This window comes from Burkholderia sp. Bp9031 (assembly GCF_003857965.1).
GTDB lineage: Bacteria > Pseudomonadota > Gammaproteobacteria > Burkholderiales > Burkholderiaceae > Burkholderia > Burkholderia ambifaria_A.
Genome location: NZ_QTPW01000013.1, coordinates 112,508 through 168,351, shown reverse-complemented (window position 1 = coordinate 168,351; position 55,844 = coordinate 112,508). Strand labels below are relative to the sequence as shown.

Below are 55,844 nucleotides of genomic sequence, written 5' to 3'. Positions count from 1 at the left end.
CGCTGCGCGTCTCGAGCTGCTCGTTCAGCGCCCGCGTGATCCGGTCGCCCCAGAACGCATACAGATCCTTGCCGCGGGCGTTCGCGAACCGGGTGCCCATCTCGAGCCGGTACGGCTGCAGCAGGTCAAGCGGGCGCAGCAGTCCGTACAGGCCGGACAGCACGCGCACGTGCTGCTGCGCGTAGTCGAGATCGGCGACCGACAGCGATTTGGCATCGAACCCTTCGTACACGTCACCGTTGAACGCGAGCATCGCCTGCTTCGCATTGGCCGGCGTGAAGGTCGGCGACCAGTCCGCGTAACGCTGGAAGTTCAGGCGCGCGAGCGGGTCGGAGATGTCCATCAGCGTCGCGATGTCCTGTGGCGACAGCTTGCGCAGGCCGTCGATCAGTTCCGACGCCTCGTCGACGAATGCAGGCTGCGTGTAAGACGGGACGTGGGCGGGCGTCTCGTAGTCGAGGGATTTGGCGGGAGAGAGAACGATTATCATAGAGGCTCGCTGGCACGCCGTGCCTTGCGGTCAGACGAAAACCACCGATTGTAACGAATGACCCGCTCTCTCGCCCCGCATGCCGCACATCGCGTCGTGCTCGACTCGAACGTCTGGATCGACATACTCGTATTCGACGACCCTGCCACACGCCCGATCCGTGCCGCGCTCGAACGCGGCACGCTGGCCGCCGTGATCGACGGCCGCTGCCTGAACGAACTCGAGCTCGTGCTCGATTACCCGCAGTTCCAGGCGCGCGCGATCGACAAGGCCGAGGCGCTCGCGACCGTCGCCCGCCTGACGAGCCTCGTCGAGCCGCCGCCCGTCGACGCCGACGCGCCGCCGCTGCCGAAGTGCAAGGACCGCGACGATCAGAAGTTTCTCGAGCTCGCGCGCGCCGCGCAGGCCGAATGGCTCGTGTCGAAGGACCGTGCGCTGCTCAAGCTCGCGAAGCGCACCGCACGTGACTTCGGCTTCCGGATCGCGCAGCCCGCGCCGTTTACCGAAGCCTGCGCGCTCGATGCCGCGTCGGCCACCCCCACCACGCCGGCCTGACGGCCCCGGCGCCACCCGCTTGCGATCGTATCGATGAACGCTCCTTCCGACATGCCTACGACTCCTGTTTTCCCCTCGCGCCTGCCGAACGTCGGCACCACGATCTTCACGGTCATGAGCGCGCTCGCCGCCGAGAAAGGCTCCGTGAACCTCGGCCAGGGCTTCCCCGATTTCGACTGTGACCCGCGCATCGTCGACGCGGTCGCGGCCGCAATGCGCAACGGTCACAACCAGTATCCGCCGATGGCGGGCGTCGCGCCCCTGCGCGACGCGATCGCCGACAAGATCGCGCAGGTCTACGGCCGGCGCTACGATCCGGCCACCGAGATCACGGTGACGGCCGGCGCGACGCAGGCACTGCTGACGGCGATCCTGTGCGCGGTGCATCCGGGCGACGAAGTGATCGTCGTCGAACCGACCTACGACAGCTACCTGCCGTCGATCGAACTCGCCGGCGGCAAGCCCGTGTTCGTCACGCTGGAAGCGCCCGACTACGCGATCCCGTTCGATCGTCTCGCTGCCGCGATCACGCCGAAGACGCGGATGATCATGATCAACACGCCGCACAACCCGACCGGCACCGTGTGGCGCGAGGCCGACATGCGCAAGCTCGAGGAGATCGTGCGCGGCACCAACGTGCTGATCCTGTCGGACGAAGTGTACGAACACATGGTCTACGACGGCGCGCGGCATGAGAGCGTCGCGCGCTACCCGGAACTGGCCGCGCGCAGCTTCATCGTGTCGAGCTTCGGGAAGACCTATCACGTGACGGGCTGGAAGGTCGGCTATGTCGCGGCGCCGGCGGCGCTCACCGCTGAGTTCCGCAAGGTCCACCAGTTCAACGTGTTCACGGTCAACTCGCCGATGCAGATCGGGCTCGCCGACTACCTGCGCGATCCGGCGCCGTACCTGACGCTGCCCGACTTCTACCAGAAGAAGCGCGACTTCTTCCGCGCCGGCCTCGAACGCACGCGCTTCAGGCTGCTGCCGTGCCCCGGCACGTACTTCCAGTGCGTCGACTATTCGGCGATCAGCGACCTGTCCGAAGCGGAATTTTCGAAGTGGCTCACGTCGGAGATCGGCGTGGCGGCAATTCCAGTGTCCGCGTTCTATCATGAGCCGCATGAATCGGGCGTCGTGCGCTTCTGCTTCGCGAAACAGGGGAGTACGCTCGCGTCCGCACTCGAACGGCTCGCGCGCCTGTAAGTCCGGCACGGGCAGCCAATGCTGCCCGGTGCCTCGCCCGGCTCGCGCTTATGACCGCGCGGTGCCCGTCACCGCGATATAGGCCTTGCGGTCGGCCGCCACGCGCTGCGCGGCCGGCCGCTCGCCGACCAGCTTCGCATGCGCCTTCCAGTCGATGCCTGCGTCGAGCAGGAAATCGCGGCCGAAGATGGCCTTCGTCGCCATCCCGATCACCGGCAGATGGATCGATGCGGCAATGTCCGCAAGACTGAATGCGTCGCCGAGCACATAGGGCGAGAACTGCGCCATCCGCTTGAATGCATCGATCGCGCGCGGCAGGCGCTTCTCGACGTGCGCTTTCATCCCGTCGCTGACCTTGCCGCCGAAAAACGCTTCCGTATAGACCTCTCGCGCAGTCCATTCGAGATACAGTTCGAGCGTCTCGACGAGTTCGCGCACCTTTGCGGCCGCAAACGGCCCCGACGGGAAAATGGCTTTGTCGGGATAACGCGCGGCCAGATACTCGATGATCACCTGCGACTCGAACAGCGCGCCCTCTTCCGTCTTCACGAACGGAATCTTGCCGAGCGGCGAATCGGCGAGCAGCGCAGCATCGCTGATCGGCAAGCTGCAGGTCAATTCCTCGAACGGGATGTCATGTTCGAGCAGGACGAACTTCACCTTGTTGTAGTAGTTGGACAACGGAATACCGCACAGCTGTAGCATCGGAGTCTCCTTCCTTGCTGAAGCGCGGCCGCAGCGATGCCGGCCGCATCGGGATTCGTCGCGCTGAAAAGCACGTTCGTGCTAGTCTAAATCAGTTTCGCGTCCGTCACGACAACATTGCATCCACTGCGGCAGCACCCTGATCTGCATGAGCATGAGCACGTGCCCGCGCGGCGTGCGACGTCGCCGTCCCCGCCATTCGAATTCGATGGAGACACACTCGCATGAGTGCTGAACTGCTGGCCTCGCGTCCGCCCGAGAGCGAATCGACGCTCGTCCTCACGCTATCAAATCCCGGCGCGCGCAACGCGCTGCATCCCGACATGTATGCGGCCGGCGTCGAAGCGCTCGCCACCGCCGAGCGCGATCCCGCGATTCGCGCCGTCGTACTCACGGGAGCCGATCGCTTCTTTTGCGCGGGCGGCGACCTGAACCGGCTACTCGATAACCGCTCGAAGGACCCGGCCTACCAGGCCGACAGCATCGATCAGCTTGCCGCGTGGATCACGGCGATCCGTGCATCGACGAAACCTGTGATCGCGGCGGTCGAAGGTGCGGCGGCCGGCGCGGGCTTCTCGCTCGCGCTCGCGTGCGACCTGATCGTTGCCGCGCACGACGCGAAGTTCGTGATGTCGTATGCACGCGTCGGCCTCACGCCCGATGGCGGCGGCTCCTGGTTCCTCGCACGCGCGCTGCCGCGCGCGCTGGCCGCCGAAATCCTGTTCGAAGGCAAGCCCGTCGCGGCCGAACGCCTGCATGCGCTCGGCGTCGTCAATCGGCTTGCCGTACCCGGTGCCGTATTGTCCGACGCGCTCGCGTGGGCCGACTCGCTTGCCGGCATCTCGCCGAACGCGCTCACGCGCATCAAGTCGCTGCTCGACGATGCGCCCGCGCAGCCGCTCGAGACCCATCTCGGCACCGAGCGAGATCACTTCGTCGCATCGCTGCATCACGCGGACGCGCTCGAGGGCATTACCGCGTTTCTCGAGAAACGCCCGCCGCGCTACAAGCGCTGATCCGGCACGGTCCCGCTGTTCGAACAGCCTCGCCGTCACCGCATCGACACCCGTACGCCGGTGCGCGGCCGCGCGTTCCCGTCGCCTGCAACCCGCGTCGATCCATGCTCTAATGACCGCCTGTCGCGGCGCCCTGTCGGCGCCGTTTTCGCGCATGCAACGAAGGAGTTGACGATGATCGACGTCTACAGCTGGGCGACCCCGAACGGCCACAAGATACACATCATGCTCGAGGAAACGGGCCTCGCGTATCGTGCGCATCCGGTCGATATCGGTGCGGGCGACCAGTTCAAGCCCGAATTCCTGAAGATCAGCCCGAACAACAAGATCCCGGCGATCATCGACACGGACGGCCCCGGCGGCAAGCCGATCTCGCTGTTCGAATCGGGTGCGATCCTCGTATACCTCGCGGAAAAGACCGGCAAGTTCCTGCCGAGCGACCCGGCCGCGCGCTACGCAACGCTCGAATGGCTGATGTTCCAGATGGGCGGCGTCGGCCCGATGCTCGGGCAGGCACACCACTTCCGCCTGTATGCGCCGGAGAAGATCGAATATGCGGTCAATCGCTACACGAACGAAGCGAAGCGCCTGTACAACGTGATGGAAAAACGCCTCGGCGAATCCGAATATCTCGCGGGAGACACGTACACGATCGCGGACATTGCGACGTTCCCGTGGACGCGTTCGTGGCAGAACCAGGGCATCGTGCTCGACGAATTGCCGAACGTGAAGCGCTGGCACGAAGCGATTGCCGCGCGGCCGGCCGTGCAGCGCGGTGTCGAAGTGCTCGCATCGCTACGCAAGGCACTGCAGGACGACAAGGCGCGCGAGATGCTGTTCGGCGCAACGCAATACGCAAAGCACTGAAGCAGCACGCAACGCAGCGGCATCCGTCAATGCCGCCGCGCGCATCAGAAATAGTGCAGTGTAATGAATTCCGCCGCGCAAACGAGCACAGGCGCGTCGGGACGCTCGACCTGCACCGACACCGACCACGTCACCTGCACGCCGTCCTGTGCGGCCTCCGCGGTTTCCTTCACCGCGAATAGCGCACGCACGCGTGCGCCGACCGGCACCGGCTTCAGGAACCGTACGCGATTCAGTCCGTAGTTCACGCCCATCTTCTGCTCGAAGCGCATCACATCCGCCATCAACGCGGGAATCAGCGACAGCGTCAGGAAACCGTGCGCGATCGGGCCACCGAACGGCGACTCGCGGCGCGCGCGCTCGGGATCGACGTGTATCCACTGGTGATCGCCGGTCGCATCGGCGAAACCGTCGACCCGACGCTGGTCGATCTCGACCCAGCCGCTCATAAGCGGCTCCGCGCCGATCCGCGCATGCAGCGCCTGAGCCGACGCGATCAGCGGCAATGTCACGTCCGTCATGCGCCCGCCCCTTGCGGATGGCGCAGCCCGAAGATCACCTTGGTATGCACGGTGATCACCGTGTCGCCGGCGCCGTTGGTGCCGATCCACTCCGTCGACACGATGCCGCGGTCGGGCTTGCTCGCCGACACGCGCTTGTCGTGGACCTTCTGGTACATCGTGATCGTGTCGCCGGCGCGCACGGGCTTGATCCACCGGATCGAGTCGATGCCTGGCGAGCCCATGCTGGTCGAATCCGGCCCCAGCTTCTTGATGAGCAGGCTCATGAACACCGAACACGTATGCCAGCCGCTCGCGACCAGCCCGCCGAACGGCGATGCCTTGCCGGCCTCCTCGTCGAGGTGGAACGGCTGCGGATCGTAGCGTTGCGCGAACGTCTTGATGTCGTCCGCCTCGAACGTGTAGCGGCCGATTTCGGTCGTACTGCCGACTTCCAGATCTTCGTAACTGATACCCACTGTGTGTCTCCTCTGGTGCGCTAGCGCGTCGCCGTCAGGCCGCGTCGGTCTGCGCGAAATCCGGCAGGGCCGCGATGCGCGCAAGGTGATGATCGGTGTCGCCGAGCGTCGTCTCGATGATCGACAGCCGCTTGAACAGGTGTGCTGCGGCGACTTCGTTGGTCACGCCCATGCCGCCGTGCAGTTGCACGGCCTGCTGACCGACGAAGCGTGCGGCCGCGCCAACCCGCGCCTTCGCGGCGGAAACCGCCTTGCGTCGCGCATCGGCATCGCCGCCCGCGTAACGCACGGCGGCCAGGTAAGTCAGCGAACGCGCCTGCTCCGCGTGAATCAGCATGTCGACCATCCGGTGCTGCAGCGCCTGGAAACGCGCGATCGGCACGCCGAATTGTTCGCGCGTCTTCGTGTATTCGACCGTCGCGCGGTTCAGCTCGTCGAGTGCACCAACCGCTTCCGCGCACAACAGGAAGGTCGCGTAATCGGCAATCTGCTCGAGGGCAACCGCATCGCGTGCGCCACCCGTCAGTTGCCGCGCAGGCGTTTCATGCAGCTCGATCGTCGCGGCGCGCTGGCCGTCGATCGTCCGGTAGTCGACGAGCGTCACTCCCGGGGCGTCGCGCTCGACGACGAACAGGCCGATGCCGCCGCCGTCGACACGCGCCGGCACGATCCACGCATGCGCCTGCGCCCCGTGCTGAACGACCGACTTGGTGCCGGTCAGCCGGTAGATGCCGCCCTGTTCGCGCGCGTGCGTATCGAGTTCGTACAGGTCGTAGCGTGCCCGCGGTTCGTGGAATGCAACCGCCAGACGCTTCTGCCCTTGTGCGACCGCTTCCAGCAGCGCGGCATCGTCACCCGTGCCGGACCCGGCAATCCGCAGCGCCTCGATGCCGACCGCCGTCGCCCAGTACGGCTCGACCACGAGTGCGCGGCCGAGCTCCTGCATCGCGACCAGCATGTCCACCGGGCCGCCGCCGAATCCGCCCTGTGCATCCGGCACGGGCAGCGCGGTCAGGCCCAGCTCCGCGAATGCGCTCCATTGCGCGTCCGACACGCCCGCGTCGCTGCGCACGATGGCCTGGCGCGCGTCGAAACCGTATTGCTCGCCGAGATAGCGGTGCAGCGCGTCGGCGAACTGTTGCTGCTCATCGGTAAAGCTGAAATCCATGGTTGTCTCCGTTTCCTGATCACAGCCCCAGGATCATCTGCGCGATGATGTTCTTCTGAATCTCGTTCGAACCGCCGTAGATCGACGTCTTCCGGTAATTGAAGTAGTACGCGGCGAGCGGCGCAGCGTCGTCGTCGCCCGCGCTGCTGTGTTCGCGCTCACCTTCGAGGAACGGGACGTCGAACGGCGCGGCGAGCGGCCCGATCGCCTCGAACATCAGCTCGGTGAGCGCCTGCTGCACCTCGGTACCCTTGATCTTCAGCATCGACGCCTCGGGGCCGGGCCCCTTGCCGCTCGTCTCGCGGCTCACGACACGCAGCACCGTCACCTCGAGCGCCATCAGTTCGACCTCGAGTGCCGCGACCTTCGCGGCAAACACGGGATCGGCGAGCAACGGCTTGCCGTTCTTGCGCTGGTTCGACGCCACGCGTTTCAGGAACACGAGCTCGCGCTTCGACGCGCCGACGCGCGCGATGCCGGAGCGCTCGTGCCCCAACAGGTATTTCGCGTAAGTCCAGCCGCGATTCTCATCGCCGACGAGATTCTCGACGGGCACCTTCACGTCCTCGAAGAACACCTCGTTGACTTCGTGGTCCTCGTCGAGCGTGATGATCGGACGCACCGTGATGCCGGGCGTCTTCATGTCGATCAGCAGGAACGAGATACCCTCCTGCTTCTTCGCGGCCGGATCGGTGCGCACGAGGCAGAACATCATGTCCGCGTACTGGCCGAGCGTCGTCCAGGTCTTCTGGCCGTTGACGACGTAGTGGTCGCCGTGGCGTTCGGCACGCGTGCGCAGCGACGCGAGGTCGGAACCGGAGCCCGGCTCCGAATAGCCCTGGCACCACCAGTCGGTGCCGTCCAGGATGCGCGGCAGATAGTGGCGCTTCTGCGCTTCGCTGCCGTATTGCATGAGCACCGGCGCAACCATCGACACGCCGAACGGCAGCACGGTCGGCGCACCGATGCGGGCGCACTCCTCGTCCCAGATGTGCCGCTGCGTCGCGTTCCAGCCCGGGCCGCCGTATTCGGCCGGCCATGCGGGCGCAGACCAGCCGCGCTGGCCGAGAATCCGGTGCCAGCTCGCGTAATCCTCGCGATCGAGTCGTTTGTGATCGAGTACTTTGGCGCGCAGTGCATGAGGCAGATTGGCCTCAAGCCAGGCGCGGATGTCGACGCGGAACGCGTCGTCGGCGGGGGAATAATCCAGATCCATGCGCAGTGTCTCCTGACCGCGGCCGTCCGGCCCGGCCAGGACACACTGCGTACGTCATTGCAGCGGTTCTTTCAGCGCGGCTGGAATCGGCAGCGGCATCACGTCGATGCCTTCTTCAGCCAAGGATTGCGCATCCTCCGGCGTCGTGACGCCACGAATGCTGCGTGCCGGCGCCTCGTTGTAATGGATGCGCCGCGCTTCCTCGGCGAAGCGCTCGCCCACGTTCTCGGTCTTCTCCAGCACCTCGCGCAGCGCGCGCATCACCTGCGCCTGCAGCGCACGCGGATCGGCCGGCTGTGCCTGCGTCGCACCCGACAGGTTCAGGCGCGGCGCCGACGGCATCCGGTTGATCTCGGTCGTCCCGCACACTGGACATTCGACCAGCTTGCGGGACAACTGCGCTTCGAACTCATCGGCGGAAGCGAACCAGCCTTCGAACCGATGACCATGCGGGCACTGTAAATCGAGGACCTTCATGCTGAATCAGGGCGTGTGACGAGTGTAGCGCAAAACGCGCTTTTGTGAACGATCGTGCTAAATTAGATCGCGCGACCGGAAAGCGGCCGCGTCACCCGATTGTAACGCGGCGCCCCACCCGCCGCTGACGTGCCGTCAGGGCTTCTGGACGAGGCCGAGCGGCCAGGTGCCGGACAGCACTTTCTCGAGCCACATCGTGCCGATGATCGTCTTCACGTCGGTGATCTGGCCCGTGCGCACCCATTCCTGCAGGTCGGGCAGCGTCGCCGTGAAGGTTTCGAGGAATTCGCCTTCGTCGAGCTTACGCTCGCCGGCCGTCAGCCCGCGCGCGAGATACAGGTCGATGAATTCGGTCGAATAGGAAATGATCGGGTGAATCCGGGCCAGGAACACGTATTCGCGTGCCGTGTAGCCGGTTTCCTCGCGCAGCTCGCGCACCGCGCAGGCGAGCGCGCCTTCGTTCGGGTCGAGCTTGCCGGCCGGGAATTCGGCCATGACCTTGCCGATCGGATAGCGATACTGGCTTTCCATCAGCACGCGGCCGTCGTCGAACAGCGGAATCACCATCACCGCGCCCGGGTGCTGGACGTATTCGCGCGTGGCCTGCTTGCCATCCGGCAAACGGACGGTATCGCGCTTGAGCTTGAGGAACGAGCCTTCGAAAATCGCCTCGCTCTCGAGGCAGGTTTCGGTCAGTGCGGCGTCGTGATTGGGAAGTTCGGCCATCGGCGGCTCCGTAATTGAGCGTGACGGCCGAAGCCGTCAGCGTCGTTTGACGAGATACTGGAACGTGAAGCCGGGAAACGCGAACACGATAAAGAGACTGAACGTGATCGCGTAAAACTGCCAGCCCTGTTCGAAGCGGTTGCCGGCGCGCGACTCGAGCCAGAAGCCGAGCGCGCCGACGACGAAATACAGCACGATCAGCTCGCCGATCCGAACCCACGCGTTCTTCTTCGTCGCGCCGAACGGCACGACGGCGAAGAGGCGTTGGTTCAGGAACGGCACGTTGGCGCATACGAGCGCCAACAGCACGATGAACCAGCCGGCTACCGACATTACAGCGGCAGCGTGTGACGGATCGCCTGCAGGCAGGCCGTCAGCAGCGGGCTCGGGATCAGGCCGAGCACGACGACCGCGAGGCCGTTCAGCACGAGGATCGTACGCTTGCAGAAATCGCCGGTGACCGGGGCCGTGTCCTGCGGTGCATCGAAGTACATCAGCTTGACGATGCGCAGGTAATAGAACGCACCGAACAGCGACGTGATCACGGCCAGCACGGCCAGCCACGTGAGACCTGCGTTGACGGTCGCCTCGAGCACCGCGAGCTTCGCGTAGAAGCCGACGGTCGGCGGGATACCGGCCAGCGAGAACATCATGACCATCATCACGAACGCGAACACGGGGCTGCGCTTGTTGAGACCCTTGAAGTCGTCGATCGTTTCCGCTTCGAAATCGCGGCGTGCGAGCAGCATCACCACGCCGAACGAGCCGAGCGTCGTGATCAGGTAGACGATCGCATAGAACATCGCCGAGCTGTACGCGTTCGCCGGTGCGGTCGCGTCGCCCTTCACGATGCCGGCGAGCAGGCCGAGCAGCACGAAGCCCATGTTCGAGATCGCCGAGTACGCGAGCATCCGCTTGATGTTGCGCTGGACGATACCGGTGATGTTACCGACGATCAGCGACAGCGCGGCAAGGATCACGAGCGCGGTCTGCCAGTTCTGTGCGAGCGGCAGCAGGCCCATCACCAGGAAGCGCAGGCCCCACGCGAACGCGGCAACCTTCGGGCCGCCGCCGACAAACAGCGTCATCGCGGTCGGTGCGCCCTGGTAGACGTCAGGCACCCACATGTGGAACGGCACGGCGCCGAGCTTGAACGCGATACCGGCGACGATGAAGACCACGCCGAACATCAGCACGGCTGCATCGGTGTTGCCACCGACCGCCTTGTACACCTCGCCGAGTTCGAGCGAGCCGGTCGCGCCGTAGAGCATCGAGATGCCGTACAGCACGAAGCCCGACGCGAGCGCGCCCAGCACGTAGTACTTCATCGCGGCTTCGCTCGACTGAACGGCATCACGACGCAGCGCGATGACCGCATACAGCGACAGCGACATCAGTTCGAGGCCGAGATACAGCGTCAGGAAGTTGTTGCCCGACACCATCACCAGCTGGCCGAGCAGCGAGAACATGCCCAGCAGGAACACGTCTCCGCGGAACATGTCGCGGTCTTCGAGGTACTTGCGCGAATAGACGAGCGTGACCGCGAAGCCGATCGACACGACGGCCTTCATCATGCTCGCGAACGAGTCGACGACGACCATCCGCGAGAAGAAGTAGTACTGCTGCGGATCCAGCGCCTGCACGGCGAACCACACGCCGGCGACGACCGACGAAACCACCGCGATCAGATAGGTCAGGCGGCGGCCAGCGGCACCGGTAAAGGTGTCGTTCAGCCATGCGACGACGATGGCGACCATCACCAGCGCGTCAGGCAACAGGACATTCATAGGAGCGTTCATGATCTTGATTTCCTCCGCTCGCGATTACTGGGCCAGCGGCAGCTTCGACTGCGCGACGTGGGAGAGGAGGTTTTCCACGGAAACGTGCATCACGTCGGTGAAAGGCTTCGGATACAGGCCCATCAGCATCGTGAACGCGGCGAGCACGGCCAGCATCACGAATTCGCGACGGCCGATGTCCTTCAGCTTGGCAACGTGATCGTTCGCGACCGCGCCGAAATACACGCGCTTGTACATCCACAGCGTGTAGGCAGCGCCGAGGATCAGCGTGAACGCCGCGCCGAATGCGATCCAGAAGTTGTACTGGACGGCTGCGAGAATCACCATGAACTCGCCGACGAAACCCGAGGTACCCGGCAGGCCGCAGTTGGCCATCGAGAACAGCATCGCGAATGCCGCGAACTTCGGCATCACGTTCACGACGCCACCGTAATCAGCGATCTGGCGCGAGTGCACGCGATCGTACAGCACGCCGATGCACAGGAACATCGCGCCCGACACGAAGCCGTGCGAAATCATCTGGATGATCGCACCTTCGACGCCGAGCTGGTTGAAGATGAAGAAGCCGAGCGTCACGAAGCCCATGTGCGCGATCGACGAATACGCGACCAGCTTCTTCATGTCGGACTGCACCATCGCGACGAGGCCGATGTAGATCACCGCGATCAGCGACAGCGTGATCACGACCGGTGCCAGGAAGTGGCTTGCGTCAGGCGTGATCGGCAACGAGAAACGCAGGAAACCGTACGCGCCGAGCTTCAGCATGATCGCTGCCAGCACGACCGAACCACCCGTCGGCGCTTCCACGTGCGCGTCCGGCAGCCAGGTGTGCACCGGCCACATCGGCACCTTCACCGCGAATGCGAGGAAGAATGCAATGAACAGCAGGATCTGCGGCGTCATCGCGATCTTCGCGTTCTGCCACGTCGCGAGGTCGAACGAATGCGTCTGCGTGTACAGGTAGATCAGCGCGACCAGCATCAGCAGCGAGCCGGCCAGCGTGTACAGGAAGAACTTGAACGCCGCGTACACGCGGTTCGGGCCGCCCCACACGCCGATGATGATGTACATCGGGATCAGGGTCGCCTCGAAGAACACGTAGAACAGCAGGCCGTCGGCTGCCGAGAACACGCCGATCATGATCCCGGACAGGATCAGGAAGGCCGCGAGGTATTGCGCGACGTTCTCGGTGATCACTTCCCACGCGGCGATCACGACGATCACCGTGATCAGCGCGGTCAGCACGACGAACCACATCGAGATGCCGTCGACACCGAGGTGGTACGAGATGTCGAAGCGTTCGATCCAGGTCGATTGCTCGACGAACTGCAGCGCAGCCGTGCTCGAGTCGAAGCCCGTGATCAGCGGGATCGTGACCGCGAGACCGAGCAGCGAACCGATCAGCGCAACCCAGCGGGCCGTCCCCGGATTTTTGTCGTTACCCACCGCGAGCACGAGGAGGCCGAAAACGATCGGCAGCCAGATCGCGGTACTGAGAATCGGAAAAGCGTGCATTAAGTTGTCCCCCGCCTTATTTGCCGCCGAGCGTTACAAACAGGGTCAGGAGCCCCAGCATGCCGATGATCATGGCGAACGCGTAGTGATAGATGTAACCGGATTGGAGGAAGCGGATCACGCTGGCAAACCAGCCGATGAACCGGGCGCTGCCGTTGACGAGGCCGTCGATCACGACGACGTCACCTTCCTTCCACAGGCCGCGGCCGATCGCCACCGAACCACGGGCGAACACCACTTCGTTGATCTTGTCCATGTAGTACTTGTTGTCCAGCAGCGTGTAGATCGGACCGAACGCGCGGCGGATCGACGCCGGCAGATCCGGACGCTTAAGGTACAGGAACCACGCGACGACGACACCGGCGAGCGCCAGCCACACCGGCAGGCCCGACACCGAGTGCAGACCCATGCCGACCCAGCCGTGGAACTCTTCGGCCATCTCGGCCAGTGCCGGATGGTTTTCGCCGATGAAGATCACCTTGTCGAACGCGACGCCGTGCTGGAAGAAGTCGCCGAACAGCATCGGACCGATCGCGATCGCACCGATGATGACCGACGGGATCGCCAGCAGGACCAGCGGCACCCATACGACCCACGGGGTCTCGTGCGGCTCGTGCGCGTGGTCGTCATGGCCGTGGCCGTGATCGTCGTGGCCGTGGCCATGTGCGGCCGCCATGCCCATCGGCGATTCCGGATGCTTCGGATTGCGGAAGCGCTCTTCGCCGTGGAACACCAGGAAGTACATGCGGAACGAGTACAGCGCCGTGACGAACACGCTCGCGACGACCGCGAAGTACGCGAAGCCTGAACCCGGCAGGTGCGACAGCTTCACCGCGTCGATGATCGAGTCCTTCGAGTAGAAGCCCGAGAAGAACGGCGTACCGATCAGCGCCAGCGAACCGACGAGCGACGTGATCCACGTGATCGGCATGTACTTGCGCAGGCCGCCCATGTTGCGCATGTCCTGATCGTGGTGCATGCCCATGATCACCGAACCGGCGCCGAGGAACAGCAGCGCCTTGAAGAACGCGTGCGTCATCAGGTGGAACACGGCGACCGGGTAAGCGGACACGCCGAGCGCGACGGTCATGTAGCCGAGCTGCGACAGCGTCGAGTACGCGACGACACGCTTGATGTCGTTCTGGACGATCCCGAGGAAGCCCATGAACAGTGCCGTGATCGCACCGATCACCGTGATGAACGACAGCGCGGTATCCGACAGTTCGAACAGCGGCGACATGCGCGACACCATGAAGATGCCGGCCGTCACCATCGTCGCCGCGTGAATCAGCGCCGAGATCGGGGTCGGGCCTTCCATCGAGTCAGGCAGCCACACGTGCAGCGGGAACTGCGCGGACTTGCCCATCGCGCCGATGAACAGGCAGATACAGGCAACGGTCAGCAGGCCCCAGTCGGTGCCCGGGAAGTGCAGGCTCGCGAGCTCGGCGCGCTTGGCGAACACTTCGCCGTAGTTCATCGAACCCGCGAACGCGAGCAGCAGGCCGATGCCCAGCAGGAAGCCGAAGTCGCCCACGCGGTTCACGAGGAACGCCTTCATGTTCGCGTAGATCGCGCTCTCACGCGTGAAGTAGAAGCCGATCAGCAGGTACGACACCAGACCCACCGCTTCCCAGCCGAAGAACAGCTGCAGGAAGTTGTTGCTCATCACGAGCATCAGCATCGAGAACGTGAACAGCGAGATGTACGAGAAGAAGCGCTGGTAGCCGTCTTCTTCCGACATGTAGCCGATCGTGTACACGTGCACCATCAGCGAGACGAAGGTCACGACGACCATCATCATCGCGGTCAGCGAATCGACGAGGAAGCCGACTTCGAGTTTCAGCGAGCCGACGTTCATCCATTCATAGACGGTCGCGTTGAAGCTTGCGCCGCCCATTACGTCGAAGAAGACTTTCGCCGACAGAAGGAACGCGATCAATACGCCGAGGATCGTGATCCGGTGTGCGCCCTTGCGCCCGACTGCGTTCCCGAACAGCCCCGCAATCAGCGAGCCGGCCAGCGGAGCGAGCGGAATCGCCAGCAGCAGGTTTTCATTGAGTGTCGTTGACATAACAGCGTTGCCTGAAATTAACCTTTGAGCTGATCGAGATCCTCGACATTGATCGTGTCGAGCTTACGGAACAGGGTCACCAGAATCGCGAGACCGATCGCGGCTTCCGCTGCGGCAACGGTCAGCACGAAGAACACGAAGATCTGGCCGTGCACGTCGCCGAGGTAATGCGAAAACGCGACGAAGTTGGTGTTCACCGCCAGCAGCATCAGTTCGATCGCCATCAGGATGATGATGATGTTGCGGCGGTTCAGGAAGATCCCGACGATCGCGATCGCAAAGAGGATCGCGCCGAGCACGAGGTAATGAGCAAGAGTCAGCATGGTTTTCCTTTCCTCCGCTTAGCCGTTGGTGCTCGAACCGGCTTCGCTCTGCGCCGTTTCCGGCTGCGGCTTTTCCGCTTCCATCTTCACGAGGCGCACGCGGTCGTCGCGGCGCACCTTGACCTGATCCGACACGCGCTGGCGCTTGCTGTCCTTGCCCTTGCGCTCGGTCAGCCCGATCGCGGCGATGATCGCGACCAGCAGCACCAGGCCGGCGATTTCAAACGCGAAGATGTAGTCGGTGTAGATCACCTTGCCGATCAGTCGCGTGTTCGACCAGTCGGCCATCGCGCCCGTCGCCATTGCGTGCACCGTGTGCGTGTCGCCGTAGCCGCGCCAGAGGATCAGTGCGGTCTCGACCACGATGATCGCGCCGACCACCGTTGCCATCGGCACGAAGCGCTTGAAGTCTCGGCGCAGGTAATCGATGTTGATGTCCAGCATCATCACGACGAACAGGAACAGCACCATCACGGCGCCCACGTACACCAGCACCAGCAGGATCGCGAGGAACTCCGCTTCCAGCAGCATCCAGATCGCGGCGGCGTTGAAGAACGCCAGCACAAGGAAAAGCGCAGACGCCACCGGGTTGCGCGAAGTGATCACCTTCAGCCCTGATACCACCAGGAGCAGCGCGAAGATGTAGAACAGTACGGTCGTGAATTCCATGATTACCGGTTCATCGTTAGGCCATAGTCAGGCGCGGCTTGCGGGACGCTCTCGCGTGCCGCACCCGTCGCGGCGGCTCGGCCCGTTCATGCCGGGCCGGCACTGCAAACACAATCAACGATACGGCGCGTCGGCAGCCTTCGCCGCAGCGATGTCCTTCTCGTAGCGATCGCCCACCGCGAGCAGCATTTCCTTCGTGAAATACAGGTCGCCGCGCTTTTCGCCGTGGTACTCGAGAATCTGCGTCTCGACGATCGAATCGACCGGGCAGCTTTCTTCGCAGAAACCGCAGAAGATGCACTTCGTCAGGTCGATGTCGTAGCGCGTCGTGCGGCGCGTATTGTCCGCGCGCGTTTCCGATTCGATCGTGATCGCCATTGCGGGGCACACGGCCTCGCAGAGCTTGCACGCGATGCAGCGCTCTTCGCCGTTTTCATAGCGGCGCAGTGCATGCAGCCCGCGGAAGCGCGGCGAGATCGGGGTCTTCTCTTCCGGGAACTGCACGGTGAACTTGCGCCGGAACGTGTAACGACCGGTCAGCGCGAGCCCCTTCAGCAGCTCCGTCAGGAAGAAGGTCTTAAAGAAGTGTTGGATTGCCGTCATGATTTCGTCCGATCTTTACTTCACCCAGATGTTGAGCGGCGACATCATCCAGAAGCCGACCACGACCACCCAGATCACCGTGACGGGCAGGAACACCTTCCAGCCCAGACGCATGATCTGGTCGTAACGGTAGCGCGGGAACGTCGCGCGAACCCAGATGAACACCGACAGCAGTGCGAATACCTTCAGCACCAGCCAGAAGATGCCCGGAATGAACGACAGGAATTCGAACGGTGCATCCCAGCCACCGAGGAACAGCGTCGCAGCCAGCGCCGAGATCACGATCATGTTGATGTACTCGGCGAGGAAGAACAGCGCGAACGCCATACCCGAGTAATCGATCATGTGACCGGCAACGATTTCCGACTCCCCTTCCACCACGTCGAACGGGTGACGGTTCGTTTCGGCGATGCCCGAGATGAAGTAGACGACGAACGCGGGCAGCAGCGGCAGCCAGTTCCACGACAGGAAGTTCATGCCGTGGCCCGCGAAGAAGCCATGCTGCTGCGAATTGACGATTTCCGACATGTTCAGGCTGCCGGCCGTCATCAGCACGAGCACCAGCGCGAAGCCCATCGAGATTTCGTACGAGACCATCTGCGCCGCGGCACGCATCGCGCCGAGGAACGCGTACTTCGAGTTCGACGCCCAGCCCGCGAGGATCACCGCATACACGCCGATCGACGAGATCGCCATCGCGTACAGCAGGCCCGCGTTGATGTTCGCGAGCACGGCCTGGGCCTGGAACGGGATCACCGCCCACACGGCGAACGCCGGCACGACGGTCATGACCGGTGCGATCAGGTACAGCCAGCGGCTGGCGGCGCTCGGCTGAATGACTTCCTTCAGCAGCAGCTTCAGCACGTCGGCGATCGGCTGCAGCAGGCCGCCGGGGCCGACGCGGTTCGGGCCGAGACGCACGTGCATCCAGCCGATCAGCTTGCGCTCCCACAGAATCAGGTACGCGACGCACAGCAGGATGACGACGGAGACGACGAGGATGCGCACGATTGCCCACACCGTCGGCCACGCGACGCCGAGAAGCTGGGCGCCGCCCGCGTTGATCGTATCGAACAAGCTCATTTACGCCTTCTCCACCACCAGTTCACCGGACAGGCTGCCGAGCGCTGCGCCGGCAGGCGTTGCCGCCGACACGCGAACGACCGTCTCCGCAAGATTCGCGTCGCGCACGGCCGGCAACTGCACCGCACGCTCGCCCTGGCGCACGCGCACTGCGTCGCCTTCCTTCAAGCCCAGCTTGTCGAACAGCGCGGCCGGCAGGGCTGCAGCATTCGCCACCTTCGCGGCGGCCGTCAGGTGCAGCGCACCTGCGCGGCGCACGAGTGCGTCGGCATGATAGATCGGCACGTCGGCGAGGCGCTCGAAGCTGCCGTTCGCGGCAGCGGCCGCGACGCGCGCCGGTGCGACCGACGCCTGGTTCGACAGACGGCTCGCGACGCCTGCGTCGCCGAGCGCCGCAACACGCACATCCTCAGCCGTCTCGTATTCGAAGTTCGGCAGGCCGAGCAGACTGCCGAGCACGCGCAGCACCTTCCACGCCGGACGCGTGTCGCCCAGCGGGCGCACGACGCCGTTGAAGCTCTGCACCGAGCCTTCCGCGTTCACGTACGTACCGGCCGTTTCCGTGAACGGAGCGATCGGCAGCAACACGTCGGCGTAGTCGAGGCCGTGCTTGAACGGCGACATCACGACGACCATTTCAGCCTGGTTCAGCGCGGCAAGCGCCTGCGCCGGATCGGCCGTGTCGAATTCCGGTTCGACGTTCAGCAGCACGTAGCCCTTGCGCGGCTGCGCGAACGCCTCGCGTGCGTTCAAGCCGCCTTCGCCCGGCAGTGCGTTGACGACGTGCGCGCCGACCGTGTTCGCCGCTTCCGTCAGGAAGCCGAACGTGGCGCCGGTGTTCTCGGCGATCCACTGTGCGACGGCGTGCAACTTCGCGAATTGCGGGTGACGGACGGCCACGTTGCCGAGCAGCACCGCGCGGCGCTCGCCGTTCGCGAGCGACTGGGCGACTGCCTGGGCAGCCGGCGAAGCCGTGACGCCTGCGAGCGTGTCCGGCAGTGCGACGCCGCGCAGTTGCGCGACGGCTGCGGCCACACCGGCCAGTTCGTCGAGCCATGCCGACGGCGCGGCGACGATGCGCTGCGCGGTCGGGATCAGCGAATCGTCGGCGGTCGCGTGCAGGAAGTGCAGCTTCGCGCCGTTCTTCGCGGCCTGACGCAGGCGCGCGGCGAACAGCGGGTGGTCGCGGCGCAGGAACGAACCGACGACGAACGCGGCATTCACGTTCGACAGGTCGGCGATCGGCATGCCGAGCCACGGTGCACCCTGGACCGGCGCCGAGAAATCCTGCTGACGCAGACGGAAGTCGACGTTCGGCGTCTTCAGTTCGCTGGCGAGCTGCTTCACGAGGAACAGCTCTTCAGCGGTGCTGTGCGCGCTCGCGAGCATCGCCAGCGCGTTCGCGCCGTGATCCGCGGCGATGCCCTTCAGGCCCTTCGCGACATATTCGAGTGCGGTCTGCCAGTCGGTTTCGATCCACTGGCCGCCCTGCTTCAGCATCGGCTTCGTCAGGCGCTCTTCGCTGTTCAGACCTTCGTACGAGAAACGATCCTTGTCCGAGATCCAGCATTCGTTGATCGCTTCGTTCTCGAACGGCAGCACGCGCATCACGCGGTTGTTCTTCACTTGCACGACGAGGTTCGCGCCGACGGAATCGTGCGGGCTCACCGACTTGCGGCGCGACAGTTCCCACGTACGGGCGCTGTAACGGAACGGCTTGCTGGTCAGCGCGCCGACCGGGCACAGGTCGATCATGTTGCCCGACAGTTCGGAGTCGACCGTCTTGCCGACGAACGTCGTGATTTCCGAGTGCTCGCCACGACCCAGCATGCCGAGCTCCATCACGCCGGCGACTTCCTGGCCGAAGCGGACGCAGCGCGTGCAGTGGATGCAGCGCGACATTTCTTCCATCGAGATCAGCGGGCCCACGTTCTTGTGGAACACCACGCGCTTTTCTTCCGAGTAGCGCGACGACGACTTGCCGTAGCCGACCGCCAGATCCTGCAGCTGGCATTCGCCGCCCTGATCGCAGATCGGGCAGTCGAGCGGGTGGTTGATGAGGAGGAATTCCATCACCGACTGCTGCGCCTTCACGGCCTTGTCGGACTGCGTGCGCACGATCATGCCGGCCGACACGGGCGTCGCGCAGGCAGGCACGGCCTTCGGCATCTTCTCGACTTCGACGAGACACATCCGGCAGTTGGCCGCAACCGACAGTTTCTTGTGATAGCAGAAGTGAGGAATGTACGTATCCGCCTTGTGCGCAGCCTGGATCACCATGCTGCCTTCGGGCACCTCGACCTTCTTGCCGTCTATTTCAAGTTCAACCATGATGGTGAATGGTCCTTAACCTATTTCCGCCCGTTCGCGCCTTCGCCCGACCGTGCGCTCAAATTCCGCAACCGGTGCTTCGCTTCAGGCTGCCGCCGCGTGCGCGTGGCCGCCGACCATGCAGTGCTTGTGCTCGACGTGGTACGCGAATTCGTCCCAGTAATGCTTGAGCATCCCGCGAACCGGCATCGCCGCCGCATCGCCGAGCGCGCAGATCGTGCGGCCCATGATGTTCTCGGCAACCGAGTTCAGCAGGTCCAGATCTTCCTGGCGCCCTTCGCCGTGCTCGATACGATTCACGACGCGATACAGCCAGCCGGTGCCTTCGCGGCACGGCGTGCACTGGCCGCACGATTCCTCGTAGTAGAAGTACGACAGGCGCAGCAGCGAACGCACCATGCAGCGCGTCTCGTCCATCACGATCACCGCGCCGGAACCGAGCATCGAGCCCGCCTTCGCGATCGCGTCGTAATCGAGATCGGTCTGCATCATGATGTCGCCCGGGATCACCGGCGCCGACGAGCCGCCCGGAATCACGGCCTTGATCTTGCGACCGCCGCGCATCCCGCCGGCGAGCTCCATCAGCGTCGCGAACGGCGTGCCGAGCGGCACTTCGTAGTTGCCCGGACGCTCGACGTCGCCCGACACCGAGAAGATCTTCGTGCCACCGTTGTTCGGCTTGCCGATCTCGAGGTAATTCTGCGGCCCGATGGTCAGCAGGAAAGGCACCGCGGCGAACGTTTCGGTGTTGTTGATCGTGGTCGGCTTGCCGTACACGCCGAAGCTCGCCGGGAACGGCGGCTTGAAGCGCGGCTGGCCCTTCTTGCCTTCGAGCGACTCGAGCAGCGCCGTTTCCTCGCCGCAGATGTACGCGCCGTAACCGTGGTGCGCGTGCAGCTGGAACGAGAATTCCGAGCCCATGATGTTGTCGCCGAGAAAGCCCGCGGCACGCGCCTCATCAAGCGCGGCTTCGAAGCGTCGATACACTTCGAAGATTTCGCCGTGGATGTAGTTGTAGCCGACGGTGATGCCCATCGCGTACGCGCCGATGGCCATGCCTTCGATCAGCGCATGCGGGTTCCAGCGCAGGATGTCGCGATCCTTGAACGTGCCCGGCTCGCCTTCGTCCGAGTTGCAGACGAGGTACTTCTGCCCCGGGAACTGGCGCGGCATGAAGCTCCACTTCAGGCCGGTCGGGAAGCCCGCACCGCCACGGCCACGCAGGCCCGACGCCTTCACGTCGGCGATCACCTGCTCCGGCGGAATCTTTTCTTCGAGAATGCGGCGCAGCTGCTTGTAGCCGCCGCGCGCAACGTAATCTTCGAGATGCCAGTTCTCGCCGTTCAGACCAGCGAGGATCAGCGGTTTGATGTGACGGTCGTGGAGGGACGTCATTTCGAAAGCTCCTCAAGCAGCTGGTCGATCTTCTCGCGGCTCATGAAGCTGCACATTCTGTGATTGTTCACCAGCAGCACCGGCGCATCGCCGCACGAGCCCATGCATTCGCCTTCCTTCAGCGTGAACTTGCCGTCGGGCGTGGTCTCGCCGAAGCCGATGCCCAGCTTCTGTTTCAGGTAGTCGGCCGCCGCCTCGGCGCCGCCGTGCGGACCGAGCTGGCACGGGAGGTTCGTGCAGAGCGTGATCTTGTGCTTGCCGACCGGTTTGAGCTCGTACATCGTGTAGAACGTCGCGACTTCCTGCACGGCGACGGCCGGCATGCCGAGATAGTCCGCAACGAACTGCATCAGTTCGGGCGACAGCCAGCCGTGCTCTTCCTGAGCAACGGCCAACGCCGACATCACGGCGGACTGTTTCTGATCGGCGGGATACTTCGTCAACGCTCGATCGATTTCCTTCAGGCCTTCAGCTGAGATCATTTTCAGACACGACTCTTTCAATTCCTACCGAACGAACAACCTGCCGCACTGCTGTGCATGGACGGCAGACCTGGCGCTCACTGTTGACAGCTTGCGAAGCCGCGCCGGTTCAGCGCATACCGCATATGACTTCGCGTGTGACTGACTGCTCGCCGCCCGCTTGCGCAGGCGGCGCAACCATTAGCGATCGATTTCGCCGAACACGATGTCCTGCGTACCGATGATCGTGACGGCGTCGGCAATCATGTGACCGCGCGCCATTTCGTCGAGCGACGCGAGATGCGCGAAGCCCGGTGCGCGGATCTTGAGGCGATACGGCTTGTTGGCACCATCCGACACGAGATAGATACCGAATTCGCCCTTCGGATGCTCGACTGCTGCGTACGCTTCGCCTTCCGGCACGTGAAAACCTTCGGTGAAGAGCTTGAAGTGGTGAATCAAGTCTTCCATGTTGGTCTTCATGCCGACGCGCGACGGCGGCGCAACCTTGTGATTGTCGGTCATCACAGGGCCCTGATTCTTGCGGAGCCACTCAATACACTGTTTCGCGATACGGACCGACTGGCGCATTTCTTCGACGCGCACCAGATAGCGGTCGTAGCAATCGCCGTTCACGCCGACCGGCACGTCGAAATCCATGCGATCGTACACTTCGTACGGCTGCTTCTTGCGTAGGTCCCAGGCGATGCCCGAGCCGCGCAGCATCGGGCCTGTGAGGCCCATCTGCAGCGCACGTTCCGGGCTGACGACGCCGATCCCGACCAGACGCTGCTTCCAGATCCGATTGTCGGTGAGCAGCGTTTCGTATTCGTCGACGCACTTCGGGAAGCGCGTGAAGAAGTCGTCGATGAAGTCGAGCACCGAGCCGCTGCGCGCTTCGTTCATCTTCGCGAGCGCCTTCTCGTTGCGGATCTTCGACGCCTTGTATTGCGGCATTGCGTCAGGCAGGTCGCGATAGACGCCGCCCGGACGGTAGTACGCCGCGTGCATCCGGGCACCGGACACCGCTTCGTACACGTCCATCAGGTCTTCGCGCTCGCGGAATGCATACAGGAACACCGCCATCGCACCGACGTCGAGTGCGTGCGCGCCGATCCACATCAGGTGGTTCAGCACGCGCGTGACCTCGTCGAACAGCACGCGGATGTACTGCGCGCGCTCCGGCACTTCGATGCCGAGCAGCTTTTCGATCGCGAGCACGTAGCCGTGCTCGTTGACCATCATCGACACGTAGTCGAGACGGTCCATGTACGGCACGGACTGGATGAACGTTTTGGATTCCGCGAGCTTTTCCGTCGCGCGGTGCAGCAGGCCGATGTGCGGATCGGCACGCTGGATGACTTCGCCGTCGAGCTCGAGCACGAGGCGCAGCACACCGTGCGCTGCCGGGTGCTGCGGGCCGAAGTTGAGCGTGTAGTTCTTGATTTCTGCCATGACGCCCCCTTAATGTTTCAGACCGCCATAGCGATCCTCGCGGATCACGCGCGGCGTGATTTCGCGCGGCTCGATCGTCACCGGCTGGTACACGACCCGCTTCTCTTCCGGGTCGTAACGCATTTCGACATAGCCCGACACCGGGAAGTCCTTGCGGAACGGGTGACCGATGAAGCCGTAGTCGGTAAGGATGCGGCGCAGGTCGGGGTGGCCTTCGAACACGATGCCGTACAGGTCGAACGCTTCGCGCTCGTACCAGTTTGCGGAGGTCCAGATATCGACCAGCGATGCCACGATCGGCAGGTCGTCGTCCGGCGCGAATGCGCGCAGGCGCAAGCGCCAGTTGTTCGTGACCGACAACAGGTGCGACACGGCCGCGAAACGCGGGCCGTCGTAGGCGCCGTCGCCGAAGGTCTGGTAGTCGACGCCGCACAGGTCGATCAGCTGCTCGAAACGGAGCTTCGGATCGTCTCGCAGTGTCTTTGCGACTTCGAGGTAATCGCTCGCCTTCACGACGAGCGTCAGTTCACCGATCGCTTCGGTGAGGCTCACCACGCGCGCGCCGAGCGCGGCTTCGAGGTTTGCCTTGAGGGTCTCGATTTTGCTTGCCATATTGAGGGGACGCTCGGGGCTTTATTGACGGGCGATGGTGTTGGTGCGGCGGATCTTCGCCTGAAGCTGGATCACGCCGTAGACCAGCGCCTCGGCCGTGGGCGGACAGCCCGGCACGTAGACGTCGACCGGCACGATCCGGTCGCAGCCGCGGACCACCGAGTACGAGTAGTGGTAGTAGCCACCACCATTCGCGCACGACCCCATCGAGATCACCCAGCGCGGCTCGGCCATCTGGTCGTATACGCGGCGCAGCGCGGGCGCCATCTTGTTGCACAGCGTGCCGGCGACGATCATCACGTCCGACTGACGCGGGCTCGGGCGGAACACGACCCCGAACCGGTCCAGGTCATAGCGGGCCGCGCCCGCATGCATCATCTCGACGGCGCAACACGCGAGCCCGAACGTCATCGGCCACAGCGAGCCGGTACGCGTCCAGTTGATCAGCTTGTCAGCCGTCGTGGTGACAAACCCTTCCTTCAAGACCCCTTCGATACTCATTTGCTTTCCACTCCAGACGAGCGACCGAGCGTGGCCGCCCATGCAAACCGGCGATTAACCCATCACTCCCAGTCGAGGCCGCCTTTCTTCCAGATATAGGCAAAGCCCAACAGGAATTCGAGCAGAAAAATCATCATTGCGATGAAACCCGGCCAGCCGATGTCGCGGAGCGCGACGCCCCACGGAAACAGGAATGCGGTTTCGAGATCGAAGATGATGAACAGGATGGCGACGAGGTAGTACCGGACGTCGAATTTCATCCGGGCGTCTTCAAAGGCTTCGAAGCCACACTCGTACGGTGCGTTCTTCTCGACGTCCGGCTTGTTGGGACCAAGGAGCTTGCCGATGCTGACCAGCGCTATACCTAAACCAGTGCCCACGAGGAGGAACAACAAGACGGGGTAATAGGCTGCGAGGTTCAAGGCAATCCTCTATCGGTTGGTTCTGAGCGTCCGGAGAATACCACTTCCGGCGGAAGGAATCATTTCGGAGTGCCTGCGATCCCAAGACAATCGCAAGACACACCCCACAAATGAAAAATGCCAGCCACTAGAAGCGGCTGGCATTGAGTAACTTTGGTGCCGACGGCGAGACTCGAACTCGCACAGCTTTCGCCACTACCCCCTCAAGATAGCGTGTCTACCAATTTCACCACGTCGGCACTGCATGCAACTCGGGTTGTACTGCTTGTTTCCCGCGAATCGCTTCAAGAATTAAATTCTAACCCGAGTTCCAGATTTGTTCAACGCACAAACGCAAAAATTTTAACTTTTTATTTCGGGACGTCCTGGCCCGGCGCGCTCGCAGCCGAACCCGCGGCAGCGGACGCCGCGACGGCCGGCGCCGACGCTGCGGGCGCCGATGCCGGCGCGGTCGCTGCCGCGCCGAGCACACCTGCCGACGGCGTCGACTTGTACGAACCGAGGTACGTCAGCGCGAGCGTCGCGACGAAGAAAATCGTCGCGAGAATGCCCGTCGTGCGCGACAGGAAGTTCGCGGAGCCCGTCGCGCCGAACAGGCTGCCTGACGCGCCGCTGCCGAATGCGGCGCCCATGTCGGCACCCTTGCCGTGCTGCAGCAGCACGAGCCCGATCACACCAAGTGCAGACAGCACCTGCACGACAATAATCAGCGTCTTGAATAACAGCATCACACCCACCCGATTGGATCAGGCGATCCGGACCGACCGGCCGCCATCATGGTTCAATTCGATCCCGGACCGCTCAACGTGCGGCCCGGCAGATCGCCAGGAAATCTTCCGCCTTCAGCGACGCGCCGCCGATCAGGCCGCCATCGATGTCCGGCTGCGCGAACAGCTCTTCCGCGTTGTCCGGCTTCACGCTGCCGCCGTACAGCACCGATACGTTCTCCGCCCCCTTAGACGCGAGACGCGCACGCAGGAACGCGTGCACATCCTGCGCCTGCGCCGACGTCGCGCTCTTGCCCGTGCCGATCGCCCAGACCGGCTCGTACGCGACGACGATGCGTGCCGCTTCGTCAGCCGTCAGCACGGCCAGCACGGCGTCGAGCTGCGCACCGACCACCCGCTCGGTCGAGCCCGCTTCGCGCTCGTCGAGCGTCTCGCCGACGCACACGACGGGCGTGAGGCCAGCCGCGAGCGCGCGTTGCGCCTTCGCAGCGACGGTCTCGTTGCGCTCGCCGTGATATGCGCGACGCTCCGAGTGACCGACGATCGCATAGTGCACGCCGAATTCCGCCACCATCGCGGCCGCGACTTCGCCGGTGAACGCGCCCTGCTCGTGCGCGGACACGTCCTGCGCGCCGAACGCGACACGGCTGCCGCCGAGCTGCGCCTGAACCTGCGCGAGGTACGGGAACGGCACGCACACGCCGATCGACGTTTCAGCCGCCACCGCGCCCGCGCCCTGCACCACTTCGTTCAGCAACGCCTGGTTGCCGGCCAGCCGGCCGTGCATCTTCCAGTTGCCGATCACTCGCTTTGTTCGTTGTTTCGACATCGTGTCTGTCTCGTCACTATCTTGTCATTGACGCACCGAAAACCGGCCGTCAGGTTGGATCTGGCGAAGCAAACCCGCGATTTTACTGCGCGCGGCTTGAACCGGTCAAACCGCGCATGTCAAGCCCGGCCGCACGGACCGTCAGGCGGTCGTACCCCAATCGAGCACGATCTTGCCGATGTGCTCGCCGCTTTCCATCAGCGCATGTGCCTGAGCGGCGTCGCCGGCCGGCAGCACGCGGTAGATGACGGGCTTGATGCGGCCGTCCGCGAGCAGCGGCCACACGCGCGCCTTCAGCTGCGCGGCGATGCGCGCCTTGAACTCGACCGGACGCGGACGCAGCGTCGAGCCTGTCACCGTCAGCCTGCGGCGCAGGATCTCGTTCAGGTTGACCTCGGCCTTCGCGCCGCCGAGCAGCGCGATCAGCACGAGACGGCCGCCATCCGCCAGGGCGGACAGTTCGCGCGGCACGTACGAGCCCGCAACCATGTCGAGGATCACGTCGACACCGCGATCGTGCGTCAGCGACTTGACGACCTCGACGAAGTCCTCGGTCTTGTAGTTGATTGCACGCTCGGCACCAAGTGCCTCGCATGCGCGGCATTTGTCGGCACTCCCTGCCGTCGCGAACACGCGAAAACCGAGCGCGTGAGCGATCTGAATCGCCGTCACGCCGATCCCGCTCGAGCCACCCTGCACGAGCAGCGTTTCCTGCTCGCCACCCTCGCCCGCGCCGAGCAACGCACGGTCAAACACGTTACTCCATACGGTGAAGAACGTTTCGGGCAACGACGCAGCTTCGATGTCGGTCAGCCCATCGGGCACCGGCAGGCATTGCGGCAGCGGCGCGACTGCATATTCCGCGTAGCCGCCGCCCGCGAGCAAGGCGCAGACGCGATCGCCGAGTTTCAGGCCGAACGGGTTAAGCGCGGCATCCGACAGGTCGCCGCCGACGATCTCGCCCGCGACCTCGAGGCCCGGCAGATCGGAAGCGCCCGGCGGCGGCGCATACGCGCCCTTGCGCTGGAAGACGTCCGGCCGGTTCACGCCGGAAGCCGCCACCTTGATCAGCACTTCGCCGCGCTTCGGCTCGGGGCGCGGACGCTCCGCGAGCTTCAGCACGTCGGGGGCGCCGAATTCGGTGATTTCGATGGCTTTCATGGTGGTCGCTCCAGGATCGGAATCGGGGGGGGGGGCGCACCCGTGTGCGACACGGGTGCCTCGCCGGCGCTGCTGCGCCGCACAACGATGCTACAGAAAAAACGGCCGGCGCGCTTTCGCACTGCCGGCCGTTCTCACACCTGCCCGCTTACTGCTGCGGCGGTGTATCCGACTGCGACGCCGCCGCTGCTTCATTCAGCAACGCCTTCGCCGACAGACGCACGCGACCCTTTTCGTCCGTCTGGATGACCTTGACCTTCACTTGCTGGCCTTCCTTCAGGTAGTCGTTGATGTCCTTCACACGCTCGTTGACGATTTCCGAGATATGCAGCAGGCCGTCCTTGCCCGGCAGCAGGTTCACGATCGCGCCGAAATCGAGCAGCTTGAGCACCGTGCCTTCGTACACCTGGCCGACCTCGATCTCGGCCGTGATTTGCTCGATGCGCTTCTTCGCTTCGGCCATGCCTTCGCTGTTCGTGCTCGCGATCGTCACGACGCCGTCATCCGAGATGTCGATGGTCGTGCCGGTTTCTTCCGTCAGCCCGCGGATCACCGAACCGCCCTTGCCGATCACGTCGCGGATCTTTTCCGGGTTGATCTTGATCGTGATCATGCGCGGCGCGAATTCCGACAGTTGCGTGTTCGCACCCGAGACCGCCGACGTCATCTTGCCGAGGATGTGCATGCGGCCTTCCTTCGCCTGCGCGAGCGCGACCTGCATGATTTCCTTCGTGATGCCCTGGATCTTGATGTCCATCTGCAGCGCCGTCACGCCTTGCTCGGTGCCGGCCACCTTGAAGTCCATATCGCCGAGGTGATCTTCGTCGCCGAGGATGTCCGTCAGCACCGCGAACTTGTTGCCTTCGAGGATCAGGCCCATCGCGATACCCGCGACATGCGCCTTCATCGGCACGCCGGCGTCCATCAGCGCGAGGCAGCCGCCGCAGACCGATGCCATCGACGACGAACCGTTCGATTCGGTGATTTCCGACACGACGCGGATCGAGTAGCCGAATTCGTCGGCGCTCGGCAGGCACTTGACCAGCGCACGCTTCGCGAGACGGCCGTGGCCGATTTCGCGACGCTTCGGCGAGCCGACGCGGCCCGTTTCGCCGGTCGCGAACGGGGGCATGTTGTAGTGGAGCATGAAGCGCTCGCGATATTCGCCTTCGAGCGCGTCGATGATCTGCTCGTCGCCCTTCGTGCCGAGCGTCGCGACGACGAGCGCCTGCGTTTCGCCGCGCGTGAACAGCGCCGAACCGTGGGTGCGCGGCAGCACGCCGGTGCGGATCTCGATCGGACGCACGGTGCGCGTGTCGCGACCGTCGATGCGCGGCTCGCCGTTCAGGATCTGCGAACGGACGATCTTCGCTTCGATGTCGAACAGGACGTTGCCGACGGTAGCCTTGTCGGCCGCGACCGTGCCGGCCGCCAGCGCGTCTTCCTCAAGCTTCGCCGAGGTCGCCGCGTAGACTTCCTTCAGCTTCGTCGAACGCGCTTGCTTGTCGCGCAACTGGTAAGCGGCGAGCAGGTCGCCGTGCGCCAGTTCCGTCACGCGCGCGATCAGCGCCTCGTTCTTCGGTGCCGGCTGCCAGTCCCACTCGGGCTTGCCGCCTTCGCGCACGAGTTCGTGGATCGCGTCGATCGCCGTCTGCATCTGCTCGTGGCCGAACACGACCGCGCCCAGCATCACGTCTTCCGGCAGCTGGTCGGCTTCCGATTCGACCATCAGCACCGCGCGTTCCGTACCGGCGACGACGAGGTCGAGGCTCGATGCCTTGATCTGGTCACGCGTCGGGTTCAGCACGTACGCGTTGTCGATGTATGCAACGCGCGCGGCACCGACCGGGCCGTTGAACGGCAGGCCCGACACGGCGAGCGCGGCCGACGCACCGATCAGCGCGGGGATGTCCGCCGGGATTTCCGGGTTCACGGACAGCACGTGGATCACGACCTGCACTTCGTTGTAGAAGCCTTCCGGGAACAGCGGACGCAGCGGACGGTCGATCAGGCGCGACGTCAGCGTCTCGTGTTCCGACGGACGGCCTTCGCGGCGGAAGAAGCCGCCCGGGATCTTGCCGGCCGAGTAAGTCTTCTCGAGGTAGTCGACGGTCAGCGGGAAGAAATCCTGGCCCGGCTTCGCCGACTTCGCGCCGACGACGGTTGCCAGCACGACGGTGTCTTCCACGTCGACGATCACGGCACCGCTCGCCTGGCGGGCGACTTCACCGGTTTCGAGGCGCACCTTGTGCTGGCCCCACTGGAATTCCTTCACGACCTTGTTGAACATGGACATGGTTGCTCCTTTGAATTCATTCATTTCATTCGCCGTACGGGCCATCCCGCGCGGCGGCGTCCCGACCGAATCACCCGGAGCAAGGTGTGTTTTTTATGCCATTCCAGCGCGGCGCTCGTCGAGCGGCGCGCTGGAATGACACAAATCCCGACCCCGGCATCAGCCGTTCCGGCAGCCGGCATCCACGTGCCGGACAACCTGCGGTGCGCGTGACGCTACGCACCGCGCAAAAACAAAATGCCTGCATCAGCGGACTGACACAGGCATCTTGCTGGCGGCAATCGCCTCGATTACTTACGCAGACCCAGCTTCTCGATCAGCGCGCGGTAACGGTCGGCATCCTTGCCCTTGAGGTAGTCGAGCAGCTTGCGGCGGCGGCTCACCATGCGCAGCAGGCCGCGGCGGCTGTGGTGATCCTTCGCGTGGGTCTTGAAGTGACCCGTCAGTTCGACGATACGTGCGGTCAGCAGTGCGACCTGAACTTCGGGCGAACCCGTGTCGTTGGTGCCGCGGGCGAACTGAGCAACGACTTCCGACTTCTTGATATCTGCAACAGACATGTGATTTCCTTGGTTTCCTACTTGCTAACTGTACACAGGCGGACACGGAAGAAAGGCCGTGCCGTGACTTACAACCGGCGGGCATTGTAGCACAACTGCACGCCGTTCCTACCGCCTCCTGTCACGGGCGCGTCATCGAGCACGTTGACGGCATCTGCGTGCGCTGCGCGGGCACCGCGAGGACCGTCCGGAAGCCGTAGCCGGAGCCCTCGTTGTCGAAGCGCACGCCGGGCGTGCCGACCTTGTCCATTTCCATCACGTAAAGGGGCTGGATCAACTGGTGATCCTGCGCGCGCATGGTCGACGCGTGAAAGCCGTCGTCGAACGACAGCCCCTCCAGCGCGCGCGCCACCGCAACGGGGTCGGTCGAGCCGGCTCGGGTCATCGCCGCCGCGAGCATCTCGACCATCAAGCTCATGCGCCGCACCGGATAGTCGTCCTGGGCCGCGGGAAAACGGGTTCGGAACGCGCGGTAGAACGCGTCCGACTTCGCGCCGCCCGCGTTAGGATGCCAGTCCGCGACGGCGATCACCCGCCCGACGCCCGCGTCGCCGAGCGCGGCCGGCGCGCCGAGGCTGTTGCCGTAGAACGTATAGAACTTCGCGTTCAGTCCCTGCTCGCGCGCCGCCTTCACGAGCAGCGTGAGATCGTTGCCCCAGTTGCCGGTCACGACGGCGTCCGCGCCGCTCGCCCGGATCTTCGCGACGTACGGCGAGAAATCCTTGATGCGACCGATCGGGTGGAATTCGTCGCCGGCGATCTTCACGTCGGGGCGCCGTTCGGCCAGCGCCTGCCGCGCGAGCGTGCTGACGTCGTGGCCGAAGCTGTAGTCCTGGTTCAGCAAGTAGACCTTGCGCAGCGCGCGATCGCGCGCCATCACGTCCGCCAGCGCCGCCATGCGCATCCCCGCGTGCGCGTCGAAGCGGAAATGCCAGAAGCTGCAGCGCGCGCCCGTCAGCGCCGGATCGTCGGCCGAATAGTTGAGGAACAGCATCCGGCCGTCCGGATTGCGCGCGTTCAGCTTGTCGAGCGCCGCGACGAGCGCGGCCGCGACGGCCGAGCTGTTGCCCTGCGCGACGAAGCCGATACGCCGGTCCGCCGCCGCGCGCAACTGCACGAGCGCCTCTTCCGGGCTACCCTTGCTGTCGAGCACGACGAGTTCGAGTGGATGTGCGCCGTCGCGCAGCTTCACGCCGCCCGCCGCATTGACCTGTTCGACGCCGAAGCGCAGGTTGCGCTCGACCGCCGCGCCCGCATTCGCGAACGGGCCCGACATTCCCTCGATCAGCGCGATCCGCACCGGCTCGCCTGCCGCGAACGCGGACGACGCCAGCATCCACCCGGCGCTCAATGCGAGCGCGCACCGTTTCCACAGTTGCATCGGCTACCTGCCCTTCAATCTGCCCGAGAAGCGCGGATCATAGGCCGCGCTTGCGGCCGGCCGCAAGCGCGGCGCGACACCGCGCCCCGACGGCGCACTGCCGGCGATCCGTACCGATTTTTTCGGCACGATGCGCCGGCGCACGCCGTCCGTGATACAACTGAACGGTTAGAGAGTTCTGGAGAATCCCATGCGCATTTGCATTCCCGTGCGCCTGCCGGTGCTGGCCGCCTGTGCGGCAGCGCTGCTCGCCGGCTGCGCGCAACCGTGGCAGCAATACCAGGCCGGCCAGGATGAGTCGGCGATCGTCGCGCGCATGGGCCCGCCGCGCGAGATCTACGACCTGCCCGGCGGCGGCAAGCGCCTGATGTGGCCGACCCAGCCGATGGGTGAGATCACCGTCGCGGCCGACGTCGACGCGGCCCACCGGATCGTCAACGTGCGCCAGGTGCTGCAGCCGAGCGAGTTCTATCGCGCGGAAATCGGCAAGTGGACCAAGACCGACGTGCTCGTCAATTTCGGCCGCCCGGTCGAGACGTCCTACTTCCCGCTGATGAAGCGCGAGGTGTGGACCTACCGCTACCTCGAGGACAACGTCTGGTACATGATGTACAGCTTCTACTTCGACCCGCAGGGCATCCTGCGCACCACGCAGAAAACGCCCGATCCACTGCACGATCCCGACCGCCGCAACCTGTTCTGACCGATTACGCATTTACGCGCAATTTCCACAATGGCCATTCACGAATTATTGCGTGAATGGCCATTTCATTTTTCTGCTATCGAATTAATTCTAAAAATCAGCGGAAATCTTTTCCGAGAGACGATACTTCGGACCAGTACAACGACCCGAAACCCCGTACGTGTAGTACATGTCATGCCTTGCATTGGTGCAGCCGATGCACCGCCCCGGTTTAATTTGAAACAATTTGTTTCGGCACATCCAAAGCGCTAGGGCATACCCCTAATATCGGTCGAAATCGAACCTTTCAATCTAGAAAGCATGTAATTGCGCTATTCCGTTCGATATTCGTTTGACCTGATCAGAAAGGAGTCCTTATGAACCGCCCCAAGAGCATGCTGGTTGCCAACATTGCCTGGGCCCGCGAGACGCACGAACACACGCCCGGCTTCTTCGACGCGCTTGCGCGCGGTCAGAATCCTCGCGTGCTGTGGATCGGCTGCGCCGACAGCCGGGTGCCGGCCGAAACCATCACGCACTGCGCGCCCGGCGAGCTGTTCGTCCATCGCAACATCGCGAACCTGTTCCATCCCGACGACGACAATTCCGCCAGCGTGCTCGAGTACGCCGTGCGCGTGCTCGAAGTCGACCACGTGATCGTGTGCGGCCACTACGGGTGCGGCGGCGTGCGCGCGTCGCTGCTGCCGCCGCCCGCCGACCTGCCGCACGTCGCACGCCGGATCTCACCGCTCTGCGCGCTCGCGCGGCGCCATCGCGACACGCTCGACGGGCTCGGCGAGACGGCCGCCGCCGACCGTCTCGCCGAGCTGAACGTGCTCGAGCAGGTGCGGCTGCTACGCGCTTCTCCAATCGTGCGCAATCGTGAGCGGCCACCGCTCGTGCACGGCTGGATCTTTTCCCTTGCCGACGGTCGCCTGCAGGAACTCGACTCCGGCTACACGGCACCGCGGGCCGAAGCCGAACCTGAGCATGCCGCCACGGCCGCTGCACTCGGCTAACCCGCGCCCTACCCCAACGCCCACGAAATCACCCCAAAACATGAAACTGAACGAGCGCCTGTCCACCCTGCCGCGCGACATCGTCGCCGGCATCGTCGTTTTCCTCGTCGCGCTACCGCTATGTCTCGGCATCGCCAACGCATCCGGCGTCGAGCCGTTCGCCGGGCTCGTATCCGGCATCATCGGCGGCCTCGTCGTCGCGCTACTGAGCGGCTCGTCGCTGTCGGTCAGCGGGCCGGCCGCCGGCCTCGTCGTGATCGTCGTCGAAGGAATCGCGCAACTCGGCAGCTTCTCCGCGTTCCTGCTCGCGGTGCTGCTGTCCGGCGTGCTGCAGTTCGGCTTCGGCATGCTGCGCGCCGGCCGCTTCGCCGCCTACGTACCGTCGCCCGTCATCAAGGGCATGCTCGCCGCGATCGGCCTGCTGCTGATCGTGAAGCAGATTCCGTTCGCATTCGGCATCGGCGGCACGGCGGCGCAATCGTTTGCATCATGGCCTGGCCTGCCGACCGCCTGGGCCGCCACGGCCATCGCGCTCGTCTCGCTCGCGCTGCTGATCGCCTGGGACACGCCGGCCCTCAAGCGCTTTACCTGGGTGCGCTCGGTGCCCGCGCCGCTCGCGGTCGTCGTGTTCGGCATCGGCGCTACGCTGGTGCTCGGCGTCGTCATGCCGTCGGTCGCGCCCGGCGCCGCGCATCGCGTCACGTTGCCCGAGCTCGAATCGTTCGCGGCGCTCGCGGCATCGCTGAAGCACGCGGAGCTCGGCCCGAACTTCGCGCAGCTCGTCAACCCGGACGTGTGGCGTGTCGCGATCACGCTCGCGGTCGTCGCGAGCCTCGAGACGCTGCTGAGCCTGGAGGCGGTCGAACAGATCGATCCGAAGCGCCGGCCGACCCAGCCGGACCGCGAGCTGAAGGCACAGGGCGTCGGCAATCTCGTCGCGGGCGCGTTCGGTGGGCTGCCGATCACGTCGGTGATCGTGCGCAGTTCGGTCAACGTGAACGCAGGGGCGCAAAGTCGGATGTCGGCGATCGTGCACGGGATCCTGCTGCTCGCCAGCGTGTTCGCGCTCACCGGGCTGATCAACCTGATCCCGCTCGCGAGCCTCGCGGCGATCCTGATCCACACCGGCTTCAAGCTCGCGAAACCGGCCCTGTTCCGCTCGGTGCTGAAGCAGGGCCCGGCCGCGTTCGTGCCGTTCGCCGCGACGATCGCGGGCGTGCTGGCGGTCGACCTGCTGTTCGGCATCGCGCTCGGCCTCGCATGCAGCGTGCTGGCGGTCGCGGTGGCGAACCTGAAGAGCCCCGTCACGCTCGCGCAGCACGACGATCACTTCCTGCTGTCGTTCCGCAAGGATGTGTCGTTCCTCGGAAAGGTGCAGGTCAAGCATCACCTGCGGCACATTCCGGACCGTGCGGCCGTGATCATCGACGCGACGCGCGCCGACTACATCGACCACGACGTGCTCGAACTGCTCGATGCATTCGTCGCTGATGCGCCGCGGCGCGGGATCGCGGTCGAATTCCGCCGCCGCAGCCCGGCGTCCCGCCCGGCCGCGCGACGCTGGCTGTTCCGCGCGCCGGCCGCCGAATGAGCGGCGCATGAAAAAACGCCCCGTGCGGCACGCGGCCGCGCGGGGCGTTTCGGGCGCTCGACGCGCAGCGCTTACGAGCGCTGCGGGTTGAGCTTGTCGTCCTTCGAGTGCAGCTTGTTCAGCGCGGCGATATACGCCTTGGCCGACGCCGCGACGATGTCCGGATCGGTGCCGACGCCGTTCACGATCCGCCCGCTCTTCGACAGTCGCACCGTCACTTCGCCCTGTGCCTGCGTGCCGGTCGTGATCGCGTTCACCGAGTACAGCAGCAGCTCAGAACCGCTGCCGACTTCGCTCTCGATCGCATTGAACGTCGCATCGACCGGACCGTTGCCGCGCGCCTCGCCGGTCACTTCCTTGCCTTCGACCCCGAACACGACCTTCGCCTGCGGCTGCTCGCCGGTTTCCGAGTGCTGCGACAGCGACACGAACTTGAAGTGTTCCTGCTCCTGCGCGAATGCCGACTCTTCGGAGACGATCGCGATGATGTCTTCGTCGAAGATCTCGGCCTTGCGGTCGGCAAGGTCCTTGAAGCGCATGAACGCGGCGTTCAGTTCGGCTTCGCTGTCGAGCGACACGCCGAGCTCCTGCAGGCGCTGCTTGAACGCATTGCGGCCCGACAGCTTGCCGAGCACGATCTTGTTCGCGGTCCAGCCCACATCTTCCGCGCGCATGATTTCGTACGTGTCGCGCGCCTTCAGCACGCCGTCCTGGTGGATGCCCGACGCGTGCGCGAATGCGTTCGCGCCGACCACGGCCTTGTTCGGCTGCACGACGAAACCGGTGATCTGCGACACGAGCTTCGACGTCGGCACGATCTGCGTCGTGTCGATGCCGACGTCGAGGCCGAAGTAGTCCTTGCGGGTCTTCACGGCCATCACGATTTCCTCGAGCGACGTGTTGCCCGCGCGCTCGCCGAGACCGTTGATCGTGCATTCGACCTGCCGCGCACCGCCGATCTTCACGCCGGCAAGCGAGTTCGCCACCGCCATCCCGAGGTCGTTGTGGCAATGCACGGAGAAGATCGCCTTGTCCGAGTTCGGGATGCGCTCGCGCAGCGTCTTCACGAGGTGGCCGTAGAGTTCCGGCACGCCGTAGCCGACCGTATCGGCGATGTTGATCGTCGTCGCGCCTTCCGCGATCACGGCTTCCAGCACGCGGCACAGGAAGTCGAGATCCGAACGGCTGCCGTCTTCCGGCGAGAATTCGACGTTGTCGGTGAACTTGCGCGCGAAGCGCACCGCGAGGCGCGCCTGCTCGAACACCTGGTCCGGCGTCATCCGCAGCTTCTTCTCCATGTGCAGCGGCGACGTCGCGATGAACGTGTGGATCCGCGAGCTGTTGGCCGGCTTCAGCGCGTCGGCCGCGCGCTGGATGTCCTTGTCGTTGGCGCGCGCCAGCGAACAGATCGTGCTGTCCTTCACGAGACCTGCGATCGTGTGGATCGCATCGAAGTCGCCGTTCGAACTGGCCGCGAAGCCGGCCTCGATCACGTCGACCTTCATCCGCTCGAGATGTTTCGCGATGCGGATTTTCTCTTCCTTCGTCATCGACGCGCCGGGCGATTGTTCACCGTCACGCAACGTCGTATCGAAAATGATCAGCTTGTCTGTCATGGGGGGCTCCAGGGCTCTTTATACGGAAATCAAATGCATTGAGATCGCGCCACCGCTGGCGACGCTCAACAACAGACGAGGCTTGACGGAGGGCGAGAACGGTCAGCGCGGCAGGCGCGCCAAAGCTAGCGCGCGTAGCGGCGCACCGGCTAGAAGGAGGGAGAGGCGGGAAAATGCGGTCATGCCGAAGACTATAGCGGCATTCCGCTGGGTGTGCAATCGGACGGCACCCGGGATGCCCGGCCGTGCGATGCGAAAAAGGGGCAAATGGAAACGGCGGCCCGGAATCACATCCGAGGCCGCCGTTTCCGGGCAGGTTGCGCGTCAGTGATCGCGCTGCGACGAGCGCGCGGGATTCGCGCGCCCGCGCACGGCCATGTAGGCCCAGAACACATAGCCGGACAGCCCGTACAGCACGAACAGGCAGAACAGCATCAGCGGCGGATCGGACGACACGAGCACGAACGCGACGACGACCAGCAGGATCGCGGCGAACGGCACGCGGTGCCGCACGTCGAGCGCCTTGCCGCTGTAGAACGGCGCGTTCGACACCATCGTCACGCCCGCGTAGATCGTCAATGCGAACGCGACCCAAGGCAGCCAGCCGAGCTTCATCGGCACGCGGTTGTCGGTCGCGAGCCAGACGAAACCGGCGATCAGCGCGGCGGCGGCCGGGCTCGGCAGCCCCTGGAAGAAGCGCTTGTCGACGACGCCGATGTTCGTGTTGAAGCGTGCGAGGCGCAGCGCGGCACCCGAGCAGTAGACGAACGCGGCGAGCCAGCCCCAGCGGCCGAGATCCTTCAGCACCCACTCGTACATCACGAGCGCGGGGGCGACGCCGAACGACACCATGTCCGACAGGCTGTCGAACTGTTCACCGAACGCGCTTTGCGTATGCGTCATCCGCGCGACGCGCCCGTCCATCCCGTCGAGCACCATCGCGACGAAGATCGCGATCGCGGCGATCTCGAAGCGCACGTTCATCGCCTGCACGACCGCGAAGAAACCGCAGAACAGCGCGGCGGTCGTGAACGCGTTCGGCAGCAGATAGATGCCGCGCGTCTTCAGGAACCGCTGGCGCGCGGCGCGGCGGCTTTCGATGGGCACCGGATCGGGCGCCATCACCTTGTTGCGGCGGAACGGGCGTGGCGTCTGGCTGGAGCCGTTGCGCCGGCGCGGTTTGAATGCGGCCATCGTGCGTTCCGCCGCTTACTGTTCGAGCTCGGCAAGGATCGTCGACGACGCGTAGACCTTCTCGCCGATCGACACCTTCGCGCGGCTGCCGAGCGGCAGGTACACGTCGACGCGCGAACCAAAGCGGATGAAACCGTAGCGCTGGCCACGCGACAGCGGCTCGCCGGCGCGCACGTAGCAGAGGATCCGGCGGGCGACGAGACCGGCGATCTGCACGGCGGTGACGGTCTTGCCGCTCGCCGTCTGGATCACGACCGCATTGCGCTCGTTCTCGGTCGATGCCTTGTCGATCGCCGCGTTCAGGAATGCACCCGGGAAGTACTCGACCTTGGAGATCGCGCCATCGACCGGCGAACGCTGCGAATGGACGTTGAAGACATTCATGAACACGCTGATCTTCAGCGCTTCGCGGTTCGCGTACGGATCCTGCGTGGTCTCCACCGCGACGATGCGGCCGTCCGCCGGACACAGCACCGCGTTCGGCTGCGCCGGGATCGGGCGCTGCGGATCGCGGAAGAACTGGACGACGAAGGCGAGCAGCAGCCAGAACGGCCACGCGAAGCCGAAGCCCCCGATGGCGTGGATCAACAGCGCGATGACGGCTGCAATCGCGATGAACGGCCAGCCTTCGCGCGCGATGATCGGATGAGGATAGTTCATGGATTCGTTCTGTGTTCGGTGAATTGGTAGGGTAGCCCCCTCTCCTTGCGGAGAAGGGGCCCCCTAGGAACCGTACGTGCGAGTTTCCCCGCATACGGCTCGAGCCTACATGTAAATCAAAGTCCGACCTGGGGTCGGACCGGCTTAGTTACCTCAATTTTACCGGCGTGCACCTGCCGGTGGCAGTCGGGGTGAAGCAAAACCCGGTTGGACAGAGCATCGGTGCCGCCATGCATCCGGTATTCCAGATGATGGTCGTGCCAACCCGTCTCGTCCGACAGGGCACAGCCGCAGTGCGCACACAACCCGCCCTGCGACATGTACAGGCTTGCCCATTGTTTTCGGTAGCGCATGGTGTCTCCCATCCGCTCCTGCCGCAATAGCTCGCCGTACTGCTCCCACTCCGGATCAAAGGGGTTGTAGCCGCCCTTGATCTTCTTGTGCCGTTTGATCTCCGTACCACTGAGGTGGTACAGCTCATTCAGCCCCTGACTGCCGTCTTCGCGAACCGCTCGGACAGCAAATACCCAGTGTCGAGTTCCGACCGTGTGGAAATATTTCTTCCTCACCCAATCGGCCCTCTTCTTCGGGTGCCGCCTCCTCGCCCACCGCCAGAGCCTCTGAAAGACCAAAGACTCCATGCGGCTGTACGCCTGCTTCGCCACCACGGGGCGGTGATACTGCGCCCACCCTCGTAGCATCGGGCTCAGCAGTCGAATCAAGTCCGACTGCTTTGCCGCCTTGTTGCCGCTGATCGTCTCCGCAACCTTGCGATAGAACGTCTGCACGTTCTTCTTGCTCGGTTTGATGAGTAGCGTTACCGAGTACTTCCGGAAATTCCACCCAAGGAAATCGAAGCCTTCGTCAATGTGCACGATGCGCGCCTTCTCCTCGGAAAGTTGCAGTCCTCGCTGCGCAAGGAATGCTTCCACCCAAGGCTGGACTTCGCTGGCCAGCATCTCTTGCGAGTCGCCGGTGATTACGAAGTCGTCCGCGTACCGCACCGCATTTACTTTCAACTTCTTGGCCTTCGCGATCCCGAATCTCGCACGCAAATGCTCGATAAGTTCACGCTCCAACCCGTTCAGCGTCACGTTGGCCAGCGTTGGGGAAATGATGCCTCCCTGTGGCGTACCGGCCTCGGTTGCCTGTAGCTGCCCCTTGTAAATCAGGCCAGCCTTCAACCACTTCCGGAGGATCTCCTTGTCCATCGGGACATGGTTCACCAGCCAATCATGGTTGATGTAGTCGAAGCAGCCTTTGATGTCTGCCTCCAAGACCCATTGGGCCGAAGCCTTCTGAGACAAGGAAACAAACAACTGCGACATGGCGTCGGCCGTCGAACGATTAATCCGAAACCCGTATGAGTTCGGGTCGCTCGTCGATTCCGACACTGGCTCCAAAGCCAACAGATACAGAGCTTGCATCGCCCTGTCCCGCATGGTCGGTATGCCCAGAGGGCGTAACTTCCCATTGGCTTTGGGGATAAAGACTCTCCGTAGTGGCAGAGGCTTGTATCCGCGCCGCTTCAACTTGCCGACAGCTTCCCATCGGCTCTCAGGCGTGTCCCATAGTTCGCGATCGACTCCAGCCGTTCGCGCACCTTGGTTTTGCGTAACACGTCGCACCGCGTGCAACTTTGCGGACAACGTGCGGGTCAGCATCCGTTGCAGGGCCTTCACCCTGCGCCAGTCACCTTCCCGCGTCGCCTTCGCAATTCGAATCTGCATCCCTCTCACGTTCCGTTCCACGCGACGCCAATTTACGGCGTGCCAGTGGTTCGGCGCGTGGGAAAGCGCAGACCCGTCCTTTCGAACGGATACTCTCATGCTGCTCTCCTACCTTGGGGTGATCAGCCCTCCAGTAGGGACACAGCTGCCCCAGTGGGGCAGATATGCCCCACTGGGGAACCACTCTCGTTCTAGGTATGGGCACGTGCGTCCATACTTCGAACTGGTACTTGCAAGCGGACACATGTGCCCGCGTTGCTCCAAGTCAAAAGGTCAGTCAGCCGTCTTGCGACGGTAGACCAGACGGAAGTCTGCCCGCTTTCGCGTGAGGTAATGTCTCAACCTCTATCCGGACCATTACAGCCCGACATTCGCTTTTTCCGTCCTCCCATACCCGCACCGCTAACAGCGTCCCTCACGGTTCGCCTGCCAACCCTACAGCGTTGGCAGCGATACGGGCTTACCGCGTTCCCGGCATGTCACACGACCGATTTAGGTTCTGCCTCTCCCCCGACGGTCTAACGACGACGTAACCCGAGCTTTGAGCGGGTTATCCGACCGCACACCTTTTGGTTCATGCCTGACAGCAGCTTAGGCACTTCGCCTACTTACGAGGTTTATCAGCAGTTCACTTACGTTAACCATGTCGGCCAGCCTTGCTCCTTGACCCCATCGCTGCTAGGAGTCTCCACACACGTACCTCACGGCCCATGCATGCCCGAAAATTCCGGGGGCTACGTTGTCGGAAGAGCTTCACACCCCACCGTTACCAGTGACGCATGTCTTCCTAGGCTACCGTTGGTCGTACAACGGGTTTCCTCCCTCACCAGTGCTCCGGCGAAGTAAAACAATGACACGCCGAGCATTCGCTCGACCAAGATCGCGTCCCCGCATCCAGAAGCTACGGGGAAATTGCAAACACCAACCCGCTTTGTTAGCGGAGTTGAAGCCGCTAACTAGGCGGGACCTGACGGTAATCAGGTCAATGCAATGCGATAGACGGTCAACTTCAACCGCCCCTCGCCAACTGGTAGGTTCCAGCTTACTGCTGCCGGTTCCCACCTCTCACAGGGGTGACCAAAGGTCACCAATAGGTCGGCTCATCGCCGACAGTCGTTGCGACTCGCGTCGCACCAAAGCCCGTAGGATAGCAAAAGCCGCCCGGGGCACTACTGCCTTCGGGCGGCTTTTTGATACCGACCCTCCTCTCGAAGGGCCGGAACAGCACGCGGTGCTTAGTTCTTCGTCTGGTCGACGAGCTTGTTCTTCGCGATCCACGGCATCATCGCACGCAGCTTCGCGCCGACCTGCTCGATCTGGTGCTCGGCCGTCAGGCGGCGGCGCGACTGCAGCGTCGGGGCGCCTGCCTTGTTCTCGAGAATGAAGCTCTTTGCGTACTCGCCCGTCTGGATGTCGGTCAGGCACTGCTTCATCGCCTTCTTCGTCTCTTCCGTGACGACGCGCGGGCCCGTCACGTACTCGCCGTACTCGGCGTTGTTCGAGATCGAGTAGTTCATGTTCGCGATGCCGCCTTCATAGATCAGGTCGACGATCAGCTTGAGCTCGTGCAGGCACTCGAAGTACGCCATTTCCGGCGCGTAGCCGGCTTCGACCAGCGTCTCGAAACCTGCCTTGATCAGCTCGACGGTACCGCCGCACAGCACGGCCTGCTCGCCGAACAGGTCGGTTTCGGTCTCTTCACGGAAGTTCGTCTCGATGATGCCGGCACGGCCGCCGCCGTTCGCTGCCGCGTACGACAGCGCGATGTCGCGTGCCGCGCCCGACTTGTTCTGCGCAACCGCGATCAGGTGCGGCACGCCGCCACCCTGCGAGTACGTGCCGCGCACGGTGTGGCCCGGTGCCTTCGGCGCGATCATGATCACGTCGAGGTCGGCGCGCGGGATCACCTGGCCGTAGTGGACATTGAAGCCGTGTGCGAATGCCAGTGCCGCGCCCTGCTTGATGTTCGCGTGCACTTCCTTCGCGTACACGTCGGCGATCTGCTCGTCCGGCAGCAGCATCATGACGACGTCCGCGCCCTTCACCGCTTCCGCGACTTCCTTGACCGACAGGCCTGCGTTTTCGGCCTTGCTCCACGACGCGCCGTCCTTGCGAAGGCCGACCGTCACGTTCACGCCGCTCTCTTTCAGGTTCAGTGCGTGTGCATGGCCTTGCGAGCCGTAGCCGATGATCGTGACTTGCTTGCCCTTGATGAGGGAGAGGTCAGCGTCTTTGTCGTAGAAAACGTTCATGATGGTTCCTTCGCTAATTCAAAAATTCAACAATTCGTTCAGATGGAGTACTGCGGGCCGGGACATGACGGCGCACCCGGCGTGCCTGTCTGGCATCACACCTTCAGGATGCGCTCGCCGCGTCCGATGCCGGAGCTGCCGGTACGCACGGTCTCTAGGATCGCGCTGGCGTCCAGCCCCTGGATGAATGCGTCGAGCTTGTCGCTCGCGCCCGTCAATTCGATCGTGTAGGTCTTTTCGGTCACGTCGATGATGCGGCCGCGGAAAATGTCCGACATCCGCTTCATTTCTTCGCGCTCCTTGCCCACTGCACGTACCTTGATCAGCATCAGCTCGCGTTCGATGTGTGCACCGTCGGTCAGGTCCACCACTTTCACCACCTCGATCAGGCGGTTCAGATGCTTCGTGATCTGTTCGATCACGTCGTCCGAGCCAATGGAAACGATGGTCAGCCGCGACAGCGATTGGTCTTCGGTCGGCGCCACCGTCAAGGTTTCGATGTTGTAGCCGCGTGCGGAAAACAGACCGACCACGCGCGACAGCGCGCCCGGTTCGTTTTCCAGCAGGACGGAAATGATGTGTCTCATGTTCGCTTCTTCCAGAATGTGTCCGTGTCGATTCACTCGCGCCACGCGCCGCCCGGTGCCGCACCGCCCTTCGTAAAGGCGGCCGCTTCCGGCCCGCGCGCGCGTCGCGCCGTTACAGATCTTCCGATCCGAGCAGCATCTCGGTGATGCCCTTGCCGGCCTGTACCATCGGCCAGACGTTTTCGGTCGGATCGGTCTGGAAGTCGAGAAACACGGTGCGGTCCTTCAGGCGCAGCGCTTCCTTCAGCGCCGGCTCCACATCCGAAGTCTTTTCGATCCGCAAGCCGACATGGCCGTACGCTTCGGCGAGCTTCACGAAGTCGGGCAGCGCATCCATGTACGAATGCGAATAGCGCTTGCTGTATTCGATCTGCTGCCACTGGCGGACCATGCCGAGGTAGCGGTTGTTCAGCGAAATGATCTTCACGGGCGTGTCGTACTGCAGGCAGGTCGACAGTTCCTGGATGCACATCTGGATCGAGCCTTCGCCCGTGATGCACAGCACGTCGTCGTCCGGGTGCGCCATCTTGACGCCCATCGCTGCCGGCAGGCCGAAGCCCATCGTGCCGAGGCCGCCGGAGTTGATCCAGCGACGCGGCTTGTTGAAACGGTAGAACTGCGCGGCCCACATCTGGTGCTGGCCGACGTCCGAGCACACGAACGCGTTACCGTCCGTCAGCTCCCACGCCTTCTCGACCACGTACTGCGGCTTGATGATCTCGCTCTCGCGGTCGAACTTCAGGCAGTCCTTCGCGCGCCAGCTCTCGATGTCCTTCCACCACTGCGCGAGCGCGTCGGTGTCGGGGCCATGCTCGGCCGTCTGCAACTGTTCGATCAGTTCCTTCAGCACTTCCTTCACGTCGCCGACGATCGGGATATCGACCTTCACGCGCTTCGAGATCGACGACGGGTCGATGTCGATGTGGATGATCTTGCGCGGCCGCGACGCGAAGTGCGCCGGGTCGCCGATCACGCGGTCGTCGAAGCGGGCGCCGATCGCGATCAGCACGTCACAGTGCTGCATCGCCATGTTCGCTTCGTAGGTGCCGTGCATGCCGAGCATGCCGAGGAATTTCTTGTCCGACGCGCGATAGCCACCGAGGCCCATCAGCGTGTTCGTGACCGGGTAGCCGAGCAGGTCGGCGAACTGGTTCAGTTCGCGCGCCGCATCAGCGAGGATGATGCCACCGCCCGTGTAGATGTAGGGACGCTTCGCCGACAGCAGCAGCGAAACGGCCTTGCGGATCTGGCCCGAATGGCCCTTCGTGACGGGGTTGTACGACCGCAGCGACACGCTCTTGACCGGCTCGTACTGGCACGGCGTCTTCGAGATGTCCTTCGGGATGTCGATCAGCACCGGGCCTGGACGGCCGGTGCGGGCGATGTAGAACGCCTTCTTGACGGTTTCCGCGAGGTCGCGCACGTCCTTCACGAGGAAGTTGTGCTTCACGCACGGACGCGTGATGCCGACCGTATCGCATTCCTGGAACGCGTCCTGGCCGATCGCGGCAGTCGGCACCTGGCCGCTGATCACGACCATCGGGATCGAATCCATGTAGGCCGTCGCGATGCCGGTCACCGCATTGGTGACACCGGGGCCGGACGTCACGAGACAGACGCCGACGTTGCCGGTGGAACGCGCATACGCATCGGCTGCGTGCACGGCCGCCTGTTCGTGGCGCACCAGCACGTGCTGAATCTTGTCCTGCTTGTAAAGCTCGTCGTAGATGTAGAGTACCGAGCCGCCGGGGTAGCCCCAGATGAATTCGACGTTCTCGTCGGCCAGTGCCTTCATGAGCACGGTGGCGCCGATGGAGTCGCTATCGGGAGGGGAAAGGGGTTCCGACGTGGAGAATTCCGCGCTGGGCATGTTCATTTTGACCTTTCGAATTTTCGGCAAAAAATTGATCGGGTGCTCTCTGCCGGGCTTGTGGCTCGGGTTCAAGCGGCGCGTCCAGTTTGAAGGGCGGGCTTCTTGGGCCAGCCTCAAATGAGACCATCACTTCATGTTGCGAATCGTTGACGATAGCGGGTCATGGTTGGGTCGTCAAGCAAAATATCCCGCAGCGCATCATGGCCCCCGCCCCGCGGCCCGCGGACGCGGTTCGCGCGCAACGTCCCGCGCCCTCACCGGTGCCAAGTCACGCGAAAATTTGTTAGCATCCGCGGGTTTTACGAAATTTTTCGACCTTTCACACGCCGCAGTCCGCAGCGCATACCTTTACGGAATGGCATCAGACAAGGAACTCGCCGACTTTCTGGCGGGCGTCGAAAGGCGCGCGTTCAAGCAGGCTGCGTACGCCGTGCGTGACGACGATGCGTCGCTCGACATCGTGCAGGACGCGATGATCAAGCTGGCGGAGAAATACGGCGACCGGCCGGCGGCCGAGCTGCCGCTGCTGTTCCAGCGGATCCTGCAGAACGCGATCCACGACTGGTTCCGCCGGCAGAAGGTCCGCAATACCTGGGTCACGCTCTTCTCGTCGCTCAACAACACGGACGACGACGACTTCGATCCGCTGGAAACGCTCGAATCCGCGGACGACAATGCAGGGGTCGAGAGCACCGAGCACCGCCTCGAGCGGGAGCAGGTTCTGGCCCTGATCGACGAGGAAATCCAGAAACTTCCGACGCGTCAACGGGAAGCGTTCCTGATGCGTTATTGGGAAGATATGGATGTCGCCGAGACTGCCGCCGCAATGGGGTGCTCCGAAGGCAGCGTCAAGACGCACTGCTCGCGAGCCACCCACACCCTGGCGCAAGCGCTCAAGGCCAAAGGAATCACGCTATGAGCTCCGCTCCCGTAAATCGAGAACACGAATTCGCGCTGAAGGTCCGCCGCGCGCTGGACGAACGTGCCGCGGCGCTGCCTGCCGCGACCACCGATCGCCTGGCCGTCGCGCGCCGGGCCGCGCTCGCGCGCAAAAAGCCTGAAGCCGCGACCGCGCCGGTGTTCGTGCCCGCCTTCGCCGGCGCAGCCGGCACATACGGCACGCCGCCCGCGAGCCGCCCGCAGTCATCGCTCGCGCGCCGCCTGCTGCGCGCCTGGCCGCTCGCGCTGCTGCTCGCGGGGCTCGTCGGCATCGCCTACTGGGAAGACATGCAGCGCACCGCCGAACTCGCCGACATCGACGCGGCGATGCTCAGCGACGACCTGCCGCTCAACGCGTATCTCGATCACGGGTTCAACGCGTATCTTTCGCACGCACGCTAACAGACAATAACGAGGGGATCGCACGGGTGAGTCAGAAACGGGGCCTGGCCGTATTTTTCGGATGCGTGATCGCGATCGCCGTTTCCTACGTCGCCACCTATTCCCGATTCAACCCGCCGCCCGCGACGGTCTCCGCCGCGGCCAGCAGCGCGCCCGCGCCGACCTCGGCCGCCACCGGGCTGACCACCGAACTCGCGCCGCTGCCCCTGCCGCTGCCGGCCGCCAACGGCCCGCTGTCGTGGGCGCGGCTCACGCCCGCGCAACACGCGGCGCTCGCGCCGTTCGCCGACCAGTGGGACGGCTTCAGCGACGCTCGCAAACGCAAATGGCTGAAAATCGCATCGCGTTTCGCGAAATTGACGCCTGATGAGCAGAAGCACCTGCAGGACCGGATGTCCGAATGGGCGCGGATGACGCCCGAGCAGCGCCGCGTCGCGCGCGAGAATTACCAGAGCGCGAAGGAACTGTCCGCGCAGGCGCGCGAGCGTGCGTGGAAGGCTTACCAGCAGTTGCCCGAAGAACAGAAGCAACGCCTCGCCGCGACCGAGCGCCGCCGCCGGCCGAGCGTCGTCAGCGCGCCGCCGACCGTCGCCGACCGTGACGTGCGCCGTCTCGTCAATTCGCACGAGCATCCGGCGAGCAACCCTGCTCCGGCATCGGTACCCGCATCGGCCGGTGCCGGCGCGCCACCCGTCGCGTCGTCCACGTCCGGCACCGCGCCCGCAACCGCACCGGCTGTCGTCACGCCCGTGTCGCCGGCCGACGCGCCGTCGATGTTCAAGGGTTCCTGAGCGGCCGTGGCGAGCGCCCCCGCACCCGAGGCTCCGGCCGTCACCGCGCCGTCCGTGCGGCGGCGCCTCGCGGCGCTGCTGTACGAAGCCGTGCTGCTGTTCGGCGTCGTGTTCTTCGCGGGCCTCGCGTTCAGCCTCGCGACGCAGCAGCGCAACGGTCTCGTTCATCACAACCTCCTCGCCGCCTGGATCGCGCTCGTCGTCGGCGCGTACTTCGTCTGGTTCTGGACCCACGGCGGCCAGACGCTGCCGATGAAGACCTGGCGGCTGCGGCTCGAGTCGTCGAGCGGCCGGCCGCTGAACGCCGCGCATGCACTCGTCCGCTATGCGCTCGGCTGGCTGTGGTTCCTGCCGCCGCTCGCGCTGCATCCGCTGCTCGGCCTGTCGGTGCCCGTCACGCTCGCGCTCGCCGGCGCTTGGATCGCCGCGTGGGCCGGCGCCGCCCGCCTGCACGCCGGTCGCCAGTTCCCGCACGATCGCCTCGCGCGCACGCGCGTCGTCGCGATTCCGCGCTGACGCGCCGCGCGGTCCGCACGACCGCGGCCGGCTCCCCCGCCTGCGCGCATCCGCCAGACGAAACCCGTCGAAAACGCCTGCACGACCGCCCCGCGCGGCTTTCCCTATAGCGGCAGGCCGGTCGGTTCGGCACGTTACACAACGCCACCGCATTCACTGCTAAACACGCCGCAACGACAGTAATAAGAACGTCTCGTGACTGTCACGGCATGGTCACGCCCGCATGGCGCAATGCCGGTAATGTCAACCGGCGCGAGTCATGCATGGGCCAGAAAACGTCCGCGACCTCCCTGTTCCGTCAACCGCTCGGCGCACGCGCCGTCACCGCCTTCCCGTCCGGCTCGGCTGCAACCGATGCCCTTTCGTCGCACGAGCCGACGGCCGCGCACGCTACGCATGGCGACCCCGAACCGTCCACGCATCGCTACCGCACGATCTGGCTGTCCGACATCCATCTCGGCTCCAGCGGCTGCCAGGCGCCGTACCTGCTCGACTTCCTGCGCCACAACGATTCGGAGTACCTGTACCTCGTCGGCGACATCATCGACGGCTGGCAGCTGAAGAAGGGCTGGTACTGGCCGCAGGCGCACAACGACGTCGTCCAGAAGATCCTGCGCAAGGCGCGCAAGGGCACGCAGGTGGTCTACATCCCCGGCAACCACGACGAAGGCGCGCGGCAATTCTGCGACCTCGCGTTCGGCGACATCCAGGTGCGCGGCGAGGCGTTTCACACGACGCTCGCGGGCAAACGTTTGTGGATCGTGCACGGCGACCTGTTCGACGGCGTGATCCAGCACGCGAAATGGCTCGCGTATCTCGGCGACACGCTCTACACGCTGATCCTCGTGCTGAACCGCTGGTTCAACCGGATCCGCAGCCGGCTCGGCTTCCAGTACTGGTCGCTGTCGCAGTACCTGAAGCACCAGGTGAAGAACGCGGTGAACTTCATCTCGCAGTTCGAGACCGTGATGACCGACGAAGCGCGCCGCCGCGGCTGCGACGGCGTCGTGTGCGGGCACATCCACAAGGCGGAGATCCGCGACATCGACGGCGTGCTGTACTGCAACGACGGCGACTGGGTCGAGAGCCTGTCCGCGCTCGTCGAAACGATGGAAGGCGAACTGAAGATCGTCTACTGGACGGCGATGCGCACCGCGCCGTCCGCCGCCCCGTCGCGCAAGGCCAAGGCCACCGCCTGACACAACAACCCCACTTACAGGACACATGCCGCGATGAAGATCATGATCGTCACCGATGCGTGGGAACCGCAGGTCAACGGCGTCGTGCGAACGCTGAAGAGCACTTCCCGCGAACTCACCGCGCTCGGCCACCGGGTCGAAATGCTGACGCCGCTGGAATTCCGCACGGTGCCCTGCCCGACCTATCCCGAGATTCGCCTGTCGATCCTGCCGTACCGCAAGCTGCGCGCCCGCATCGATGCGTTCGGACCCGACGCGCTGCACATCGCAACCGAAGGCCCGCTCGGCCTCGCCGCGCGACGCTATGCACGCGCGCGCAAGCTGCCGTACACGACCGCATATCACACGCGCTTTCCGGAATACGTGCAGGCGCGCTTCGGCATCCCGCTGTCGGCGACCTACAAGTTCCTGCACTGGTTCCACGGGCCGTCGCTCGCGGTGATGGCGCCGACTCCGGTCGTGAAGCAGGATCTCGAAAAGTTCGGCTTCACGAACGTCGTGCTGTGGACGCGCGGCGTCGATCTCGACATCTTCCGGCCGATGGAGTCGAAGGTGCTCAATACCGCACGGCCGATCTTCCTGTACGTGGGCCGCGTCGCGATCGAGAAGAACGTCGAGGCGTTCCTGCGTCTCGACCTGCCCGGCTCGAAGTGGGTCGCAGGCGAAGGCCCGGCGCTCGCCGAGCTGAAATCGCGCTATCCGGAAGCGAACTATCTCGGCGTACTGTCGCAAGCCGAGCTCGCCAAGGTGTATGCTGCGGCCGACGTGTTCGTGTTCCCGAGTCGCACCGACACGTTCGGCCTCGTGCTGCTGGAGGCGCTCGCGTGCGGCACGCCGGTCGCCGCGTACCCCGTGACGGGCCCGATCGACGTGCTCGCGGGGGGCGATGCCGGCGCGATGCACGAAGACCTGCAGGAAGCCTGCCTCGAGGCGCTGAAGATCGAACGCGAGACTGCCCGCGCGTGGGCCGAGCGCTTCTCGTGGCGCGCGGCATCCGAGCAGTTCGCGTCGCATCTGAAGCCGCTGCCGAAGACCGCGTACTCGCCCGCCGAAGGTGCCGCCGTTTGAAACGAGACCTGAACGACAAGACCCCGCCCCCTGCCGCGACCGCGCAACTGCATCGTCCGTTCGACGAAGAAGAGCCGCACGCCGACGCGGACGTGCACACGCACGAGCCGTTCGGCCCCGACGATCGTCTGGCACCGCTGCCGCCGAACCCGTACAAGCGCCACCGGGGCATCACGCGCGCGTGGTACGCGCTCAAGCATTCGCTGAACGGGTTTCGCGTCGCGATCCGCGAGGAGAGCGCGTTTCGCCAGGAACTCACGCTCGCCGCGCTGATGCTGCCGATCGCTGCGTTCTCACCGGTCCCGACCGCATCGCGCGCGCTGCTGATCGCGTCGGTGCTGCTCGTGCTGATCGTCGAGCTGCTGAACTCGAGCCTCGAGGCCGCGATCGACCGCATCTCGCTCGAGCGCCACGAACTGTCGAAGCGCGCGAAGGACCTCGGCAGCGCGGCGGTCACGGTCGCGCTGTTCGCATGCGTGACGACGTGGGGCTTCGTGCTCGGCCCGGTCGTCGCGCGCTGGCTCGGCTTCTAGCGCGCCCTCGGCATCGCCGGCGTGCGGCGGTGCACCATGCGCGGAACGCATCGCGATCACGAAATGCGCCCGTTGTAAGGAAACAGCGGTTTATAATCGGCCGCTAGACTTAGAACAGCAACCCGCGCCGGACGAATCTCGCAGCATCGATTGCAGCGCCCGCCAGTCCGGCACACACAGGGCCGGACGACATGGAAGCGAAACCTCCCCGCCGCACGCGCGAACGGATTCTCGAGTTGTCGTTGAAACTCTTCAACGAGATCGGCGAGCCGAACGTCACGACCACGACGATCGCCGAGGAAATGGAAATTAGTCCAGGCAACCTGTACTACCATTTCCGCAACAAGGACGACATCATCAACAGCATCTTCGCGCAGTTCGAGCAGCAGATCGAACGGCGGTTGCGCTTCCCCGAAGATCACCGTCCGACGATCGACGAGACCTGGTCGTACCTGCAGTACATGGCCGACTTCATGTGGACCTACCGGTTCCTGTATCGCGACCTCAACGACCTGCTCGCGCGCAACCGCACGCTCGAGACGCACTTCAAGCAGATCATCAGCCACAAGGTGCGCTTCGCGCACGACATGTGCGAACTGCTCGTGTCCGACGCCGAAATGGTCGCGACGCCCGCCGAGATCGAAGTCATCGCCACCAACATGGCCGTGATCTCGACGTACTGGCTGTCGTATCAGTACGTGATGCATCCGCGCAAGTACAACGACCAGGACGCGATCCGCGAAGAGCTGCATCAGGTGAGCATGCACGTGATCTCGGTGATGGCCCCGTACCTGCGCGGCCGTTCGCGCCAGCTGTTCGACGATCTCGTCTCCGGCAAGCTGCCCAAGCGCGAGTTCACCGACTACCTGCCGCCGCGCGACGGTTCGCCGCGCCCCGCGGGCAGTCCGGTCGCCGCCAGGCCCGCGGCGAAGGATACGAAGCAATGAAGGCAGTCTGTGTTTATTGCGGGTCGTCGTCCGGCGTGCGGCCCGTCTATGCGGACGCCGCGCGCGCATTCGGCCGCGCACTCGTCGATGCGGGCTTGACACTCGTCTACGGCGGCGGCCGTGTCGGCCTGATGGGCGTGATCGCCGATGAAGTGATGGCGGCCGGCGGCCGTGCGGTCGGCGTGATCCCCGAACTGCTGGTCGACAAGGAAGTCGGTCATACCGGGCTGTCCGAGCTGCATGTCGTGCCCGACATGCACCACCGCAAGAAGATGATGGCCGACCTCGCCGACGCGTTCGTCGCGATGCCCGGCGGTGCCGGCACGCTCGAGGAACTGTTCGAGGTCTATACGTGGGCGCAGCTCGGCTATCACCGCAAGCCCGTCGCGCTGTACAACATCGATTCGTTCTACGATCCGCTGATCGCGCTGCTGCGCCATACGGTCGACGAAGGCTTCATGCGTCCGGCCTACTTCGACGCGCTGTGCATCGACTCCGAACCGGTCGCGCTGATCGAGCAGCTGCGCCGCTACCAGCCGCCCGCCCTCGACAAGTGGGCGCCCGACGCCGCCAAGTAACGCTCATCGGGAGCCCCGCGCGATGCCCGCACCGTCCGATCGCAAGGCCGTCCTCATCACCGGCGCGAGCCGCGGCATCGGCCGCGCGACCGCCGTGCTCGCCGCCGAGCGCGGCTGGGACGTCGGCATCAACTACGCGCGCGACGCGGCGGCAGCCGAACTGACCGCGCAAGCCGTTCGCGACGCCGGCGCACGCGCGTGCGTCGTCGCCGGCGACGTCGCGGACGAAGCGGACGTCATCGCGATGTTCGACGCCGTCACGGCGACGTTCGGCCGCCTCGACGCGCTCGTCAACAATGCGGGGATCGTCGCGCCGTCGATGCCGCTTGCCGACATGACGGTCGACCGACTGCGGCGGATGTTCGACACCAACGTGCTCGGCGCCTACCTGTGCGCGCGCGAAGCCGCGCGCCGGCTGTCCACCGATCGCGGCGGGCGCGGCGGCGCGATCGTCAACGTGTCGTCGATCGCGTCCCGGCTCGGTTCGCCGAACGAATATGTCGACTACGCGGGCTCGAAGGGCGCGGTCGATTCGCTGACGATCGGCCTCGCGAAGGAACTCGGCCCGCACGGCGTGCGCGTCAATGCGGTACGCCCCGGCCTGATCGAAACCGAGATCCATGCGAGCGGCGGCCAGCCCGGCCGCGCGGCGCGCCTCGGCGCGCAGTCCCCGCTCGGCCGCGCGGGCGAAGCGCAGGAGATCGCCGAAGCGATCGTCTGGCTGCTCGGCGATGCGGCGTCCTACACGACGGGCGCCCTGCTCGACGTCGGCGGCGGCCGATAACCACCCTCGACGGCGCCGACATGCGCCGACTGAAACATTCCGCAGTCACGGCACGACAAATCTCCACAATATCGCGACAGTTTCAGTAAACATCCGTAACAATTCCATGCTCTACTAGCGCCAAGCCAAAACAGCCGGTCATCCGACTGTCATTTCGCCTTGATGCGCCCCTTATTGGTCCCGGCCCATGTCGCCGGACCGGCTTGACCCGACCGAGATCTTTTCCATGCCAGGAGCAGCAGCACCCGGCCGGCGACGCACGTCCTCCGTGCCCGCTTCGGCTACGCACGCCCGATCAGCCGCCGATCCCGACCTCAGCGCGACGCTGAATGCCGCCGGCACGCCTGCCGTGGCCGGTGCCCCCGCGACGAATGCCGCCCGTGATCGCGTCCTGCGCCTCGGCTGGCGCGTATGGCTGCTGGTCGCCGCGCTGGTCTGCGCGTATACGCTGCCAGGCGTGCTCGGCCACGATCCGTGGAAGCAGGACGAAACCTATACGTTCGGCATCATCCAGCACATGCTCGATACGGGCGACTTCGTCGTGCCGACCAACGCCGGCCTGCCCTTCATGGAAAAGCCGCCGCTCTACGCGTGGGTCGCGACGAGTCTTGCGTGGCTGCTGCAGCGCGTGATGCCGCTGCACGACGCCGCGCGGCTCGCGAGCGCACTGTTCGCCGCGCTTGCGTTCGGCTTCATCGCACGCGCGGCACGCAGTGCCAGCCGGGCCGACGGCTGGCTCGACCTGCGCGTGATCGGCCCCGTCGTGCTGAGCGCAGGCACGCTGGTCGTCATCAAGCACGTGCACGACATGATGACGGACGTCGCGCTGTTCGCCGGCACCGCGATGGGCTTCTGCGGACTGCTCGAGCTCGTGATGCAGCACGTCGCGCGCGCACGGCAGATGCGCCACGGGCTGCCGGTGCAGCCGTCAGGCCGCTGGGCCGCGCCGATCTTCGGCGCGGGCGTCGGCATCGCGCTGATGACGAAGGGGCTGTTCGTGCCGCTCGTGTTCGCGGCCACGCTCATGGGCGCGCTGGTGCTCTACCCCGCCTGCCGTACGCGCGCGTTCGCACGCTCGCTCGGTGTCGCCGCGCTCGTGTTCGCGCCGTTCGCGCTCATCTGGCCGACCGCGCTGTTCCTGCGCTCCGAGACCCTGTTCATGACGTGGTTCTGGGACAACAACGTCGGCCGCTTCTTCGGCTTCTCGGTACCGGAGCTCGGCGCGGAAAACGACAAGCCGTTCTTCATCCTGCGTGCGTTCCTGCTCATCGGCTTCCCGGTCGCGCCGCTCGCGATCGCCGCGCTGGCGCGCGGCGCATGGCGCGAGTGGCGTACGCCGCGCATCGCGCTGCCCGTGCTGTTCGCCAGCATCGGCCTCGCGGTGCTGCTAGTGTCCGCGACCTCGCGCCAGCTCTACATCCTGCCGTTCTTCGCGCCGCTCGCGCTGGTCGCCGCGCAGGCGATCGAACGCCTGCCGCGCGGGCTGCATCTCGCGTGGGATTACCTGAGCCGGCTGCTGTTCGGTATCGTCGTCGCGCTCGCGTGGGTGATCTGGGCGGTGATGGCCGATCCGGGCGCATCGCGTGCAAGCCTCGCGCCGCTCGGCCGCTGGCTGCCGCTCGACTGGACGATGCCGATCGTGCCCGGGTTGGTGATCGGCGCGCTGGTGCTGACGCTCGGCTGGCTGTGGCTGCTGCCGAAGCTGCGCACGACCGGCCTGTGGCGCGGCGTGCTGTCGTGGGGCGCAGGCGCGCTGGTCGCGTGGGGCCTCGTGTACACGCTGCTGCTGCCGTGGCTCGACGTCGCCAAGAGCTACCGGTCGGTGTTCGACGACCTGAACGCGCACCTGGCGCTCGAGTGGAGCGACGGCGACTGCATGGCGAGCCTGCATGGGCTCGGCGAATCGGAAGCGCCGATGCTGTACTACTTCTCCGGAATCCAGCACACGCCGATCGACGACGCGAAGACGACGCGCTGCACGTGGATGATCGTCCAGGGCGTGCGGGCCGTCGATCCGGCGCCCGGCAGCGAATGGAAACTGTTCTGGACCGGCGCGCGCCCGGGCGACGACGAGGAACTGCTGCGCGTCTACGTGCTCACGCCCGAAAAACACGAAGCGCGGTGACGCAAGGCGGCGCCGCGCAACGGCGCCGTCGTCATCTCCGGCACGCAGCGCGAGCGCGGCTTCATGGCCGCCACCCCGCCGCCCCGCACGTCAGAACGACGAACCGGGCTCGCGCAGGAATACCTTCTCTTCGTCGGTCGACGCGCGGCCGAGAATCGCGTTCCGGTGCGGGAACCGACCGAAGCGCTCGACCACGGCTGCATGACGCAATGCGAAGTGGTGATAGCTCTCGCACCCGGCCTCGCCGCGAATGCCCGCGCACAGCCGCACGGCCTCGCGCTGGCTCTCGTCCGACTCGTCATGTTCGAACGGCAGGTACGCAAACGCGCGGTGATGGCCGCTCGGCAGTTGCGCGTCCCACCCGGCCGCGACAACGCGCCGCGCGAGCGCCAATGCCTTCGGATCGGCAGCGAATGCGCGCGGCGTGCCGCGATGAATGTTGCGCGAGAACTGGTCGAGGACCACGATCAACGCGAGTGCGCCGAGCGGCGTGCCGGCCCACCGATCGCAGACGCCGTCGCACGCGGCGTCGAGCAACGCGCCGTAGCGCGTGCGCAGCACGTCGTCGAACGTCGCGCCGCCGTTGAACCATACCTTGCGCGTGTGACCGAACGCCGCCGAATCCGGCTCGCCGAACCAGAAATCGAGAATCTCGCGCGCTTGCGGATCGAGCGCCGCGGGGCTGTCCGCCAGGTTGTCGATCGTCATGCAAACTCCAGTACGAGGCGCCGTGTCCGCGCGCTCTTCTTTTCAAGTCTGGCGACCCGCAGGTTGCCGATTTCCGACGTATTGCGCACATGCGTGCCGCCGCACGGCTGCAGATCGACGCCGGCGATGCGCAGCAGCCGCACGCGGCCCAGCCCCATCGGAGGCTTCACGCTCATCGTGCGCACGAGCTCCGGCCGCTCGACCATCTCCGCATCGGTGATCCATTCGGTCGTGACCGCGTGCGCGCCGTGGACCAGCCCCGCGAGACGGCGCTCGACGTCGACGCGGTCGATCGCGTCCGACGTCGCGAAATCGAGCCGTACGTAGTCGGCCGTCACGCTGCAGCCGTCGACCGGGTACGGCAGCACCGCGCACATCAGGTGCGCGGCCGTATGCAGCCGCATGTGCCGGTAGCGGCGCAGCCAGTCGATGTCCGCGACCACGCGCGTG

56 protein-coding genes and 1 tRNA gene (2 of these 57 running past the window's edge) are annotated in these 55,844 nt (G+C 64.7%); 18 read left to right on the top strand and 39 right to left on the bottom strand.

All coding sequences use genetic code 11. The annotated features are described in order from the left end of the window. Positions 1 to 490 carry the 5' portion of a peroxide stress protein YaaA gene (gene yaaA, locus DIE15_RS19065; protein WP_124834065.1) on the bottom strand. 293 nt of this gene lie to the left of the window's left edge, so 490 of the gene's 783 nt are visible here — the first part of the coding sequence; its start codon is at positions 488 to 490; its stop codon lies beyond the left edge, outside the window. A gap of 57 nt (positions 491 to 547) precedes the next feature. Between yaaA and DIE15_RS19060 the strand changes: the two genes are divergently transcribed. Both DIE15_RS19060 and DIE15_RS19055 read left to right on the top strand, forming a co-directional pair. Next, positions 548 to 1,045 (top strand): putative toxin-antitoxin system toxin component, PIN family, encoded by a 498-nt coding sequence (locus DIE15_RS19060; protein ID WP_124834064.1) that lies wholly within the window; start codon positions 548 to 550, stop codon positions 1,043 to 1,045. A 33-nt stretch (positions 1,046 to 1,078) separates the two neighbouring features. After that, the gene (locus tag DIE15_RS19055; protein ID WP_124834063.1) at positions 1,079 to 2,251 is read left to right on the top strand and encodes a pyridoxal phosphate-dependent aminotransferase; all 1,173 of its coding nucleotides are present in this window, start codon (positions 1,079 to 1,081) and stop codon (positions 2,249 to 2,251) included. Between the two features lie 48 nt (positions 2,252 to 2,299). Here the strand turns inward: DIE15_RS19055 and DIE15_RS19050 are convergent, their stop codons facing one another. After that, complete coding sequence (locus DIE15_RS19050) at positions 2,300 to 2,956, bottom strand: glutathione S-transferase (protein WP_124834062.1); 657 nt, start codon at positions 2,954 to 2,956, stop codon at positions 2,300 to 2,302. Positions 2,957 to 3,180: 224 nt separating this feature from the next. Here DIE15_RS19050 and DIE15_RS19045 point away from each other — a divergent pair, with 224 nt between their 5' ends. Together DIE15_RS19045 and DIE15_RS19040 are read left to right on the top strand one after the other, a co-directional pair. Continuing rightward, positions 3,181 to 3,972 carry an oxepin-CoA hydrolase, alternative type gene (locus DIE15_RS19045; RefSeq protein ID WP_057929198.1) on the top strand — a complete coding sequence of 264 codons (792 nt, stop codon included), beginning with the start codon at positions 3,181 to 3,183 and terminating at the stop codon, positions 3,970 to 3,972. Positions 3,973 to 4,146: 174 nt separating this feature from the next. Then, a complete protein-coding gene (locus tag DIE15_RS19040) occupies positions 4,147 to 4,839 on the top strand; it encodes a glutathione binding-like protein (RefSeq protein ID WP_057929253.1) in 693 nt (230 codons plus the stop codon). A 44-nt stretch (positions 4,840 to 4,883) separates the two neighbouring features. Here DIE15_RS19040 and DIE15_RS19035 read toward each other — a convergent pair whose 3' ends face one another. From DIE15_RS19035 to DIE15_RS18895, 28 genes are all read right to left on the bottom strand, one after another. Next, positions 4,884 to 5,360 carry a MaoC family dehydratase gene (locus tag DIE15_RS19035; RefSeq protein ID WP_124834061.1) on the bottom strand — a complete coding sequence of 159 codons (477 nt, stop codon included), beginning with the start codon at positions 5,358 to 5,360 and terminating at the stop codon, positions 4,884 to 4,886. Then, a complete protein-coding gene (locus DIE15_RS19030; protein ID WP_057929200.1) occupies positions 5,357 to 5,818 on the bottom strand; it encodes a MaoC family dehydratase in 462 nt (153 codons plus the stop codon). The genes DIE15_RS19035 and DIE15_RS19030 overlap by 4 nt, the downstream gene beginning before the upstream one ends. A gap of 34 nt (positions 5,819 to 5,852) precedes the next feature. Further along, the gene (locus DIE15_RS19025) at positions 5,853 to 6,986 is read right to left on the bottom strand and encodes an acyl-CoA dehydrogenase family protein (RefSeq protein WP_124834060.1); all 1,134 of its coding nucleotides are present in this window, start codon (positions 6,984 to 6,986) and stop codon (positions 5,853 to 5,855) included. 19 nt (positions 6,987 to 7,005) lie between these two features. Next, entirely contained in the window at positions 7,006 to 8,202 is a 1,197-nt protein-coding gene (locus DIE15_RS19020; RefSeq protein ID WP_124834059.1) for an acyl-CoA dehydrogenase family protein, read from the bottom strand. A gap of 54 nt (positions 8,203 to 8,256) precedes the next feature. Beyond that, entirely contained in the window at positions 8,257 to 8,679 is a 423-nt protein-coding gene (locus DIE15_RS19015) for a DUF1178 family protein (RefSeq protein WP_006756910.1), read from the bottom strand. 135 nt (positions 8,680 to 8,814) lie between these two features. Beyond that, positions 8,815 to 9,405 carry an NUDIX domain-containing protein gene (locus tag DIE15_RS19010; protein WP_057929203.1) on the bottom strand — a complete coding sequence of 197 codons (591 nt, stop codon included), beginning with the start codon at positions 9,403 to 9,405 and terminating at the stop codon, positions 8,815 to 8,817. Between the two features lie 36 nt (positions 9,406 to 9,441). Continuing rightward, on the bottom strand, positions 9,442 to 9,738 hold the full coding sequence (locus DIE15_RS19005; RefSeq protein ID WP_124834058.1) for a DUF2818 family protein: 297 nt from the start codon (positions 9,736 to 9,738) through the stop codon (positions 9,442 to 9,444). Next, the gene (gene nuoN / locus DIE15_RS19000) at positions 9,738 to 11,192 is read right to left on the bottom strand and encodes an NADH-quinone oxidoreductase subunit NuoN (RefSeq protein WP_173938515.1); all 1,455 of its coding nucleotides are present in this window, start codon (positions 11,190 to 11,192) and stop codon (positions 9,738 to 9,740) included. The genes DIE15_RS19005 and nuoN overlap by 1 nt, the downstream gene beginning before the upstream one ends. A gap of 36 nt (positions 11,193 to 11,228) precedes the next feature. After that, positions 11,229 to 12,719: an NADH-quinone oxidoreductase subunit M gene (locus tag DIE15_RS18995; RefSeq protein WP_124834056.1), complete on the bottom strand. Its 1,491-nt coding sequence runs from the start codon at positions 12,717 to 12,719 to the stop codon at positions 11,229 to 11,231. A gap of 16 nt (positions 12,720 to 12,735) precedes the next feature. Further along, the gene (gene nuoL, locus DIE15_RS18990) at positions 12,736 to 14,790 is read right to left on the bottom strand and encodes an NADH-quinone oxidoreductase subunit L (RefSeq protein WP_057929207.1); all 2,055 of its coding nucleotides are present in this window, start codon (positions 14,788 to 14,790) and stop codon (positions 12,736 to 12,738) included. A gap of 17 nt (positions 14,791 to 14,807) precedes the next feature. Further along, positions 14,808 to 15,113, bottom strand: coding sequence for an NADH-quinone oxidoreductase subunit NuoK (nuoK, locus tag DIE15_RS18985; RefSeq protein ID WP_004185739.1), 306 nt, complete (start codon positions 15,111 to 15,113; stop codon positions 14,808 to 14,810). Between the two features lie 18 nt (positions 15,114 to 15,131). Then, on the bottom strand, positions 15,132 to 15,782 hold the full coding sequence (locus DIE15_RS18980) for an NADH-quinone oxidoreductase subunit J (RefSeq protein WP_014896509.1): 651 nt from the start codon (positions 15,780 to 15,782) through the stop codon (positions 15,132 to 15,134). 114 nt (positions 15,783 to 15,896) lie between these two features. Beyond that, positions 15,897 to 16,385, bottom strand: coding sequence for an NADH-quinone oxidoreductase subunit NuoI (gene nuoI, locus DIE15_RS18975; RefSeq protein WP_011885529.1), 489 nt, complete (start codon positions 16,383 to 16,385; stop codon positions 15,897 to 15,899). 15 nt (positions 16,386 to 16,400) lie between these two features. Beyond that, positions 16,401 to 17,468 carry an NADH-quinone oxidoreductase subunit NuoH gene (nuoH, locus tag DIE15_RS18970; protein WP_124834055.1) on the bottom strand — a complete coding sequence of 356 codons (1,068 nt, stop codon included), beginning with the start codon at positions 17,466 to 17,468 and terminating at the stop codon, positions 16,401 to 16,403. Beyond that, positions 17,469 to 19,799, bottom strand: coding sequence for an NADH-quinone oxidoreductase subunit NuoG (gene nuoG, locus DIE15_RS18965; protein WP_057929209.1), 2,331 nt, complete (start codon positions 19,797 to 19,799; stop codon positions 17,469 to 17,471). An 84-nt stretch (positions 19,800 to 19,883) separates the two neighbouring features. Continuing rightward, positions 19,884 to 21,194, bottom strand: a complete 1,311-nt coding sequence (gene nuoF, locus DIE15_RS18960; protein WP_057929210.1) for an NADH-quinone oxidoreductase subunit NuoF — start codon at positions 21,192 to 21,194, stop codon at positions 19,884 to 19,886. Then, on the bottom strand, positions 21,191 to 21,676 hold the full coding sequence (gene nuoE / locus DIE15_RS18955; protein WP_027784983.1) for an NADH-quinone oxidoreductase subunit NuoE: 486 nt from the start codon (positions 21,674 to 21,676) through the stop codon (positions 21,191 to 21,193). The genes nuoF and nuoE overlap by 4 nt, the downstream gene beginning before the upstream one ends. A gap of 180 nt (positions 21,677 to 21,856) precedes the next feature. Next, a complete protein-coding gene (locus DIE15_RS18950) occupies positions 21,857 to 23,110 on the bottom strand; it encodes an NADH-quinone oxidoreductase subunit D (RefSeq protein WP_057929211.1) in 1,254 nt (417 codons plus the stop codon). A gap of 9 nt (positions 23,111 to 23,119) precedes the next feature. Then, complete coding sequence (locus DIE15_RS18945; RefSeq protein WP_006478264.1) at positions 23,120 to 23,722, bottom strand: NADH-quinone oxidoreductase subunit C; 603 nt, start codon at positions 23,720 to 23,722, stop codon at positions 23,120 to 23,122. Between the two features lie 21 nt (positions 23,723 to 23,743). Further along, on the bottom strand, positions 23,744 to 24,223 hold the full coding sequence (locus DIE15_RS18940) for an NADH-quinone oxidoreductase subunit B family protein (protein WP_006398799.1): 480 nt from the start codon (positions 24,221 to 24,223) through the stop codon (positions 23,744 to 23,746). A 62-nt stretch (positions 24,224 to 24,285) separates the two neighbouring features. Beyond that, positions 24,286 to 24,645: an NADH-quinone oxidoreductase subunit A gene (locus tag DIE15_RS18935; protein ID WP_006398798.1), complete on the bottom strand. Its 360-nt coding sequence runs from the start codon at positions 24,643 to 24,645 to the stop codon at positions 24,286 to 24,288. Between the two features lie 154 nt (positions 24,646 to 24,799). After that, a tRNA-Leu gene (locus DIE15_RS18930) sits at positions 24,800 to 24,884 on the bottom strand. A 111-nt stretch (positions 24,885 to 24,995) separates the two neighbouring features. Then, positions 24,996 to 25,373: a preprotein translocase subunit SecG gene (gene secG / locus DIE15_RS18925; RefSeq protein WP_047898610.1), complete on the bottom strand. Its 378-nt coding sequence runs from the start codon at positions 25,371 to 25,373 to the stop codon at positions 24,996 to 24,998. 73 nt (positions 25,374 to 25,446) lie between these two features. Then, on the bottom strand, positions 25,447 to 26,202 hold the full coding sequence (gene tpiA, locus DIE15_RS18920; protein ID WP_124834054.1) for a triose-phosphate isomerase: 756 nt from the start codon (positions 26,200 to 26,202) through the stop codon (positions 25,447 to 25,449). A 141-nt stretch (positions 26,203 to 26,343) separates the two neighbouring features. After that, positions 26,344 to 27,363, bottom strand: a complete 1,020-nt coding sequence (locus DIE15_RS18915) for an NAD(P)H-quinone oxidoreductase (protein ID WP_057929213.1) — start codon at positions 27,361 to 27,363, stop codon at positions 26,344 to 26,346. A gap of 148 nt (positions 27,364 to 27,511) precedes the next feature. Continuing rightward, positions 27,512 to 29,659: a polyribonucleotide nucleotidyltransferase gene (gene pnp / locus DIE15_RS18910; protein ID WP_057929214.1), complete on the bottom strand. Its 2,148-nt coding sequence runs from the start codon at positions 29,657 to 29,659 to the stop codon at positions 27,512 to 27,514. Between the two features lie 290 nt (positions 29,660 to 29,949). Continuing rightward, on the bottom strand, positions 29,950 to 30,219 hold the full coding sequence (gene rpsO / locus DIE15_RS18900; protein WP_006398792.1) for a 30S ribosomal protein S15: 270 nt from the start codon (positions 30,217 to 30,219) through the stop codon (positions 29,950 to 29,952). A gap of 121 nt (positions 30,220 to 30,340) precedes the next feature. Next, a complete protein-coding gene (locus tag DIE15_RS18895; RefSeq protein WP_124834053.1) occupies positions 30,341 to 31,600 on the bottom strand; it encodes a branched-chain amino acid ABC transporter substrate-binding protein in 1,260 nt (419 codons plus the stop codon). A 190-nt stretch (positions 31,601 to 31,790) separates the two neighbouring features. Here DIE15_RS18895 and DIE15_RS18890 point away from each other — a divergent pair, with 190 nt between their 5' ends. The 3 genes from DIE15_RS18890 (at position 31,791) to DIE15_RS18880 (ending at position 34,892) form a co-directional block, all read left to right on the top strand. Continuing rightward, positions 31,791 to 32,303, top strand: coding sequence for a hypothetical protein (locus DIE15_RS18890; RefSeq protein ID WP_057929216.1), 513 nt, complete (start codon positions 31,791 to 31,793; stop codon positions 32,301 to 32,303). 356 nt (positions 32,304 to 32,659) lie between these two features. After that, positions 32,660 to 33,301, top strand: coding sequence for a carbonic anhydrase (locus DIE15_RS18885; protein ID WP_057929217.1), 642 nt, complete (start codon positions 32,660 to 32,662; stop codon positions 33,299 to 33,301). Positions 33,302 to 33,341: 40 nt separating this feature from the next. Continuing rightward, positions 33,342 to 34,892 carry a SulP family inorganic anion transporter gene (locus DIE15_RS18880; protein ID WP_057929218.1) on the top strand — a complete coding sequence of 517 codons (1,551 nt, stop codon included), beginning with the start codon at positions 33,342 to 33,344 and terminating at the stop codon, positions 34,890 to 34,892. Between the two features lie 71 nt (positions 34,893 to 34,963). On the opposite strand, the gene DIE15_RS18875 is transcribed toward DIE15_RS18880, so the two are convergent. The 7 genes from DIE15_RS18875 to DIE15_RS18840 all read right to left on the bottom strand — a co-directional run bounded on the left by DIE15_RS18875 (position 34,964) and on the right by DIE15_RS18840 (position 44,807). After that, entirely contained in the window at positions 34,964 to 36,508 is a 1,545-nt protein-coding gene (locus tag DIE15_RS18875) for a 2-isopropylmalate synthase (protein WP_057929219.1), read from the bottom strand. Positions 36,509 to 36,832: 324 nt separating this feature from the next. Then, complete coding sequence (gene pssA / locus DIE15_RS18865; RefSeq protein ID WP_124834052.1) at positions 36,833 to 37,702, bottom strand: CDP-diacylglycerol--serine O-phosphatidyltransferase; 870 nt, start codon at positions 37,700 to 37,702, stop codon at positions 36,833 to 36,835. A gap of 15 nt (positions 37,703 to 37,717) precedes the next feature. Further along, positions 37,718 to 38,362: a phosphatidylserine decarboxylase gene (locus DIE15_RS18860; protein WP_124834051.1), complete on the bottom strand. Its 645-nt coding sequence runs from the start codon at positions 38,360 to 38,362 to the stop codon at positions 37,718 to 37,720. 116 nt (positions 38,363 to 38,478) lie between these two features. Beyond that, on the bottom strand, positions 38,479 to 40,191 hold the full coding sequence (gene ltrA, locus DIE15_RS18855) for a group II intron reverse transcriptase/maturase (protein ID WP_124834050.1): 1,713 nt from the start codon (positions 40,189 to 40,191) through the stop codon (positions 38,479 to 38,481). 1,136 nt (positions 40,192 to 41,327) lie between these two features. Beyond that, positions 41,328 to 42,344, bottom strand: a complete 1,017-nt coding sequence (gene ilvC, locus DIE15_RS18850) for a ketol-acid reductoisomerase (RefSeq protein ID WP_034190794.1) — start codon at positions 42,342 to 42,344, stop codon at positions 41,328 to 41,330. A gap of 95 nt (positions 42,345 to 42,439) precedes the next feature. Further along, complete coding sequence (gene ilvN / locus DIE15_RS18845) at positions 42,440 to 42,931, bottom strand: acetolactate synthase small subunit (RefSeq protein ID WP_006750445.1); 492 nt, start codon at positions 42,929 to 42,931, stop codon at positions 42,440 to 42,442. Positions 42,932 to 43,043: 112 nt separating this feature from the next. Further along, positions 43,044 to 44,807, bottom strand: coding sequence for an acetolactate synthase 3 catalytic subunit (locus tag DIE15_RS18840; RefSeq protein WP_057929223.1), 1,764 nt, complete (start codon positions 44,805 to 44,807; stop codon positions 43,044 to 43,046). Between the two features lie 352 nt (positions 44,808 to 45,159). Here DIE15_RS18840 and DIE15_RS18835 point away from each other — a divergent pair, with 352 nt between their 5' ends. The 11 genes from DIE15_RS18835 to DIE15_RS18785 all read left to right on the top strand — a co-directional run bounded on the left by DIE15_RS18835 (position 45,160) and on the right by DIE15_RS18785 (position 54,686). After that, on the top strand, positions 45,160 to 45,723 hold the full coding sequence (locus DIE15_RS18835) for an RNA polymerase sigma factor (RefSeq protein WP_014896488.1): 564 nt from the start codon (positions 45,160 to 45,162) through the stop codon (positions 45,721 to 45,723). Continuing rightward, positions 45,720 to 46,145: a DUF3619 family protein gene (locus DIE15_RS18830; RefSeq protein ID WP_057929224.1), complete on the top strand. Its 426-nt coding sequence runs from the start codon at positions 45,720 to 45,722 to the stop codon at positions 46,143 to 46,145. Before DIE15_RS18835 ends, DIE15_RS18830 begins: the two co-directional genes overlap by 4 nt. Positions 46,146 to 46,171: 26 nt before the next feature. Further along, entirely contained in the window at positions 46,172 to 46,936 is a 765-nt protein-coding gene (locus DIE15_RS18825) for a DUF3106 domain-containing protein (RefSeq protein WP_124834049.1), read from the top strand. A gap of 6 nt (positions 46,937 to 46,942) precedes the next feature. Beyond that, positions 46,943 to 47,452 (top strand): RDD family protein, encoded by a 510-nt coding sequence (locus DIE15_RS18820; RefSeq protein WP_124834048.1) that lies wholly within the window; start codon positions 46,943 to 46,945, stop codon positions 47,450 to 47,452. A gap of 263 nt (positions 47,453 to 47,715) precedes the next feature. After that, positions 47,716 to 48,651 (top strand): UDP-2,3-diacylglucosamine diphosphatase, encoded by a 936-nt coding sequence (locus DIE15_RS18815; protein ID WP_057929227.1) that lies wholly within the window; start codon positions 47,716 to 47,718, stop codon positions 48,649 to 48,651. A gap of 33 nt (positions 48,652 to 48,684) precedes the next feature. Beyond that, positions 48,685 to 49,719 (top strand): glycosyltransferase family 1 protein, encoded by a 1,035-nt coding sequence (locus DIE15_RS18810; protein ID WP_057929228.1) that lies wholly within the window; start codon positions 48,685 to 48,687, stop codon positions 49,717 to 49,719. Beyond that, positions 49,716 to 50,252 (top strand): diacylglycerol kinase, encoded by a 537-nt coding sequence (locus tag DIE15_RS18805; protein WP_124834047.1) that lies wholly within the window; start codon positions 49,716 to 49,718, stop codon positions 50,250 to 50,252. Before DIE15_RS18810 ends, DIE15_RS18805 begins: the two co-directional genes overlap by 4 nt. A 191-nt stretch (positions 50,253 to 50,443) precedes the next feature. Further along, on the top strand, positions 50,444 to 51,199 hold the full coding sequence (locus tag DIE15_RS18800; RefSeq protein ID WP_057929230.1) for a TetR/AcrR family transcriptional regulator: 756 nt from the start codon (positions 50,444 to 50,446) through the stop codon (positions 51,197 to 51,199). Further along, a complete protein-coding gene (locus DIE15_RS18795) occupies positions 51,196 to 51,777 on the top strand; it encodes a TIGR00730 family Rossman fold protein (protein WP_057929231.1) in 582 nt (193 codons plus the stop codon). Before DIE15_RS18800 ends, DIE15_RS18795 begins: the two co-directional genes overlap by 4 nt. Before the next feature lie 22 nt (positions 51,778 to 51,799). Continuing rightward, positions 51,800 to 52,561, top strand: coding sequence for an SDR family oxidoreductase (locus DIE15_RS18790; protein WP_057929232.1), 762 nt, complete (start codon positions 51,800 to 51,802; stop codon positions 52,559 to 52,561). A gap of 226 nt (positions 52,562 to 52,787) precedes the next feature. Continuing rightward, entirely contained in the window at positions 52,788 to 54,686 is a 1,899-nt protein-coding gene (locus DIE15_RS18785; protein ID WP_124834046.1) for a glycosyltransferase family 39 protein, read from the top strand. Positions 54,687 to 54,776: 90 nt separating this feature from the next. Here the strand turns inward: DIE15_RS18785 and DIE15_RS18780 are convergent, their stop codons facing one another. Together DIE15_RS18780 and DIE15_RS18775 are read right to left on the bottom strand one after the other, a co-directional pair. Next, positions 54,777 to 55,394, bottom strand: coding sequence for a DUF924 family protein (locus tag DIE15_RS18780; RefSeq protein WP_057929233.1), 618 nt, complete (start codon positions 55,392 to 55,394; stop codon positions 54,777 to 54,779). After that, on the bottom strand, positions 55,391 to 55,844 hold the 3' portion of the coding sequence (locus DIE15_RS18775; RefSeq protein WP_057929234.1) for an alanyl-tRNA editing protein. It continues 278 nt past the right edge of the window; 454 of the gene's 732 nt are visible here — the last part of the coding sequence; its start codon lies off the right edge, out of view; it ends in the stop codon at positions 55,391 to 55,393. Before DIE15_RS18775 ends, DIE15_RS18780 begins: the two co-directional genes overlap by 4 nt.

What these genes read in the sequence shown, in the direction of transcription:
- DIE15_RS19060 (WP_124834064.1), top strand. Translation starts at nt 548, where the DNA reads ATGACCCGCTCTCTCGCCCCGCATGCCGCACATCGCGTCGTGCTCGAC.
- DIE15_RS19055 (WP_124834063.1), top strand. Translation starts at nt 1,079, where the DNA reads ATGAACGCTCCTTCCGACATGCCTACGACTCCTGTTTTCCCCTCGCGC.
- DIE15_RS19050 (WP_124834062.1), bottom strand. Translation starts at nt 2,956, where the DNA reads ATGCTACAGCTGTGCGGTATTCCGTTGTCCAACTACTACAACAAGGTG.
- DIE15_RS19045 (WP_057929198.1), top strand. Translation starts at nt 3,181, where the DNA reads ATGAGTGCTGAACTGCTGGCCTCGCGTCCGCCCGAGAGCGAATCGACG.
- DIE15_RS19040 (WP_057929253.1), top strand. Translation starts at nt 4,147, where the DNA reads ATGATCGACGTCTACAGCTGGGCGACCCCGAACGGCCACAAGATACAC.
- DIE15_RS19035 (WP_124834061.1), bottom strand. Translation starts at nt 5,360, where the DNA reads ATGACGGACGTGACATTGCCGCTGATCGCGTCGGCTCAGGCGCTGCAT.
- DIE15_RS19025 (WP_124834060.1), bottom strand. Translation starts at nt 6,986, where the DNA reads ATGGATTTCAGCTTTACCGATGAGCAGCAACAGTTCGCCGACGCGCTG.
- DIE15_RS19020 (WP_124834059.1), bottom strand. Translation starts at nt 8,202, where the DNA reads ATGGATCTGGATTATTCCCCCGCCGACGACGCGTTCCGCGTCGACATC.
- DIE15_RS19015 (WP_006756910.1), bottom strand. Translation starts at nt 8,679, where the DNA reads ATGAAGGTCCTCGATTTACAGTGCCCGCATGGTCATCGGTTCGAAGGC.
- DIE15_RS19010 (WP_057929203.1), bottom strand. Translation starts at nt 9,405, where the DNA reads ATGGCCGAACTTCCCAATCACGACGCCGCACTGACCGAAACCTGCCTC.
- DIE15_RS19005 (WP_124834058.1), bottom strand. Translation starts at nt 9,738, where the DNA reads ATGTCGGTAGCCGGCTGGTTCATCGTGCTGTTGGCGCTCGTATGCGCC.
- nuoN (WP_173938515.1), bottom strand. Translation starts at nt 11,192, where the DNA reads ATGAATGTCCTGTTGCCTGACGCGCTGGTGATGGTCGCCATCGTCGTC.
- DIE15_RS18995 (WP_124834056.1), bottom strand. Translation starts at nt 12,719, where the DNA reads ATGCACGCTTTTCCGATTCTCAGTACCGCGATCTGGCTGCCGATCGTT.
- nuoL (WP_057929207.1), bottom strand. Translation starts at nt 14,790, where the DNA reads ATGTCAACGACACTCAATGAAAACCTGCTGCTGGCGATTCCGCTCGCT.
- nuoK (WP_004185739.1), bottom strand. Translation starts at nt 15,113, where the DNA reads ATGCTGACTCTTGCTCATTACCTCGTGCTCGGCGCGATCCTCTTTGCG.
- DIE15_RS18980 (WP_014896509.1), bottom strand. Translation starts at nt 15,782, where the DNA reads ATGGAATTCACGACCGTACTGTTCTACATCTTCGCGCTGCTCCTGGTG.
- nuoI (WP_011885529.1), bottom strand. Translation starts at nt 16,385, where the DNA reads ATGACGGCAATCCAACACTTCTTTAAGACCTTCTTCCTGACGGAGCTG.
- nuoH (WP_124834055.1), bottom strand. Translation starts at nt 17,468, where the DNA reads ATGAGCTTGTTCGATACGATCAACGCGGGCGGCGCCCAGCTTCTCGGC.
- nuoG (WP_057929209.1), bottom strand. Translation starts at nt 19,799, where the DNA reads ATGGTTGAACTTGAAATAGACGGCAAGAAGGTCGAGGTGCCCGAAGGC.
- nuoF (WP_057929210.1), bottom strand. Translation starts at nt 21,194, where the DNA reads ATGACGTCCCTCCACGACCGTCACATCAAACCGCTGATCCTCGCTGGT.
- nuoE (WP_027784983.1), bottom strand. Translation starts at nt 21,676, where the DNA reads ATGATCTCAGCTGAAGGCCTGAAGGAAATCGATCGAGCGTTGACGAAG.
- DIE15_RS18950 (WP_057929211.1), bottom strand. Translation starts at nt 23,110, where the DNA reads ATGGCAGAAATCAAGAACTACACGCTCAACTTCGGCCCGCAGCACCCG.
- DIE15_RS18945 (WP_006478264.1), bottom strand. Translation starts at nt 23,722, where the DNA reads ATGGCAAGCAAAATCGAGACCCTCAAGGCAAACCTCGAAGCCGCGCTC.
- DIE15_RS18940 (WP_006398799.1), bottom strand. Translation starts at nt 24,223, where the DNA reads ATGAGTATCGAAGGGGTCTTGAAGGAAGGGTTTGTCACCACGACGGCT.
- secG (WP_047898610.1), bottom strand. Translation starts at nt 25,373, where the DNA reads ATGCTGTTATTCAAGACGCTGATTATTGTCGTGCAGGTGCTGTCTGCA.
- tpiA (WP_124834054.1), bottom strand. Translation starts at nt 26,202, where the DNA reads ATGTCGAAACAACGAACAAAGCGAGTGATCGGCAACTGGAAGATGCAC.
- DIE15_RS18915 (WP_057929213.1), bottom strand. Translation starts at nt 27,363, where the DNA reads ATGAAAGCCATCGAAATCACCGAATTCGGCGCCCCCGACGTGCTGAAG.
- pnp (WP_057929214.1), bottom strand. Translation starts at nt 29,659, where the DNA reads ATGTCCATGTTCAACAAGGTCGTGAAGGAATTCCAGTGGGGCCAGCAC.
- rpsO (WP_006398792.1), bottom strand. Translation starts at nt 30,219, where the DNA reads ATGTCTGTTGCAGATATCAAGAAGTCGGAAGTCGTTGCTCAGTTCGCC.
- DIE15_RS18895 (WP_124834053.1), bottom strand. Translation starts at nt 31,600, where the DNA reads ATGCAACTGTGGAAACGGTGCGCGCTCGCATTGAGCGCCGGGTGGATG.
- DIE15_RS18890 (WP_057929216.1), top strand. Translation starts at nt 31,791, where the DNA reads ATGCGCATTTGCATTCCCGTGCGCCTGCCGGTGCTGGCCGCCTGTGCG.
- DIE15_RS18885 (WP_057929217.1), top strand. Translation starts at nt 32,660, where the DNA reads ATGAACCGCCCCAAGAGCATGCTGGTTGCCAACATTGCCTGGGCCCGC.
- DIE15_RS18880 (WP_057929218.1), top strand. Translation starts at nt 33,342, where the DNA reads ATGAAACTGAACGAGCGCCTGTCCACCCTGCCGCGCGACATCGTCGCC.
- DIE15_RS18875 (WP_057929219.1), bottom strand. Translation starts at nt 36,508, where the DNA reads ATGACAGACAAGCTGATCATTTTCGATACGACGTTGCGTGACGGTGAA.
- pssA (WP_124834052.1), bottom strand. Translation starts at nt 37,702, where the DNA reads ATGGCCGCATTCAAACCGCGCCGGCGCAACGGCTCCAGCCAGACGCCA.
- DIE15_RS18860 (WP_124834051.1), bottom strand. Translation starts at nt 38,362, where the DNA reads ATGAACTATCCTCATCCGATCATCGCGCGCGAAGGCTGGCCGTTCATC.
- ltrA (WP_124834050.1), bottom strand. Translation starts at nt 40,191, where the DNA reads ATGAGAGTATCCGTTCGAAAGGACGGGTCTGCGCTTTCCCACGCGCCG.
- ilvC (WP_034190794.1), bottom strand. Translation starts at nt 42,344, where the DNA reads ATGAACGTTTTCTACGACAAAGACGCTGACCTCTCCCTCATCAAGGGC.
- ilvN (WP_006750445.1), bottom strand. Translation starts at nt 42,931, where the DNA reads ATGAGACACATCATTTCCGTCCTGCTGGAAAACGAACCGGGCGCGCTG.
- DIE15_RS18840 (WP_057929223.1), bottom strand. Translation starts at nt 44,807, where the DNA reads ATGAACATGCCCAGCGCGGAATTCTCCACGTCGGAACCCCTTTCCCCT.
- DIE15_RS18835 (WP_014896488.1), top strand. Translation starts at nt 45,160, where the DNA reads ATGGCATCAGACAAGGAACTCGCCGACTTTCTGGCGGGCGTCGAAAGG.
- DIE15_RS18830 (WP_057929224.1), top strand. Translation starts at nt 45,720, where the DNA reads ATGAGCTCCGCTCCCGTAAATCGAGAACACGAATTCGCGCTGAAGGTC.
- DIE15_RS18815 (WP_057929227.1), top strand. Translation starts at nt 47,716, where the DNA reads ATGGGCCAGAAAACGTCCGCGACCTCCCTGTTCCGTCAACCGCTCGGC.
- DIE15_RS18810 (WP_057929228.1), top strand. Translation starts at nt 48,685, where the DNA reads ATGAAGATCATGATCGTCACCGATGCGTGGGAACCGCAGGTCAACGGC.
- DIE15_RS18800 (WP_057929230.1), top strand. Translation starts at nt 50,444, where the DNA reads ATGGAAGCGAAACCTCCCCGCCGCACGCGCGAACGGATTCTCGAGTTG.
- DIE15_RS18795 (WP_057929231.1), top strand. Translation starts at nt 51,196, where the DNA reads ATGAAGGCAGTCTGTGTTTATTGCGGGTCGTCGTCCGGCGTGCGGCCC.
- DIE15_RS18790 (WP_057929232.1), top strand. Translation starts at nt 51,800, where the DNA reads ATGCCCGCACCGTCCGATCGCAAGGCCGTCCTCATCACCGGCGCGAGC.
- DIE15_RS18785 (WP_124834046.1), top strand. Translation starts at nt 52,788, where the DNA reads ATGCCAGGAGCAGCAGCACCCGGCCGGCGACGCACGTCCTCCGTGCCC.
- DIE15_RS18780 (WP_057929233.1), bottom strand. Translation starts at nt 55,394, where the DNA reads ATGACGATCGACAACCTGGCGGACAGCCCCGCGGCGCTCGATCCGCAA.